The following is a 57,671-nucleotide window of genomic DNA, read 5'->3' as shown; positions in this document are numbered from 1 at the left end:
TATCCTTACCGTTAGATTATGTTGTAATTGATTTTGAAACAACAGGATTTAACCCTTATAATGATAAAATTATTCAAGTCGCAGCAGTGAAATATCGCAATCATGAACTAGTAGATCAATTTGTTTCCTATGTGAATCCGGAGCGTTCAATTCCGGACCGGATAACGAGTTTAACAGGTATTACAAATTATCGTGTTTCAGATGCACCGACGATTGAAGAAGTATTACCTTTATTTTTAGCGTTTTTACATACAAATGTAATTGTCGCTCATAATGCATCTTTTGATATGCGCTTTTTGAAAAGTAATGTAAATATGCTTGGGTTACCGGAACCTCAAAATAAAGTGATTGATACTGTGTTTTTAGCAAAGAAATATATGAAGCAAGCGCCTAATTATAAACTTGAAACGTTAAAGCGAATGCTTGGAATTCGTTTAAGTTCTCATAATGCATTTGATGATTGTATTACTTGTGCAGCTGTTTATCAAAAGTGTGCATCTATTGAAGAAGAGGCAAAAAGAAAATCGAATACGGAAGCACTTGATGAAACAACAGTATATGAGGCAGTAAAAAAGATACTTGTACGAAATAAACGTGATATCGAATGGGTTCGTTGCATGAATGTAGGAAGTTATTTAGATATAAAAGCTTTTTATCCAGTTATGAGGGTAAAAGTAAAAGGGCGAAAGAAATACATATTAACAGAGATATTAGAAGATGATGTGAAAGAAATAAGTACGAGTTTAAAATGTGAACCGGCGTTAAAAAGTGAAGTTGGTAATACGAGAATTATGCTTAATAGCTTAGAGGATGTCCTGAAATTAGAAAGTTATATTTTAGGACAGTATGATTTCGTACTGCAAGCGCTAAGTGAGTATAAAAAAAGTGAAATGAACGCAGATGAAAAGCTAAAAGAATATTTAAATATAATGGTATAAAAAACTCCGTGTACAAGAAGTTGTACACGGAGTTTTTTTAGGAGTACTAAAACATAAAATTTTCTTACAAATCTGATTAAAGAGTTTTTCATTTGCTCATACTATGTATAGTAAGAATGCGAAGGAGAGAGGGTGAACAGCGTGAGAAGAAGTCGCCGTAAATCATTTGACGAACTTGTGAAAGAAAATAAACAACAATTATTAAGCGATCGTGATGCAATCGATCGTATTGAAGAGCGTATTGAAAAACGTTATGAAATGAAACTTTTTAAGCAAGCTGAATAATTCTTAACACTAGTACGATACTAGTGTTAAGGAGGCGATAGTAATGGGTAATCCGAAAAAGAATTCAAAAGACTTTGCACCGAATCAGATTGGGACACAATCAAAAAAAGCTGGTGGCAATAAAGGAAAGCAAATGCAAGACCAAACAGGTAAACAACCGATTGTTGATAACGGTTAAAAAGGGAGAATGTTGTCATTCTTCTTTTTTGTGACGGATTTTTAATAGTAAAAAAGGGCTGACTTTTGTCAGCCCTTTTTCGTAATCGTAAAATTTTCAACGAGTAAACGCCAATTTTGTGGGAATGGCAAGCCAATCTTCCAGTAACTAATACCACCAATACCTTGTTCTTTCATTAAGTTGAATTTACTTTGAATAGATCTCGCATCTTCAAACCAAACTTCGTGTTGTACGCCGTTTTCGTCAAAGTAATTGAAATGTGGAGCTTGAGCTGTGAAATCATAGCGGATAGGAACATTGTATTTACGAGCTAGTGCAACAGCTGCGATAGAGCTAACTGCTTTTGCTGGCGGATTGCCTTGTTTGAACGGAAGTTTCCAATCGAATCCGTATAAATTTTGCCCCATCATAATTTTTTGGGGAGGCATTTGAGATTTTGCGTATTGAAGTACTTCTTTTACAGGACCGATAGGAGAAATAGCCATCGGTGGCCCGCCTTGCCAACCCCAGTCGTATGTCATAATAACGACGAAATCAACAATTTGTCCTTGTGCTTTATAATCGTGAGCTTCGAAAAATTTCCCCTTTTGATTTGAACTTGTTTTCGGTACAAGTGTTGTACTTAATGTGTATCCGTTAGGTAATCGTGTTTTCACATTTCGCAAAAAACGATTATATGCTTCGCGATCTTCAGGTGCCACACTTTCAAAATCAAAATGAATGTCTCGCATACCGTACTTCTCAGCTGTTTGCAAAATGTTTGTAATAAATTTGTTTTGAATTGTTGTATCGCGTAAAATAACTGATGTCAGATCGGCACTGAAATTTCCATTTTCAATATTTGTAATAACGAGCATAGGGATGGTTTTGCCTTGTGTTGCAATATTAGCGATTTTAGCTGTTTCAGTTGGTTCTTTTAGCGTACCATCTCTTTTTGCCTCGAAACTGAAATAAGCTAAGTATGTTAAAAATGGATTAATAGCACGCGTAGCATTAACTAAACTTTCTTTAATAGGTATAGTTGAAGGTTGTAAATAAGCGATGGATTCTACCGCTCGTTTTGTCCCTTTCGGTATATATAATTGCTGTCCGACATGGAGAATGGATTTTAAAGATAAGTTATTCACTTTAGCTAAGCTAGCGAGAGGAACGTTATATGTTTGAGAAATTCGATAGAGGCTATCGCCAGGCTGTACATAATAATTATTTCCTTTCGTATTCACGATTAGTGCCTGACCAACAACGAGTGTTTCAGCTGGATTTAGTCCATTGTCCTTTACTATTTCGTCAGGTGTTGATCCGTATTTTGATGCCAAGCTATATACGCTATCACCGCTACGAACAGTTACAATTTGAATCATATGCTTGCTCCTTTCAGTAAAAGATTCACTGTTTTTATTTTATTTTTGATTCCGCTGTATTATGATTAAATGTATGCAAGGCACCAGAAGTGAAAGAAGGCGAATACATATGTTTGTAGCAGAACATGAAGTTGAAATCCGTTATGCGGAAACAGATCAAATGGGTGTTGTTTACCATTCAAACTATTTAGTGTGGCTGGAACTAGGCCGTACGAAACTTATACAAGATTTAGGGTTTTCATATGTTGAAATGGAGAAAGAGGGAATTATTTCTCCTGTGTTAGATTTGCAAATTTCATATCGTAAAGCGATGCGCTACGGTGAAAACGCAATTGTGAAAACGTGGGTGGACACTGTGAGCCCGCTTCGCGTTGTATATGGTTATGAAATATATAACGGTGATGGAGACCTTTGTATTACTGCAACTACGACGAATATTTGTGCGAAAAAAGAAGGATTCAGGCCCGTATCATTTAAAAAGTTATATCCTGAGTGGTATGCGAAATATGAGGAAATTAAGAAAAAATAAAAAAAGTGTGGCTTCTGCCACACTTTTTTTATTTTTCATAATTAAATTGCGGGAAATCATCACCGTCGTTAAATGTAACAGATAAATTATGTCCATCGAAGAACCACTCATCATCGCCTTCAATAAAGAAATTAATACCTTCTTCTTGAGTTTGAACAGCAGGATGTGCAGGATCATCTTTACGAATACCTAAAGAAAGTCCTTTTTGCACAGTACTGCAACCGCCGTATTGTACGAAAAGGCGTAGTGTTTCACCCGATTGTAAGTTTAATTCGTTTTTATACCATTGTGCTGCTTCTTTTGTTACGGAAAGATTCATGTATAGTTCCTCCAAATTATGTTGCTTTTTCTTTAGTATAAAAAATAACGCAAAAAGACGCTATTAATATGCTTCACGTTTTCTTTTTGCGTTATGTGGGTTACAATCTTATTTTTGCTTTTTTGAAAAGTTTGCTTTCGGTTCAGTTTTATTTATAATTCGTCCGATATTTGCACGGTGTTTATAAATAACCATACCTGCTAATAAACACATCGCAATAATGAAGATTTTATCCCCGCTAACAATGGATGCAATAACAGCAACGACGGCTGTTACCATAGAAGAAAGTGATACGTATCTTGTTGTAAATAAAAGGCTGAAAAAGACAACAGCTAATATTGCAAAAACAACTGGAGAGTAGCATAATAGCACGCCAGCAGAAGTTGCAACAGCTTTACCACCACGGAATTTCGCGAAAATCGGATACACATGTCCAAGAACAGCTGCTAATCCGAACCATAGTGGGTGAACATCTAATCCGAAAATAATCGGTAGACTTGTTGCTAATGTACCTTTTAAAATGTCAGCAATTGTAACGATAAAACCAGCTTTTTTCCCTAGTGTGCGGAATGTATTTGTTCCGCCTAGATTACCGCTTCCGTGCTCACGAATATCGATTCCGTAGCCGATTTTTCCAACGACTAGTGCGAATGGAATCGAGCCAAGTAAGTAGGCAACGATAAATAAAAGATATGTAGTAACCATAAGTTCAGTCTCCTTTATTCAAATGTGTTGATAAAGGGTAAAAAGAGTTTTTCCCGTATATTGTACCATACATTTGTAAAGAGCACATTTCTTTTTTGTAAATGAAAAATTCATTATTTCGTGAAAAAAATTTCACAGGAATGTTACATTTCTCACAGAAACACCAAGACTATATGTAGTAACATTTTAATCAAAAGACAACAACATATTGGTGGAGGGTTATAAATGTTACAACGAAATGTACGTGGAGAAGAATTAATGAGAGTGTTTGAGACGATTGTCCACGGTAGTGAACAAGATTTAATGCAAGAAAATGCAAATGTAGATGGCCGCTCTCCGATGGGAGTAATGGGAACGTTCGCATCAGAGGGTGCGAAATATTATGCAGTTGAAAATTTATTGTCAGATCAAGTGAAAAAAGCGATAGATCAAAATATATTATATCCACATGACTTAGATTTTTATGCGACAGGAACGACGACTTGTTCGCAAATTCCGTTAGCGCAAATGCTTGCGAACGGTTTTCATACCGGACATGGGCATATGAGACAACCGCAGGATATTAAAAGTGCATTGGCTCTTTCGTCTATTATTTTTCAGGCGAATCAAAATATGCAGCACGGTGGTCAATCATTTGCACTCTTTGATATTGATTTAGCTCCATATGTGAGAAAAACAGTAGCGAGACATAAGAAACGATTACAGTCATATCCGCTTACGAAAGAACAAATAGAAGAATTTGCATGGAAAGAAACAGAAAATGATACGTATCAGGCGTGTGAAGCTTTCGTTCATAATTCAAATAGTATGCACAGTAGGGGCGGGGGACAAGTACCGTTTATTTCTATTAATTATGGAACAGACACATCAAAAGAGGGACGGTTATTAGTTAGACAACTTTTAAAAGCGACACAAGCTGGTCTTGGTAAAGGAGAAACACCAATTTTTCCGATTCAAATTTTTAAAATGAAAAAAGGTGTGAACTTTGAAGAATGTGATCCGAACTATGATTTATTTGAATTAGCGTTAGAGACAACGGCTGAACGATTATTCCCTAACTTTTCATTTTTAGATGCGCCATTTAATGCAGTGCATTATGACGGACGACCTGAAAGTGAAGTATGTTATATGGGATGTCGTACCCGTGTCATGTCTAACATACATGGAGAAGAAACAGCGATTGGGAGAGGAAATTTATCATTTACGTCTATCAACTTAGTGAAATTAGCGTTAATTAGTGGTTCAAAGGAAGCATTTTTTGAAGCGTTAAATTATTACTTAGATTTAGGGATTAAGCAATTATTAGAGAGATTTGAGTATCAATGTACGAAGCGAGCAAGAGATTTTCGATTTTTATATTCACAAGGTGTATGGCGCGGTGGAGAGAAGTTACAGCCTGAAGATTCTGTAGCATCCATTTTAAAGCAAGGGACGTTAAGTCTTGGTTTTATCGGTCTTGCGGAGTGCTTAGTAGCTTTAACAGGAAAGCATCATGGAGAAGATGAAGAATCATGGAAACTGGGGTATGAAATCATTTCCTTTATGAGAGATAGAATGGATAAAGCAACGGAAGAACATGAACTGAATTTCTCAGTCATTGCAACTCCTGCAGAAGGGTTATCAGGGAAGTTTGTGAAAAAAGATAGGGAAGAATTTGGTGTGATTAGCGGTATAACGAACCATAATTATTATACGAATTCATTCCATATCCCAGTTTACTATAGCATTCAAGCGATAAATAAAATTCGTTTAGAAGGACCTTTCCATGCTCTATGTAACGGGGGACATATTACGTATATTGAGCTAGACGGAGCAGCTATGCATAACAAACAGGCGTTAAAACAAATTGTACGAGCGATGGCAGATCATGGCGTTGGATACGGTTCAATTAATCATCCTGTTGACCGTTGTAAGTGCTGCAGTTATCACGGAGTTATTGGAAACGAATGCCCAAGTTGCGGAAATGAAGACGAAGCTAATATAGAAAGAATTCGCCGTATAACAGGTTATCTTGTAGGAGATATGTCGAAGTGGAATAGTGCGAAACGTAGTGAAGAGATGGATCGGGTGAAGCATAAATGAAAGTGATGAACATCATTCATGATAGTGTAGTAGATGGGGAAGGATTGCGGACAGTCGTGTTTTTTGCGGGCTGTCCGCATCGTTGTTTCGGTTGCCATAATCCGAAATCGTGGAATATTTGTAATGGAACTGAAATGACAGTAGAAGAAATTGTGAAAGAGATTGCAAGTAATCCATTAACTGATGTAACATTTTCAGGTGGAGATCCATTTTTTCAAGCTGCTGATGTGAAAAAAGTAGCAAAAGCCGTGAAAGACTTGAAAAAAAATCTATGGATGTATACAGGTTATACGTTAGAAGAGATACAGAGTTCTCAAAATAATGATATGATAGAGTTGTTACATTATGGGGATGTTTTAGTCGATGGAAGATTTGAAATCGAGAAAAAAGATTTAACACTTCCATTTCGCGGAAGCTCCAATCAACGTATTATTCGATTGAAAGAGTAAAAAGGCGGGATAGATGATATGAATAAAACAGTATTACTTGTTGAAGATGAAAGAAGACTACGTGAAATCGTTAGTGATTATTTTCGTAATGAAGGTTTTGAAGTAATCGAAGCAGAAGACGGAAAAATAGCGTTAGAATTATTTGCAGAGCATGAAATTGATTTAATTATGTTAGATATTATGTTACCAGAAATAGATGGATGGTCTGTTTGTAGACGCATTAGAAAAGAATCAGCAGTACCAATCATTATGCTAACAGCCCGTTCGGATGAGGATGATACATTATTAGGGTTCGAATTAGGTGCAGATGAGTATGTAACGAAACCTTTCAGCCCGAAAGTGCTAGTAGCTCGCGCAAAGACGTTATTGAAACGTGCAGATGGCGTGGTAGGAGTAGCGGAAGAGAATGCTATGTCTTTAGCTGGAATAGAAGTAAATCGTCTATCTAGAACCGTTTTAGTAGATGGAGAAGAAATTATATTGACACATAAGGAATTTGAACTTCTTGTTTATTTAATGGAGAACAAAGGAATTGTGTTGTCACGTCAACATTTATTAGATCAGTTATGGGGATATGATTACTACGGTGATGACCGAACGGTTGATACTCATATTAAAAAACTACGAAATAAGCTAGGAGATAAAGCGAAGCATATCGGTACTGTTATTCGAGTTGGTTATAAATTTGAAGAATAACCGTTAAATTACTATGCACTTTAGCTTCGGGATATAGCAAAATTATACTCTCTTTTGTAGGTGGAATGTACAAAAAATACTTTTCTTGTCTACACTGATAGATAAGAGTATTTTTTAAATTGGATTTCACGATGAGTTCACAAGAAGGACACAAACTGTGACTATACTGAAAGTACGAATTCACCAGAGAGGGGAAATAAAACATGGGATATTACGACGGACCGAATTTAAATGAAGAGCATAGTGAAACGAGAGAAGTGAGAAAATCAGGCGGTAAAAAAGGTTATTTTTTCACAGGTTTAGTCGGAGCGGTAGTTGGAGCTGTCACAATTAGTTTTGCAGCACCTTATATGCCATGGGCTCAAAATAATGGAGCGGCTGTATCATCATTCAGTTCGGATTCAAAGGTTGAAGGTACTGTAGTTCCTGTTGTCAATAAAGCAAAAAATGAAACGGATTTACCTGGTATGATTGAAGGTGCGAAAGATGTTGTTGTAGGTGTGATTAATATGCAACAAAGTATTGATCCCTTTGCAATGCAACCGACAGGCCAAGAACAACAAGCTGGTTCAGGATCAGGTGTTATTTATAAAAAAGCAGGGAATAAAGCATATATTGTAACAAACAATCATGTAGTAGACGGAGCAAATAAACTTGCTGTAAAACTAAGTGATGGTAAAAAAGTAGATGCAAAACTAGTAGGCAAAGACCCTTGGTTAGATTTAGCTGTTGTAGAAATTGATGGATCTAATGTAAATAAAGTTGCAACTTTAGGTGATTCAAGTAAAATCCGTGCGGGTGAAAAAGCGATTGCAATCGGTAACCCACTAGGGTTTGATGGAAGTGTAACGGAAGGTATTATTAGTAGTAAAGAACGTGAAATTCCAGTAGATATCGATGGCGATAAGCGTGCAGATTGGAATGCTCAAGTTATTCAAACAGATGCAGCAATTAACCCAGGTAATAGTGGTGGTGCGTTGTTTAACCAAAATGGTGAAATAATTGGGATTAATTCAAGTAAAATTGCACAACAAGAAGTTGAAGGAATTGGATTTGCTATTCCAATTAATATCGCAAAGCCAGTTATTGAATCACTTGAAAAAGACGGAGTAGTGAAACGTCCAGCTCTTGGAGTAGGTGTCGTTTCCTTAGAAGATGTGCAGGCTTATGCAGTAAATCAATTGAAAGTACCGAAAGAAGTAACAAATGGCGTTGTATTAGGTAAAATTTATCCAATATCACCTGCAGAAAAAGCTGGTTTAGAGCAATATGATATTGTAGTAGCATTAGATGATCAAAAAGTAGAAAATTCACTTCAATTCCGTAAATATTTATATGAAAAGAAAAAAGTAGGCGAAAAAGTAGAAGTTACATTCTACCGTAATGGTCAAAAAATGACGAAAACAGCTACTTTAGCAGATAATTCAGCTACAAAGAATCAATAATTGAAATAAAAGAAAGTCTCTTTCATATTGAAAGAGACTTTCTTTATCGGCTATACTAAAGGAATAGGAGGGATAAATTATGACAATTGAAAACCCAACTCGTACGGAAATTGGTGAAGTATTAAAGAAAAGTAAAACGATTGCAGTTGTTGGATTATCGGATAAACCAGAACGTACATCGTATATGGTTTCAAAAGCAATGCAAGATGCTGGGTATCGCATTATTCCAGTGAACCCAACAGTAGATGAGGTGCTTGGAGAAAAAGCAGTTTCTTCACTAAAAGATATTAAGGAACATGTTGACATTGTAAATGTATTCCGCCGTTCAGAATTTTTAATGGATGTTGCGAAAGAGTTTGTAGAGATTGATGCAGACGTTTTTTGGGCACAATTAGGAGTACAAGATGAAGATACATATAAACTGTTAAAAGAAAAAGACTATACTGTAATAATGGATCGTTGTATTAAAGTAGAACATGCGATGACAAAATAGTATAGATTTAAAGGTAGAAAGATTGATTCAGCCCTCATTATAGGTAATAGGGCCGATGAACGAGGTGTTCATCATGAGATTTTTTAAAGGCTGTTTTTGGGGATTATTACTCGTTATCCCATTTTGGATATTGATCATTTGGATCATGATAAAGGTTTGGAATGTGTAATCTTGGCATACATATCCATTTCTCGTTGACAAACGATTATTTTTCTGAAATAGTAGCCTAGAGGAATCCTTGTGAAAAAAACAAGGATTTTTCTATTGAAAATGGTATATAAAAGAGATAAGATAACTTGCCAAAACTATAGTCGAGGCGTTATTCTATAATAGAAACATATGTTCTGATTTGATTAGGAAAGGGGCAAGGAGTTTGGCGAAGCATCAGTTCCAATATAATGAAGATGCAATTCAAGTGCTAGAAGGACTTGAAGCCGTTCGAAAACGCCCGGGTATGTATATCGGGAGTACGGATAGCCGTGGATTGCATCATTTAGTATATGAAATAGTAGATAACTCCGTTGACGAAGCGTTAGCGGGATTTGGCGACGAAATTTCTGTCGTAATACATAAAGATAATAGTATTAGCGTTATAGATAAAGGGCGAGGAATGCCTACGGGAATGCATAAACTTGGGAAACCGACACCTGAAGTTATTTTAACTGTACTTCATGCTGGTGGTAAGTTTGGTCAAGGTGGTTACAAAACGAGTGGTGGTTTACACGGTGTTGGGGCATCAGTTGTAAATGCCTTGTCAGAATGGTTAGTAGTAACGATTAAACGTGACGGAAATATTTATGAACAACGTTTTGAAAATGGTGGTATTCCTGTAACGACACTGGAGAAGATCGGGAAGACGAAAGAGTCTGGTACGATAATACACTTTAAACCAGATACAACTATTTTCAGTACAACAAATTACAATTATGAAACATTATGTGAGAGATTACGTGAATCTGCATTCTTATTAAAAGGAATGAAAATCTCGATAAAAGATGAACGTAATGATTTAGAGGATGTCTTTCATTATGAAACAGGAATTGAAGCTTTCGTTTCATACTTAAACGAAGAGAAAGATTCGATTCATCCGGTTGTATACTTCACTGGTGAACAAAACGGAATTGAAGCAGAGTTAGCATTCCAGTTTAACGATGGCTACTCAGAAAACATTCTTTCGTTTGTAAATAACGTACGTACAAAAGATGGGGGAACACACGAAGCTGGATTTAAAACAGCAATGACGCGTGTGTTCAATGAGTATGCTCGTAAAGTATCGTTATTAAAAGAAAAAGATAAAAACTTAGAAGGTACAGATATTCGTGAAGGTGTAGCGGCTATCGTTTCTGTACGTGTACCAGAAGAAGTACTTCAGTTTGAAGGGCAAACGAAAGGGAAACTTGGTACAAGTGAAGCTCGTTCTTCAATTGATGCAATTGTATCTGAGCATTTAGCTTACTTTTTAGAAGAAAACCCGGATGTTGCTACACTTCTTGTGAGAAAGTCCGTTAAAGCAGCGCAGGCACGTGAGGCTGCTCGTAAAGCGAGAGAAGAAGCGCGTACTGGTAAAAAGAAAAAGAAATCAGAAGGTACATTAAGTGGTAAGTTAACACCTGCACAATCACGTAACCCGCAGAAAAATGAACTGTATCTAGTAGAGGGTGACTCTGCCGGTGGTTCTGCGAAACAAGGTCGAGACCGACGTTTCCAAGCGGTATTACCGTTACGTGGTAAAGTAATCAATACAGAAAAAGCAAAACTTGCAGATATCTTTAAAAATGAAGAGATTAATACAATCATTTACGCTATTGGCGGTGGTGTAGGGAATGAATTCGCTGTTGAAGATATTAACTACGATAAAGTTGTAATTATGACCGATGCTGATACAGATGGTGCGCACATTCAAGTATTGTTACTAACGTTCTTCTACAGATATATGAAACCACTTATCGAAGCTGGAAAAGTATTTATTGCACTTCCTCCTTTATACAAAGTAAGTAAAGGAAAAGGTAAGAGTGAAGTGATTGAGTATGCGTGGTCTGATGAAGAATTAGATGGTGTAACAAAAAAGGTCGGTAAAGGCTACATGCTGCAGCGCTATAAAGGACTTGGCGAAATGAATGCCGATCAATTATGGGAAACGACGATGAATCCTGAAACACGTACGTTGATTCGTGTGAAAATTGACGATGCATCAAGAGCGGAGCGCCGAGTTACGACATTGATGGGTGATAAAGTAGAACCTCGCCGTAAATGGATCGAACGAAATGTACAATTTGGTATGCAAGAAGAAGGAAATATTTTAGAAAATGAAATGATTATGGAGACGGAGGTGGAATAACATGCAGGCAGAGAAGTTTCATGACCTCCCGCTTGAAGACGTGTTAGGTGACCGCTTTGCACGATATAGTAAATATATTATTCAAGATCGCGCGCTTCCAGATGCGCGTGACGGTTTAAAACCTGTACAGAGACGTATTTTATACTCTATGTATGTGGAAGGAAACGTACATGATAAAGCGTTTCGTAAATCAGCTAAGACAGTCGGTAATGTTATTGGTAACTACCATCCACATGGTGATTCCTCTGTATATGAGGCGATGGTACGTTTAAGTCAAACTTGGAAAGTACGTAATGTTTTAGTTGAAATGCATGGTAATAATGGTAGTGTTGATGGCGATCCAGCAGCGGCAATGCGTTATACAGAAGCACGTTTATCACCAATCGCATCTGAGTTATTACGTGATCTTGATAAAGAAACAGTAGAATTTGTGTCAAACTTCGATGATACGAGTGAAGAACCAGTTGTATTACCGGCAATGTTCCCAAACTTATTAGTGAACGGATCGACAGGAATTTCAGCTGGTTATGCAACAGAAATTCCTCCGCATCACCTTGGAGAAGTAATTGATGCGACGATGATGCGTATTGATAAACCGAATAGTACTGTTGATGATTTATTAACAGTTATGAAAGGACCAGATTTCCCGACAGGTGGTATTATTCAAGGGATTGATGGTATTAAAAAAGCGTATGAAACAGGAAAAGGTAAAATTATTATTCGCGGAAAAGCGGAAGTTGAAACGATCCGCGGTGGGAAGCAACAAATCGTTATTACAGAAATTCCGTACGAAGTAAATAAAGCGAACCTTGTTAAAAAAATGGATGAATTACGTCTAGATAAAAAACTAGATGGAATTGCTGAAGTACGTGATGAGACAGATCGAACAGGTCTTCGCATCGTTGTAGAGTTAAAAAAAGAAGTAAATGCTGAAGGTATTTTAAATTATTTATATAAGAATACAGATTTGCAAATTCCATATAACTTCAATATGGTTGCGATAAATAATCGTCGTCCGACACTTATGACATTACCTAAGATTTTGGATGCATATATTGGGCATCAGAAAGAAGTTGTTACGAGACGCTCACAATATGAATTAAGAAAAGCAGAAAATCGTCAACATATTGTAGAAGGTTTAAAGAAAGCATTATCGATTTTAGATGAAGTGATTGAAACAATCCGTGCTTCTAAAGATAAGCGTAATGCGAAAGATAACTTAAGTGCCAAATTTAGCTTTACAGAAGCACAATCAGAAGCAATTGTTTCGTTGCAACTATATCGTTTAACGAATACAGATATTACGGCGCTAGAACAAGAAGCAGACGAGCTTAATAAGAAGATTATAGAGCTACAGTCAATTTTACAAAGTGAACAAAGACTTCTTCAAGTTATTAAAACAGATTTGAAGAGAGTAAAGAAAACATATAGTGATGATCGCCGTGCTATTATTGAAGAACAAATTGAGGAAATTAAAATCGATGTGGAAGTTATGATTCCGCAGGAAGATGTCATCGTTACTGTAACGAAAGAAGGATATGTGAAACGAACAGGTTGGCGTTCACATAATGCATCGAACGGGAAAGACTTCGGTATGAAAGAGGGTGACATCTTACTGGAGCGATTCGATACGAACACGACAGAGACAGTCCTCTTATTTACGAATAAAGGAAACTATATATATCTGCCAGTATATGAAATGCCAGAAATTCGTTGGAAAGATTTAGGTCAACACGTTGCGAATCTCGTTTCACTCGAGCGGGATGAAATGATTATTTGGGCGACCGTCGTACCGAATTTTGAAGAAGAAAAACGATTTATCGTATTTGTAACAAAGAATGGCATGATTAAGAAAACAGAATTAAACCAATATAAAGTACAGCGTTATTCAAGGGCGTTCGTTGCTGTAAACTTGAAAAAAGATGATGAAGTAGTAGATATATTTGCGACAGATGGAACGAGTGATATCGTTCTTGCAACCTATGGTGCATATGCACTTATTTTCCATGAAGATGAAGTAAGTCCAGTCGGTGTAAGAGCCGCTGGTGTGAAAGCAATTAATTTAAAAGAAGATGATTATGTCGCTTCTGGTAAACCATTAAATGGTGAAAAAGATCAACTTATTCTCGTAACGCAGCGTGGTGCTGTAAAACGTCTAAAAGCATCAGAAATTGAGAAATCAACGAGGGCGAAGCGAGGTCTTGTTATTTTCAAAGAGTTAAAGCGTAATCCATACCGTATTGTCGGTATTGAAATTGTTCGAGATGATGAACTAGTTTACATGAAGACAGAGAAGCACATCGTAGAAGAAATTGATCCGAAAGCGTATCGAAATAAGGACCGGTATAGTAACGGTAGTTTAGTACTAGATGTTAATGATACTGGTGAAGTTATTGAAACGTGGACGAAAAAACGACCGGAGTAAAGAAAAGCATCTTGCTATGAATAATGGCGAGATGCTTTTTTCTAGGCAAATTATTATGTAAATAAAAATAATCTTGTTATAATAACTGAATGAAATCGTTCTCATAAAGTGAAACTTTAATCAGTGGTGATTTTCTTTATCCCCACTGATTATTAGTTGAAGCCGGACAGATGGAGGGGCAACATGAAAAAAATAGGTGTAGGCATTGTAGGATTTGGATTTTCTAGTACAACATTTCACATCCCATTATTACAAACGATAGAAGAATATGATATTCGTGCTATTTTATCATCAAAAGAAGAACCAGTGAAACAAGCATTACCAAATGCTGAAGTTGTTGGCACAATTGAGGAATTAGTAAATCGTGCTGATATTGACTTAGTGATCATTACTTCACCGAATACAACTCATTTTCCATATGTAAAAGAAGCAATTTTACATGGTAAGCATGTAGTTGTGGAGAAACCATTCGTTGTTTCAATTGAAGAAGGAGAAGAGCTTAATTCATTAGCAGAGCAATATAATGTGGTGTTAAGTGTATATCATAATCGTCGTTTTGATAATGATTTCTTAACGATAAAGAAATTGTTAGAAGAAAATAGAGTAGGGAATTTATACGCATATGAAGCGCATTTCGATCGTTTCCGTCCACATGTACGTGATCGCTGGAGAGAAAAGAACTTACCAGGATCAGGAATACTATACGATTTAGGATCGCATTTAATTGACCAAGCACTATCATTATTTGGGAAACCAGATGCGATAAGTGCAGATGTAATCAAACAACGACCAGGTGCAGAAATTGATGATTACTTCCATGTTATACTTCACTACGGTGTGAAACGTGTCACTTTACATAGTAGCAGTTACGTAAAGCAAGCAGGTCCACATTTTACACTGCATGGAGATAAAGGTTCTATTGTGAAATACGGTATGGATTCACAGGAAGAACAATTAAAAAATGGAATGAAGCCAGGCGATAACGGTTATGGAGTAGATGTTGAAGAGAATTTTGTTACTTTAGATACGGAAGAAAAGCTAGAGCGTATTCCGACAGAAGTTGGCTGTTATGACATGTATTATAAAGGTATAAGAGATAGTATTGTAAATGGTGAAAAACCACCTGTAACAGCACAAGAAGGCTTAGAAGTTATTCGACTTATTCAATTAGCGATTGAAAGTAGTGAAACGGGTAGAGTCCTCACTATAAAATAAAAAAGACACGAATTTCGTGTCTTTTTTTATTAGGATTATATGAATATGACTAATTATTTAGTTTAGTCGTTTATCATACATTAACTGGATTTGTATGCCGTAAGGATCTTCAATAATCCCATATGCTTCACTAAATATATTTTTTTCTAGCGGAGAGATTATTTTCACATGCTTATCAGAAATTAAATTATTATAAAATCTTTGTATTTCTTCTAAATTAGCGCTTTGAATGCAAAGTGACATATTATTTCCAACGTTATAACGTTCAGTAGGATTCATTGTATCTTCTGCTATCATTAGCTTTGAATTCCCAATTTGTAAAACAGAGTGAGCAATATGATCTTTATTTTCACCTGTAATTTTAAAAGAACTATCTCTATTGGCAAGATCTTCATACGTAACAATCATTAACTTCTTTGCTTCTAAATTACGTGTGTAAAAATTAATTGCCTCCTTTGCTTGCCCGTTCATTGAAAGAAAAATAGCTATTTCTAATGTCATAAATTTATAACTCCTTTATTAGTTAATAATTATAATATAGACTAGAAAGGTTTCAATACATGACACCTTTTCGGGAGGGAAATATGAAAAAAACGGAACGAATAAATGATATGCTTATTTTCTTGAATAATAAAAGATATTTTAATTTAAAAGATTTAATGGCTAGATATGAGATTTCTAAAAGTACCGCGCTGCGAGATATTCAATCATTGGAAGAAATAGGTGTACCAATATATTCTGAGCTAGGTAGAAATGGAAGTTATAAAATTATAGAAAATAGTGTGTTATCACCAATTTATTTTAGTGTGGATGAAATGTATGCGTTATACTTTTCGATTCTTACATTAAATGGATACAAGACGAAACCATTTAATATAGAAAGTATTGCACTTGAAAATAAACTTAAACATGTATTACCTGATAATGTGAGTAAAAATATTTCAATTATGGAACGAACGCTTTCTTTTGAAGTAACAAATCATAGTAATTTTAGTCCGTTCTTAAAAGAAATTTTACAGGGGATTTTTGCTGAACGAGTTTATCATTTAACATATTTAAAAAAAGATGAGGAGAAAGCATTGGTCGCTCAATTTATTCGAATTGAATCTAAATTTGGCCAGTGGTATGCTAAAATCTTTAATTTTGAGACAAATCATGTTCAAATAATTAGATGCGATAAAATTCTTTCTATTGAGGAAACAAGCAATACGAATCCAAAAAATCTTGAAGAGTTGTTAAGTTATCTTACTAATTTTCATAGAAAGCCTGATTCAATTGATTTTAGTGTCATTGTTAATCAAAAAGGAAAAGACATTTTTGATAAAGAGAATTATCCTTCCATGAAGATACAAAAAGAAAATGAGAATTATAGTATAGCAGGCTATTTTAACAAGCAAGAAGTTGAGTTTATTTCAAGTTATTTTCTGAATTTCGGTGAAACGATTATCTCAATTCAGCCAGCTATGCTAAAAGAGTTAATCTATAATAAGGTATTATCTATAAAGCAGCATTTAACTTCTTTAAGATAAAGTTAGTTTTAATCATTTTATTGACATGAAAAAGCCCTTGAGATTTAAATATCCAAAGGGCTTTTTTTGTGATGGTATTTATTCTTTAGAAACATTATTTTTTGGGGACGGACAGTCCGTAAAAGAACATCGTAACGATATCTTGTATATGTTTTTCACGATCTCCTTCAAGAAGTTGTGCCCCGAAATCATCACCTAATTTAGTGAACATTTGAATGTACAGTAACATCATTTCTTTAGTAAGGTGAGGGTTAATTTCATTTTTTTTCTGTGCTTGTTCTAATATTTCTATATACCAGGGCAGGATTTCTTCGTTTTGATAACTATAAATAAACTCTCGGAGCTCTTCATCTCTTTGCATCATTTGTAGTAACATATCCGGCTGAAATAACCCACCAGTATTCATTTTTCTTACAATCATTTTTTGCATCATATCATGAAAAGGTAATTTTTCCGCTGCAAGATCTTTATAATATTGAAATTCAGATATGATAAATTCTTGTATAAGCTCTCTAAATAACGCATCTTTACTTCCGAAATGATTATAAATGGTAACTTGAGAAACGTTTGCTTTTTTTGCAATATGTTCTATTTTCACTTCATTAAATCCGCGTTCTGAAAATAATAAGAAGGCTGCCTCTTTTATGGCACGTTTTTTCTTTTCTTTCACTTTTTCAAAGCCGTTCAATGCAATCACCTCAATTAAAATATACAAGAAAAAATAATGGAAAACAATATTTTTGAAATATGGACATGTAAATATTTCAAAAAGTTGTTGCGAATGTGAAAGATGAGGAGTACAATAACTTTGAAATATCATATATCAAATATTTCAATAAATGAGGTGGACTTATGATTTCAGTTCAAAATGTTACAAAACAGTTTTCAAATGGGAAAGGCTTGTTTCATATTACATTTGAAGTGAAAGAAGGGGAAGTTTTTGGATACTTAGGACCAAATGGTGCTGGGAAATCCACAACAATTCGTAATTTAATGGGATTTATAAAACCGACTGCTGGAAAATCTTCAATTTTCGGATTAGATTGTTGGAATGATGCCGCGAAGATTCAAAGGGAAGTCGGTTATTTACCAGGAGAAATTTCTTTTATTGAAGGAATGAACGGGTTAGAGTTTTTAAAGTTAATGCAAGGAATGCGCGGTTTAAAGGATACGAAAAGACGAGATGAACTAATAGAGCGTCTACAATTTGATGTGAAAACACCGATTCGAAAAATGTCTAAAGGAATGAAGCAAAAAGTAGGAATTGTTGCTGCTTTTATGCATGATCCAGAAGTGTTAATTTTGGATGAACCGACATCAGGACTCGATCCGCTTATGCAGCAAGTATTTATAGATTTAATATTAGAGGAAAAGCAAAGAGGAAAAACAATCCTTATGTCATCGCATATTTTCACTGAAATTGAGCGTACATGTGACAGAGTGGCTATAATTAAAGATGGTCGCCTTGTAACGGTTGAAAATATTCATGATTTACAAAGTATGAGACGACAGGTAATAGATGTAACCGTATCATCGCAAGAAGAGATTGAATCTCTGGCGCAATGTAATTTGCAATTTGAAGCGGTGAAAGGTAGAGAAGCATCGATTATTGTACAAGGAAACTATCAAGCTGTTTTACAAACACTTTCAAACTATAATGTAACGGCACTTCAAACGAGAGCAATGGATTTAGAACATTTATTTATGCATTATTACGATAAGAAAGAAGGGGTAAAGCATGAATAAGCAATTGTTTTTAGCTAGTTTGAAAGAAACACAAAAAAATATTTTGAGTTATGCAACTGGTGCAGCTCTATATTTATGGTTATTAATTTGGATATTCCCATCAATGGTATCGGCAAAAGGATTGAATGAATTAATAAGTGCTATGCCTGATAGCGTGAAAAAAATTGTTGGCATGGAAAGTCCGATTCAAAACGTAATGGATTTTTTAGCTGGCGAATATTATAGTCTATTGTTTATTATTATTTTAACAATTTTTTGCGTAACAGTTGCAACGCATTTAATTGCTCGTCATGTAGATAAAGGAGCGATGGCATACTTGCTAGCAACACCTGTATCTAGAGTGCAAATTGCAATCACGCAAGCATCTATTCTTATATTGGGACTACTGATTATTGTAGCTGTTACGTATGTAGCGGGTATAGTAGGTGCAGAATGGTTTTTAGAAGATAATAACTTAAATAAAGAATTATTTCTGAAGATAAACGTAGTCGGAGGGCTAATATTTTTAGTCGTTAGTGCTTATTCATTTTTCTTTTCTTGTATATGTAATGATGAAAGAAAGGCACTTAGCTACTCAGCCAGTTTAACTATTTTATTTTTCGTAGCCGATATGGTAGGTAAATTAAGCGATAAGTTAGAGTGGATGAGAAATATATCATTATTTACGCTATTTCGTCCAAAAGAAATTGCTGAAGGAACGTATAATATATGGCCAGTGAGTATAGGTTTAACTGCTGGAGCACTTTGTATTTTCATAGTAGCGATTGTAGTGTTTAAGAAGAGGGATTTACCGTTGTAAAGTAGAAAGTCCACTGATAGAGTGGGCTTTTTTTGATGAGGAGGAAACGAATGAATCATTTGTTCCGGGTGCAGCTATATGTAAATGATATCGAAAAGTCATTATTGTTCTATGAAGAAGTAATTGGTTTAAAGCTGTATAAAAGAAATATGCATGCAGCGCGTTTTAATCACGACCAGTTTTCTTTATTACTAGTTAGTGATTCAAGATTGAATGAAAATCACTACTTTTACAATCGAAAAGAAATGAAGGGGAATGGCTTTGAACTAATTATTGTTGTCAATCGGATTGAAGAAGTATATGAACGTTGTAAAGAGAATCGGTGCACAATACAAGAAGAAATTCAAACGTATCCATGGGAAATGAGAGGATTTAAAATGGTGGATCCAGATGGGTATTTCCTTAGAATTACATCTGAGTAAAGGTAAACATGAAAAATGTTTACCTTTTTTTATGAAAATATTCAAAAAAATGAACCTTTTTCTAGGCTCATCCGTCTAATACATGTAAAGTTAAATTTGAAGTGAGGATGAAACAGGAGGAGCAATTGTGAAAGTAATCCCTTTATATAAAATGATTGTAAAAGAAGAAACGGATGTTTCTTTAGCGAAAAAAGGTGATCATGAAGCGTTTATGGCGCTTATACATACAGAAAAAGTGAAGATGTATCGCATTGCAAAGGCTATGTTACGCGATGAGACAAATATAGAAGATGCGATACAGGCAACAATTTTAAAAGCCTATGAAAATATAAAAAAATTAAAGAAAGAAGAGTTTTTTCAAACTTGGTTAGTTCGAATTTTGATAAATGAGTGTAACAACATTATTAGATCATACAAAAAGGTAATGGTAATAGAAGAAAGTGATTACAATATGAGTGCTTATGATCAGTATGAAGATATAGATTTGTGTAATGCGATTCAATCATTACATGAAGAGTTAAGAGCTGTTACGGTGCTTTTTTATTATGAAGATATGAATCAAGAAAGTATAGCGAAGCTTTTAGAAGTGCCAAAAGGAACAGTGAAATCGAGATTGTCACGCGCGAGGGAACAACTGCAAAAGCGATTAAAGATGGAATAGGGGGTGTATAGGATGGATAATGAAAAATTATTTGATGAGAAAATAAAAAAGAGAATAAAAGAAGAGAATGTTATAGTACCGCCAGAGTTAAATGAAAAGATTAATCGTACACTACATAATCTTCCGGTAAAAAAGAAAGGTTACAGAGTTTATATGATGGCTATAAGTGCTGCGGTTCTAACAATTTCCATTGTGTCTATGTCGGAGTTTTCTGATCAAATTTTTGCTCAAAATGGTGGGGTATTTGAATATGTAAAGAAAAAGGCGTTTTCTGATTATGAAAATGAAGAAGAAATAAAATCGAACGTAAATTATCCAGATAAAGAAAAGATTCATGAAAAGATGCTGGATTCCATTGATCATTTTAATAATATTTCAGGACAATTTGAGGAATATTCTAGTTCGTCAAGAATTGCTACAACATACAAATATGCGATTGATACAGAATGGCAAAGTGGTATCTCTTCGAAAGAAGATAAGCTAACGAAAAAACGAACAATTATATATAACGAGGGCAAGAAAAAAGAATTTGATGATGAGAAGTATACATATAAAGAGACGAAATGGAGCCCGAAAGGAAGAAACTATGAACTATTAAAATTAAATCCTACGGAAAGATTATTGAGAAAATCAGGTGAGAAACAAAGGTATGATGATGAATATATAGGATTCGCGAAGTATAGTATTCAATCAGAATTTGCTGATCTACTCGTTCGATATAAAGATTGGAATTATAAAGAAACGAAGTATCTTGGACTTGATTGCTACAAAATAGAAGGGACAATAAACATAGAAATGCCTGTAAGTACATCTGAAGATTTAAGAGGGAAATTTGAAATGGTTGTAGAGAAAAATACAGGAATTATGCTAAAGTTCCTTAGTTTCCACGAAGGTATGATTCAATATTCGATTACGACTGAATGGATACAAATAAACAAAGGATTGAAAGAGAATGTATTTCAAAAGGATCACGCTAAGTATGAAAAATTGAAAAACATATTAGATGAATAGAAAACGGAGGGAAATATATGGAGAATACCTCTTCTTCAAGAGAAAAGAAAAATAAAAGAAAATATAAGAAGACAATGATAATAAGTGTATTGTTAGCAGTATTATTATTTGGCGGAGTTGGATATGGTGCTTATGTGTATATGAAAACTGCTAATCTCGTACAAAAATCTAGTTTGAATTTAGCACGCGGTGAAAAATCAAATTTACGTGAGAAAGCCGTAAAGCCGATTACAAATAATGTTTCACTTTTAATTATGGGCATTGATGAAAATCAAGAGCGACAAAAGGAGTATAATGGTGCATTTCATACAGATGCGCTACTGTTAGCTACTTTTAATAAAGATGATAAGACAGTGAAATTAACAAGTATACCACGTGATACATACACATATGTTCCAGTTGAAAAGAAAAAAGATAAAATAACGCATGCATATGGAAGTGGTTTCGTAAAAAATGGTAAAGATGGAGGGCCGCAAGCTTCAATGGAAGCGGTAGAAAAATTGTTACAAGTGCCTGTTGATTATTTTGTGAAGTTTAATTTTAATGCATTCACGAAAATTGTTGATGGATTAGATGGGATTGAAGTAGATGTCCCAGTTGAATTTACGGAGCAAAATAGTAAAGATGAACCTGACGCGATTCATTTGAAAAAAGGGCTACAAAAATTAACAGGGGAAGAAGCGCTTGCGCTAGCAAGAACGCGTCATATTGATAGTGATGCAATGAGAGGTCAGCGCCAACAACTTGTTATTGAAGCGATGTTAAGGAAATTAAAAAGTGTAGGCTCGATTACGAAGCTAGAAAAAATAGTTGAGGCGGTTGACGGCGATTTTAAAACAAATTTAGTAATGGATGATATTTTATCTTTTTATAAATACGGTTTAAACGGTTCAGTTGAAAAAATACAATTAGCTGGTGATGATTTATATTTACCTAACGGTCCAAATGGACAACGTGTATATTATTATAATCCTAATAAACAAGATTTGCAGAGTTTGAGTAATACACTTAGAACACATTTAGGATTAAGTGAAAAACAGATTGAGGAGAATTAAAGCAGACGTAATGTCTGCTTTTTATTGTGTATAATAGTATGTCATTTATTTATAAATGTTATATACTATTTTCAAATTAAAGATAATAGTGTAACATAAAGTTGTGGTTTAAGTTAAATAACAAGGGGGCTATCACATAGAATACATGTCATTGATTAAAATAGTTTGGGAGAAATGAAAAACAGGGGAGTATTAAAAATGAGAATTGTAAAGAATTTAACATTCCAAGTTATTGTGGCAATTATTTGTGGTATTGCAGTAGGGGCAATTTGGCCTAGTGTTGGACAAGAGATGAAGCCAATTGGTGAAACGTTCATCAATATGATTAAAATGGTCATTGCACCGATAATCTTTTTAACGATTGTGCTTGGTATTGCAAGTATGGGAAGTATGAAAAAGGTTGGTCGTGTTGGCGGGAAGGCACTATTATATTTTGAAATTGTTACAACAGCGGCTTTACTTATTGGTATCATCGTAGCGAATGTTGTACGTCCTGGAGATGGATTAGATCCTTCAAAATTAAAGGGCGGAGATGTTTCACAATATGTACAAAGCGGACAAGAAATGCAATGGATGGATTTCTTTTTACATATTGTGCCGTCTAACATGTTTGAAGCATTTGCAAAAGGTGATATTTTACAAGTTTTGTTCTTCTCTATTTTATTCGGTGCAGGGTTAACGATGCTAGGGAAAAATGGACAACCGGTTATCGATTTTTTTGAAAGATTATCGAAAGTATTTTTTAATATTTTATCTATTGTTATGAAGTTAGCACCAGTTGGAGCATTCGGCGGGATGGCGTTTACAATTGGTAAGTATGGTTTAAGTACGCTCATACCACTTGGTAAATTAATGATTTGTGTATATGCGACAATGGCATTATTTGTTTTTATTGTTTTAAATTTTATTTGTAAACTGTATAAATTTAGTTTGTGGAAATATTTAGCGCATATTAAAGAAGAATTACTCATTGTTCTCGGTACATCATCGTCAGAATCAGTACTGCCGCGAATGATGACAAAGATGGAAGACTTTGGGTGTTCGAAGCCGGTAGTAGGTTTAGTCATTCCGACCGGATACTCTTTTAACTTAGATGGAACAACGATTTATTTGTCGATGGCAACTATATTTTTAGCTCAAGTTTTTCACGTCGATCTTTCACTAGGTCAACAATTAACTATAATAGCTATTTTATTAGTTACATCTAAAGGGGCAGCAGCAGTAACAGGTGGAGGTTTTATAGTACTAGCATCCACATTATCTGCAATGAATGTTATCCCGTTAGAAGGGTTAGCGCTATTACTTGGTGTAGATCGTTTCATGTCAGAAGCACGTGCTATCGTCAATTTAATTGGTAACGGTATTGCGACTGTAGTTGTTGCAAAAAGTGAAAATGAATTTGACGATGAGAAGTATACGAGAGTAATAGAGGAAATGAAAAGAGAGAAAATGGCCGGATAAAAAAGTCAGCAAAGCTGACTTTTTTATTTTTGTAGAAAAGAGGTTTGTTACGATATACATTATTTATTAACAATAATTTACAAGTGTTTTATAGTGAAAGGATATAAAGACTATTAAATCAATACATAGAATTTAATGAGATATAGTGTTTCGAAAGATTATGGAATTTTTATGAATATTACTGTAAAAAAATAATTTTTTAAAAATTTTCAATAATAACACTTTACAAAACTCAAAAAATTAGTAGAATAATAGTTAATAAGAATCTTCTGATAAATATATAAAGAAAAACAGAATTATCAGAAAATTCTTAAATGAGAGCGTTAAGAATTAGGGAGGGTACAGAAAGTGAAAAAGAAAAAAATGAAAAAACTAACAGCAGTTGTAGCACCAGTTTTAGCAATGAGTATGGCATTAACAGCATGTTCTACATCAGGTGGAGATAAGAAGACGAGCACAAATTCTAGCTCTGGCGGAGATAGCAAATCAGAAGAAAAATTAGCAGCGAAACAAGTACTAAATCGTACGGAAACAAATGAGATTCCGACAATGGATACTTCTAAAAATACTGATACATTGGGTTCTCAAATTTTAGGGAACACAATGGAAGGTTTATATCGATTAGATAAAGATAACAAACCAATCCCAGCTGCGGCAGAGTCAAGCACGAAGAGTGAGGATGGTAAAAAATATACATTCAAATTACGTAAAGATGCAAAATGGTCAAATGGTGATCCTGTAACAGCGAAAGATTTCACATATGCATGGCAACGTCTATTAGACCCAAAAACAGCTGCTGAGTATGCATTTATCGCATTCCCAATTAAAAATGCAGAAGCGGTTAATAAAGGGGAAAAACCTGTAACGGAACTAGGAGTAAAGGCAGTAGACGACCTTACTTTAGAAGTTGAATTAGAACAAGCAGTGCCATACTTCTTAAACTTAGTAGCATTCCCATCGTACTATCCATTAAATGAGAAGTTCGTAAAAGAAAAAGGGGATAAATACGGTTTAGAGTCTGATACAACAGTATATAACGGACCGTTCGTTCTTACTGATTGGAAGCATGAGCAAGGCTGGAAACTGAAGAAAAACGATCAATATTGGGATAAAAAGACAGTAAAACTAGATGAAATTAACTATAGCGTAGTAAAAGAAGTAGCTACAAGAGTAAACTTATATGATACAAATGCAGTTGATTTCGCGCTATTAACAGGTGAATTCGTTGATAAGTATAGAAGTAATAAAGAAGAATTTGGCACATACTCACAAGTAAGTACTTACTTCTTACGTATGAACCAAAAACGTGGCGGACAAGATACACCGTTAAAGAGCCAAAAATTACGTGAAGCAATAGCACTTTCAATCGATAAAAAGAATTTAGCAAACGTTATTTTAAATGATGGATCTAAACCTGCGGACTTCTTAGTACCAAAAGGATTAGCAACTGGACCAGACGGTAAAGACTTCCAAGAAACATTTAAAAATGGTATTAAACCAGATGCGAAAAAAGCAGCAGCTGCATGGGATGAAGCAAAAAAAGAGCTTGGAAAAGATCAAGTTACAATTGAGCTATTAAACTATGACACTGGTAATGCGAAAAAAGTTGGGGAATATGTAAAAGATCAAATTGAGAAAAACTTAAAAGGTGTAACTGTTAATATTAAACTTCAGCCATTCAAACAAAAGCTGAAATTAGAAACAGAGCAAGACTATGATTTATCATATGCTGGTTGGGGACCTGACTACGCAGATCCAATGACATTCTTAGATATGTTCCAGTCTAATCATTCTCATAACCAAATGAGCTTCGCTGATCCGAAGTATGATGATATGATCAAAAAAGCTGGCACTGAATTAATGGGTGACGCGAAGAAACGTTGGGAAGAGCTAGGAAAAGCTGAGAAATTACTTCTTGAGCAAGATGTAGCACTTGTACCTTTATATCAACGTGGTGATGCTTATGTTAAAAAGCCAAATGTAGAAGGCATTGTTCACCATAATATTAGTCCAGAGTATAGCTTCAAATGGACATATATCACTGAAAAAGGTGGAAAATAATTTTAAGCAGTAATACTATCTGTAAGTGGATGAATACAAGTTTCTTAGCGTATTTTGTAGTGAGAATCTCATCGTTCACAATAGTAAGATAAAATGATAGAGCATTCCAAAAGTAGACGATTTACTTTTGGAATGCTCTTTTATTATGAAACAAAATGTAAATAAACTAATAGATATAAGGGATCTATATAGTGATAATAGAAAAAAACAATTGTTACTATCACACAAAAATAATTTTTAGAATATTTTAAAAATAACTTTACAAAACCTGAAAAATTAGTAGAATATTAATTAATAAGAATTTTCTGATAACTGGTTATTAGAAAATCTATCAAAATTAGTTTCGTACATATAATTGGGGAGGGTACAAAAATGAAGAAAAAGATGAAAAAGTTCACGGCGGTTGTAGCGCCAGTTTTAGCGATGAGTATGGCGTTGACAGCGTGTTCTGGATCTGGTGGGGAGAAGAAATCAACTACGACGTCTAGTGGTGGTGGGGAAGAGAAAAAATCAGAAATTAAATACGCGGCGAAACAAGTGTTAAATCGTACAGAGAATCAAGAAATTCCGACGATGGATGTTTCAAAATCTACTGATACATTAGGTTCTCAAATTTTAGGAAATACGATGGAAGGATTATATCGTCTTGATAAAGATAATAAGCCAATCCCAGCTGCGGCAGAATCAAGTACGAAAAGCGAAGATGGCAAAAAATATACATTTAAATTACGTAAAGATGCAAAATGGTCGAATGGTGATCCTGTAACAGCGAAAGATTTCGTATACGCATGGCAGCGCTTACTCGATAAAAATACAGCTGCAGAATATGCGTTTATCGCTTTCTATATTAAAAACGCAGAAGCAATTAATAAAGGTGAAAAACCTCTAACAGATTTAGGAGCAAAAGCGGTAGATGATTATACGCTAGAAGTAGAATTGGAAAAGCCAGTACCATATTTCTTGAATTTAATGGCATTCCCATCATACTATCCTTTAAATGAGAAATTCGTAAAAGAAAAAGGAGATAAGTTCGGTTTAGAAGCAGATACAACGTTATATAATGGACCGTTTGTGATGGCTTCCTGGAAACATGAACAAGGATGGCAGCTAAAGAAAAATGATAAGTACTGGGATAATAAGACTGTAAAATTAGAAGAAATTAACTACAGTGTAGTAAAAGAAGTTGCTACGAAAGTAAACCTATATGATACAGGATCAATTGATTTCACATTATTATCAGGAGAATTCGTTGATAAATATAAATCGAACAAAGAGGAGTACGGTGAGTATTCAGAAGCGAGTACATTCTTCTTACGTTTAAATCAAAAACGTAATGGACAAGATACACCGTTAAAGAGCAAAAAACTACGTGAAGCAATCGCATTATCAATTGATAAAAAAGGTTTAGCAAACGTAATTTTAAATAACGGTTCAAAAGCAACAGATCAATTAGTACCAAAAGGACTTGCGACAGGACCAGACGGTAAAGATTACCAAGATACATTTAAAAATGGTCTGAAATATGATCCGAAAAAAGGTGCAGCAGCTTGGGAAGCAGCGAAAAAAGAACTTGGAAAAGACCAAGTGACAATTGAATTACTAAGTTATGATGATGGAACTGCGAAGAAAATCGCTGACTACTTTAAAGATCAAATTGAGAAAAACTTAAAAGGTGTAACGGTTAACACGAAAATTCAGCCGTTCAAACAAAAATTAAAATTAGAGTCGGCACAAGATTATGAAGTTTCGTTTGCAGGTTGGAGCCCAGATTATTCAGATCCAATGACATTTATTGATATGTTTGAATCGAAGAGCCCATATAACCAAATGAGTTATTCGAATCCAAAATACGATGAAATGGTAGCAAAAGCAGGTAATGAATTATTATCTGATCCGAAGAAGCGTTGGGAAACATTAGGTAAAGCAGAAAAATTATTCCTTGAAGAAGATGCTGGATTAGTACCTTTATACCAAACAGGTAGAGCGTATGTAATGAAGCCGAATGTAAAAGGTATTGTAAAGCACAACATTAGTCCAGAATATAGCTTTAAGTGGGCTTATGTAACGGAAGGAAAATAATAAAAAGGAGCGTGTTTAAAAGTAGATAATTTACTTTTAACACGCTCTTTTTCTATTCAATTAAATAGAGAAGAATAAGAAAAGTAGTACTGACATATAGTAGATGGGGGAGAATTCGTATAGTAGTAATAGTAAAATACAGAGTTACTATAAATTAAAACTTAAAAACTGAAGGTAATTAACAGGTATTAATAACTAAGTTTATAGAAAATCTCTCAAAGTTAGTTTCGTACATATAATTGGGGAGGGTACAAGAATGAAGAAAAAAATGAAAAAACTAACGGCAGTTGTAGTGCCAGTTTTAGCAATGAGTATGGCGTTAACAGCATGTTCTTCTGGATCAGGTGGGGAGAAGAAAACGACAACGACATCTAATAATGGTGGAGAAGAGAAGAAATCTGATATTAAATATGCGGCAAAGCAAGTACTAAATCGTACAGAAACGAATGAAATTCCGACGATGGATACTTCAAAAAATACAGATACACTTGGCTCACAAATTTTAGGGAATACAATGGAAGGTTTATATCGATTAGATAAAGATAATAAGCCAATCCCAGCTGTAGCGGAATCTAGCACAAAAAGCGAGGATGGCAAAAAATATACATTTAAATTACGGAAAGATGCAAAATGGTCAAATGGTGATCCTGTAACAGCGAAAGATTTCGTATTTGCATGGCAACGTCTAGTAGATCCAAAAACAGCTGCTGAGTATGCATTTATTGCTTACTATCTTAAAAATGCAGAAGCGATTAATCAAGGAAAAGGAGAAGTTTCGACATTAGGTGTAAAAGCGGTAGATGATTATACGCTTGAAGTAGAACTAGAAAGACCTGTACCATATTTTTTGAACTTAATGGCATTTGCGTCATACTATCCATTAAATGAAAAGTTCGTAAAAGAAAAAGGAAATAAATTCGGTTTAGAGTCTGATACAACACTGTATAATGGTCCATTTGTGCTTACAGACTGGAAACATGAGCAAGGCTGGAAATTAAAGAAAAATGAGCAGTATTGGGACAAAAAGACTGTAAAACTAGAAGAAATCAATTATAGTGTAGTAAAAGAACCAGCTACTAGAGTAAATTTATATGACACAGGTGCGATTGATTTCACACTTTTATCAGGTGAATTTGTTGATAAGTATAGAAATAATAAAGAAGAGTTTGGCGCATATTCGGAAACCAGTACGTTTTACTTACGTCTAAACCAAAAACGTGGCGGGCAAGATACACCGTTAAAGAGCAAAAAATTACGTGAAGCAATTGCATTATTAATCGATAAAAAGGCTTTAACGAATGTCATTTTAAATGATGGTTCAAAACCAGTGGATTACTTAGTACCAAAAGGTTTAGCGAGTGGTCCAGACGGTAAAGATTTCGCAGAAACGTTTAAGAATGGTTTAAAACAAGATTCCAAAAAGGCAGCAGCAGCTTGGGAAGAAGCGAAAAAAGAACTTGGAAAAGATCAAGTGACAATAGAGTTATTAAATTATGATACTGGTAATGCGAAAAAAGTTGGGGAGTATGTAAAAGATCAAGTTGAAAAGAATTTGAAAGGCGTGACAGTAAATATTAAACTGCAACCATTTAAGCAAAAACTAAAATTAGAATCAGACCAAGATTATGATTTTTCATATGGTGGCTGGAATCCAGATTATGCGGATCCGATGACGTATCTTGATATGTTTGAAACGACAAATTCTCAAAACCAGATGAGCTACTCAAATTCAAAATATGATGACGTTATTAATAAAAGTAAGACAGAATGGATGGCTGATGCAAAAAAACGTTGGACAGAGTTAGGGAAGGCAGAGAAATTGTTACTTGAGGATGATGTAGCACTTGTACCTTTATATCAAAGTGCTAAATCATATGTAATGAAACCAAATATAAAGGGCATTGTGAAGCATAATATCAGCCCAGAATATAGCTTCAAATGGGCGTATATTGAAGAGAAATAAAAAAGAGAAGAGCATTTTCAAGTTGCGGTATAGCACTTGGAAATGCTTTTTTATGTGCACTATTTATTGATAGGTGAATATATGTATTATAGAAAATTTAAAGGAGAGTTTTATGAAACGAAATACTTACATCGATTTCCTAGCTTATTACGGAATAGGAAGTGCTCATCCTGGTGGTTTTACGTTAACAAAACAATTGTTAGCACAGCTGCCTTTTAAATATGGAGCAAATGTCCTTGAGATAGGCTGCGGTACGGGGAAAACAGCGGCGTATATGACAAAAAAATGTGGTTATAAAGTAACGGCGGTTGAAAAGAATGAGATTATGATCCAAAAGGCGAAAGATAGATGGTTGTTTGAAGGAATAGATATTCAATTAATTGAAGGAAATGTAGAGCAATTACCTTGTTTGCATGATTCATTTGAGTTTGTACTCGGAGAATCAATACTTGCTTTCACAGAGAAAGAAAGGGTTATCTCGGAGTGCTATCGTGTATTACAGAAGGATGGCAAGCTTGTTGTCATTGAAATGATTATTGATAGGCACATTGAGAAGAGTGAGGAAGAAAAAATTGCCCGATTATATGGGATGAAAGAACTATTAACTGAGAATGAATGGGTACAATTATTCCGGAAAGCAAATTTTAAAAGAATTATAATTGCTGGCGGTGGTACAATTGCAGAAACGATCTCGGGCTATATAGAAGAGCCAGAATGGAATGTATCCTCGCATATTCCAAATGAATTGTATGAGGCATGGGTACAGCATGAAAATGTACGACTTATGTACCAACACATTTTAGGTCATCGTATTTTTATATGTGAAAAATAAAGGGAAAGAGTTGGCTAAAGGTAGTCAACTCTTTACTATGTTAAATGAAAAATAATGCAGCTAATGTAATTCCGAAGATGAAACCAAATCCGAGTTCGACGCCCCATCCACAACCGCCGCCTCCCCAGCCGCCGCAACTACCGCAACCACGACCGCCACATCCACAGCCGCTGAATCCACCACCACAACCAAATCCGCAACTATCACATCTGCTAATGCCGCCACAAAGATCACAACCACCGTTTGCATATGCGTCATAGTATCCGAATCCAGTATCAAAAGATGAGCGCTGTTGCACTGGCTCAATCCATACAGAGCTGTTTGTCACATCAATTATTTTACCTAAATGAATGCGACCATCACGATCTTCAATGCGAACGACTTTACCGAAATAACGTCGGCACGTATCATAACATTTTTGTCTATGCATGTTCTTTCCTCCTTCCGCATTACAGTAATACGATATGTAAAGGGGACAAGTGCGGCTTGTACGAATGCCCTATCTATCATAATTGTTATAGGGAAGGGGAAATATAGGAAGAGGATATATAAGGAGGAAAATGCATGAAATCTACAAATCAGTTTCAGACATACGAAGTACCGTGGAAAGAATTTATTGGAGCATTGCGAGAGGAAATGAAGAAGCAAGTAGGGTCAGATATTATTGATACAGTAGTTTGTAATTTAGAAGATGGTTTTGAAGTGTATACATATGTGCAGGGGGATTTGGACTTTGAATACAAAGAAGCACTTGAAAGAAAATACGGAAGTGATGCAAAAACTCCTAATGTGCTAACAATTATGTTATTAGCTAGTATTTATAGTACAAGTGAAGAGAATTTACGCATGCATGCGGATCATAAAGATAATCCGGTTGTTGAAGTGTATGTGAAGCAATAAATCAAACTTTTTGATATATGTTTTCAATATGAAAAGTAGGAAAAGTCTGTTTTAAGTGTAGAGCTTAAACAGGCTTTTTTACTTATAGTATCGGATAGAAAACGCTAGAAGGAATCATATTCAGTTTATATAACTGTTTACATAATAAAGTTATGGTGTGTTAGTTGTCCTAAAATACAAGTCATATATCTTGTATCCTCTCATAAATTTAAACATAGGAATTTGTCTACAAAGGTGGCGAAGCCTCATCATGAAAATTCGAATTTGTGCCACATTCACGTTGTTTCTATTTATATGGTTACATCCTTTTTGGACTTTTGCAAAAGGAGAGGAGGCAAAGGAAAGGGTCGTTTCACTTGTATATGATGATTCGGGCAGCATGAGAAATAACGATCGCTGGAAATATGCCAATTACGCTTTGCAAAGTTTAGTTGCGCTATTAGATGAAAAAGATAAATTTTCTTATGTTCCAATGAGCAAGCCGAATGATCCATTAAACATTTCGTTAACGAAGGATAAGAGACAAACAGAAATTGAGGGGATTGGGGCATGGAAGACGTATTTAAATACTCCGTTTAGCGCAGTAGAAACGGCGATGCAATCTATAAAAAAGGAAGCAGATATAGATGGAAAACGTGAATTTTGGCTTATTGTCTTAACTGACGGGGCATTTAATGATTTAGAGAAAGATAAGGTTGGCGGAAAAGAACAAATTACACAGAAGTTAGCACAGTTTAAGAAGGATATGGATGCAAAAAAGATATCACTACATCCAATTTTAATTACGATGGAAGAGGATTTAGGGCAGCAAGAAAAGGCACAACTAAATACGTTTAAAGAAATATGGAAGAAAGAGATAAACGGAGTTACGATGCCATCTAGTGGAGAGGATGGTATTGTAAAAAGCGTTAATCAAGTGGCAGCATTAGTTGCAAATCGTGATCCGTTCTCTTCTGTTGAATCGATTGTAAAAACGAAAGTAGTAGGGAAGAAAGTAGAGATTACAACACCATTTCCATTAAAGCGTATGACGCTTGTACGACAATCGCCTTCTTTGTCTAATTATCAGGTCACACAAATTTCTAAACCGTTACAATTACAATCTTCCTATTCCATACATGCACCAGGAGAAGCGAAATTATTCGGAAATATAGTTCATATTAGTACGGAAAAGCAGGAAGTTATTAAACCAGGAACTTATACGATAGAGGTGGATCGAGATATTGAGAAAGAAGGACTACAAGTACTAGTTGAACCAGCGCTTAACTATACTGTTTCTACTTATGACAAAGATGATCGTAGTCAAAAAAATGTGGAAAAAATGTACGAAGGTGTTACCGCGGTTATTGAAGCGAAGCCGACGGAATTACCAATTCAGTCTTCATATTTTCAGGCAGAAGTAGAAATAGACGGAAAACAGTACCCGATGAAGTGGGACGATAAAAAACATGTATTTTACTACGAAACGAAGACTGATAAAGGATTAGTGCGCGGGAAAGTTCATATGAACATAAAGGGATTTTACAGACAGACGAAAGAATTTAAAATCGAAGTAACGGAAAAGCCAAAATTATCACTGCAAACGATAACGAAAGATTATGAAGAAAAAGTAACAAATTTAGAGAATAGTAAACCTTTTATTATACAACCACAGTTAGATGGTAAGCCGATGACAGAAGAGGCTGTAAAGAAACTATTAAAATCTACTGGTGTCACATCTAAACAATCAATCAACTATGAAATAAAACAACATGGTAATCAAATTTATATTTATCCTCGCCCTCATTACTCCGACACATTCAATTTCACAGATACCGGCACCGTAGAAGCTACCATCATAGTGCAAGATTCAAAATTACAAGAAGTAAAGAAAAAAATATCACTTCATATTCAAAATGCACCGTTCTATGAAAAGTATGCGCTTATTTTTAAGTTTGTTATTCCTATCACTTTATTACTGTTAGTAGTAGGAATAATCGTTTTAGGATGGATTATCCGTCCAAGATTTCACCGGAAAGCACTATTGTATTACGAATGGGATCAAGAAGTAGCGAAAGATTGGTTATATCAATCTGAACCAGAGTTACTTAAAAATAAATGGTGGAAGCACTATTTTGGCATTCCGTTTAGGGCAGAAAGAAAGACTGTGCAATCCGTTACGTTTATAGCAAAAAAAGGATCAAAATCGATATTTGTAGCGAAAGAGTCACAAGTAGTAGGAATGATTATTGATGGGATGTTTATAACAGAAGATGAGGTTGGAATGGAACATAAGACGCTATATCCAAATGAACTTTTAGTAATTGATAGAGGGTATGGTAAAGAAATTTACAAATATGAGTGTGAATAGTAGGTAGGGAAAAGGAGGGAGGCTTATCTTTTTCCCCCTCATTTCAAACAAGCAAGAATAGGAAGGTGGTTCACATGACGTTACAAGTTCCAACGATATTAATTGGTTTAGGTGGAATCGGTAGTACTGTAACACATCAAATATATGAAAGGCTACCTGAGGAGCGCCGAAAAAAGGTAGCAATGCACGTATTTGATACAGATGTGAATACATTGAGTAAATTTGATCATATTCGAAAGTTTAAAACGCAAACGAGTTCTAGTAAAACGCCAAGAGAGTATATTGCGGGAGACCCAACGATTCCCGAGTGGTTTCCGATGGATCCGACTATACTTGATAAACCGCTGACAGAAGGGGCAGGGCAATTACGCGTCATTTCCCGTTTAGCGTTACGTGCTGCGATGAAAGAAGATAAATTGACATCCTTTTGGCAAGAAATCGAGAAGATTTTTCCGGTTACAAGCGATCAAACGGAATATGGAGTGCGTGTCATTATCGTAACATCACTAGCGGGCGGAACAGGTTCAGGGATGTTTCTACAAATTGCATTATATTTACGTGAAATGCTTCGGAAAAAACTGCAACATCACAACATTTTAATACGTGGTGCGTTTCTAATGCCGGACGTGTTAGTGAAGACGAGAACGGTTAGTGCAAAAGAGTTTGAAACGGTGCAAGCAAACGGCTATGCATCGCTAAAAGAATTACATGCCATTACACTCGGCTCTACTGGAGAATTATCCAAACGCGGTGGCGTCACGATTGAATTAGAATATCGACCTGATCAAGTAGATGAAGACGGGAGAACAAATCATACGATTAAACAACACCATCTACCGTACAATTATTGTTTCTTATACGATTACGAAAATCTACACGGACACCATCTGCACAATTTATCCGATTATATGGAGCAAATGGCAAATACGATTTATTTACAGTTATTTAGTCCGATGTCTGCCAATCATTTTGCACAGGAAGATAATCAAATTCAGCAATTAGCAGAATCGAGCGGGAAAGGACGATATTGCGGGGCAGGAACAGCAAAGATTATTTATCCGTATGAGCACGTGTTAAAATATTGTGCTTTAAAATGGGCTGTGCAAGGTTTAGATGAATCGTGGCTTCATTTAGATCAACTGTTTCAAGAGAAAAAACAGAGATACGATCAAGATGTAAAACGTGGTATGCAACGTGAAAAGCCAGAGCGCGGGAAAAGTTATTTAGAAGACTTAGAACATCTTGCTACTCGTCCAGAGCAGGCTCATATTTTCTATAGACAAATGTACAATGAAACACGTGAAGGAGCAGAGGGCGGTAAAGTTGGTGTGGCGAAATCTAAACTGTTTTTAGAGGCTGTAGAAAGCTATGTACAGCGAACGGTGCAAAAAGATGAGGAATTAAACCGTCTGCAGCACGAGTGTAAAATTTCAGCTGCGAAGCTGAAAATGATGGAGCAAATGAAAGGCGAAGTAGCAAGAGTGGATCATGCGGTTCGTTTATATGCGTATGCGATTCCGAACCGCGTACATGAACATGTAACGACACTTTTATATGACATGATTGAATCAGACCGTTTTTCACCAAGTGGTTCTGAAGGCCAGTCATATCAACTAAATACATGGTTTTTAAAGAAAACAGATCCTGTTCATCCAGTATCAGCTCGTTTTATGTTGTATGAAATTCGAAAGCAGTTAGTAGAGAAAATGAATCGTTTACATGAAAATAATGAACAAAAGCGTAATTTAATTCAAAACTACGATAAGAAATTTAATGTAAGTAATATTGATGGGACGGTAACAGCTGTTCGCCGAGTAGAAATCGCCCAGCAACAAGGCTGGTTTGGAAAAATGATGAATAATCAGCGGCGTTTGTTTAAAAAAGAATTTGAAGATATTGTAACGCAGTACGTACACAAATTAAACGAGTATCGTAAAGAAATGCTATTAGAACTCGTTTATCAATCGCTATATCAAGCAGTTAATAAAATGATTCAATATTGGGAAAGGTTTTTTGATAATTTACACGAAACACGTGAAAATTTATTGTTTGAAATTCAAAAACGAAGCAAGGAATTTGAAGGGAAAACAAACCCAACGAATGTATACGTATTAGCTGAAGAGAAGTTGCAAGAAAAGATATGGCAAGATATGCAGCAACATTTAAATTTAGGTGTATTGCCGAAAGATATATCCGCGGAAATTTATATGAGTTTATACGGGGAATATTGCCGCGATGCGAAAACAGAAGAGATTCAATCGAAAAAGGTAGAAGACTTTTATCGTGAGCACATACTAAGTTATTGCTACGATGAATTACAAATACGCTATCGCGATAAATTAGAGCTGAATATCGTGGAGGCGTTACGAAAAGAAGCGGATTATAAGAAGCGTGATCGTGATGAATACGTTCGTGAAAAAATTGAAGACTTGTTCCATTTAGCTAGTCCATTTGTGCCGAAAGTTTCCCATCATAGGGAATTACAATATTGGGGTATACATCCATCTTTAAAGAAAGAACTACAAGAGGAATTAATTCAAGAAATGTTTAAAGAAAAAGATACAGTACATGAAGCTTTTTCACCATTTGAGGTCATTTGTTATCGTGCGCATTACGGTTTATCGTTGCAAGACTTTCCTAAGCTTTCGTCTGGACATATTGCAAATGGATTTATGAATGATAAAGGTGATTATTTTCAGTCATACTATCGCCGTGTGAACAAGTTGAATAGTAAAAAATCTAGTTTAACGCCGCATTTAGATAAGTATTGGCACTTACCAGCATTCATGCCAGACTTAAATGCAACGCAAACGAAGTTAGATTACGATAAATGTAATCGCGCTCTATTATACGCGTATATGTATCGCTGGATTAGTTTAGTTGCTGTTGATGGGCAGTTCGTGTATCAATATAACGGCGTTGGACGTAGCTTCTTAATTCAGTCGATGGGGAAAAATATTTCAAGCGAAAGTTATAAATTACACAGAGCATTGCTTCATAACCCATTTATTTATGAAAACATCTTGTCCAGATTTGAAGAAGAACAAGAAAAGGCGATGATACAAGGTGGACATTTATATACACATCCGTTTGTATTAGGCGCTCAAGATATTAGATGGCTTCGTAAAGAGCATGTCCATAATATTTTAGATATGATTTTAATGTATGACCGTGAGGCGAAATATGACCCAACGTTAGAAGAAACTTCTGATGAGTTATTAAGATTATTCCTTGATGAAATTGAGTTATATTTCCAAAACTATTACGGTACAGGTGCCGATATGGTTGCAAAGAAAGAAAAAGAAATGTTTATTAAACAATTGTGGGATCGTTCGTATGCGAAAGGTTATGTAGATCCAAATAGTGCTCCTTATAAAAAGTGGCAAAATTTATTAAGCGTTCATGATGAAGAGGAAGCACCAAAAACGAATGTTTAATGAATGAAAAGGGAATCCTTAAAAGTGGCAATACAACTTTAGAAAAGAGGGATTCCGATGCCGTTTTTAGGAAGTGTATATCAAATATTTGGATTGTATCCAGAAATTTATTATGGAATGATTTCAGCTGAACTTGCGGAGCAGCAAAGATTGGAACAAGCGGAAAACGAAGAGCCAGAAACAGAAGTGTAACTGTATAAGAAGCTTAAAAATAAAAATGATAACACGCTACTTACTCTTTAAACGTATAAGGGTAAGTAGCGTGTTTTTTGCTATTTAATAATCCCGTTTTCTAAAATTTTAATAGTAGGAGTTACTTTCACATTGGCTTTTGAAAAGGCACTTGGCCAATCATCTTCGACAGTTTTCCATTCTTTATATTGAAACGCTCTTGCATAATCACCAAATCCGAATGGATCGAGTTGTTGTTTTTGAATTTTGTGGACTAAATCATTTAAATCTTTGTTTAGTTGTTTTGTAATAAGTGAAGTTAATCTCTTCCTATCTCTATCTATATCCATGCTGAATGTAAGTTCAGATACGGAAACTTTAAAATCTATTGCAATATTAAATTTGAAGTGGTTATCGCTATAGCCTGTGTGAATGTCACGATTCATGCTAAGAACATTTATTGTTACGAAATCGTCACCTTCTGTATCTTTTCGATGACTATTACTTTCAACTGAATTAGAGGGGATTTTCAGTGTAAGTGAAACGGGTATATTAGCTTTTCTTTGGAATATAAGAAGCAGGGCACTTTCATAGCGATTTAAAGACATTTTATAGATTCCGCGAGAAGTTAATAGTGCAGAACCGGTAACAATAACATCTTTTTTCCTTTTTTTTATTTCTGAAATAGCGGGTGTTATACCTTTATTAAATGTTTGCCTGTGAAATTCATGAAATGGTGTGAAAACCGTCCGATTGTATAACTTGTTTGTATTAATTAAATCTGTTAAATATTCAGGAAGAGCAGGCTGATCTTTAAAGGTATTATAAATAACAGAAGAAATTGGACCGTCAACTGCAACGATACGCATATTTCCAGTGTTTTTAGGGTCACGATACCAAACATCAAGGTAAGGCATAGCTCCTTCTTGTTTTAAGAATTTCGTGCTAAATAAAATGAGTTGTAACTTTTCTGTAGATACTAAACCGCTACTTGAACTATTAAACGTTGCTTTTGCTTCGCGGGGGGTATGTACTTTCGCTTCATGAGTTGCGTATTTTTTCTCTACATCTTCATTAAAAATAGGATTTACGTAATACACAATTAATTTTCCTTTTGTTTTTACATCAAAACCGTAAATTAATGAAATCGATTGTTTTTCTAAATCCAACCGATCTTCGCAGCCTGTCAAAAAAAATATGAGAAAACAGAGTATAATAAAATGAATAAAGCGTCTCATTTAAATCTTTCTCCTTTTCCAATGCTGATAAAGTGTTATATATAAGAGAAATACGACTGGGAATAGAAAAACGATAAAATAACTTGCAGTTCCCCAAAATTCCCGCAACGCACTTATTTCATAAGAGGAAGGGATATAAAAGAATAGAACGAAAATACACCCGAATAATAAAAACCAGATAGGTAAGGAACTCTCTTTTTTGTTGAGTAATTGATTGATTCCATCTGAAGCAGTGAAAATATAAGGAACGCAAGAATCAAAAATAATGAAGAGATAAAATGACAAAAAGATAATTTCAAACCGTTCCAGAAATGAAAAGTGAAATGGTGTAACGAGAGAAAGGGTAGGCCATAAAAACTTCGTTATACCATCTGGGCTAAAATAAACGAATGAAACGAATGTAACTTGAAGATAAACAAATAGCGTAATCAAATTCGCAAGAACAATTCCTTTTTTTGCAGATGATTTATTACTGAGATAAGGATAAAGGACGAATGCAAACTCAAATCCGAGAAAGGCAATAATAGTTGATTTTACTGTATTGAAAACGGGTAGCCATCCTTCTTTAAGGAGAGGAAGAAGATAAACCCAATGCCCATCTTTAAGTGGGATAAATAATAGTAATGGCATCCAAAGTGTAAATAAGACAGTAAAAACAGCGTAGCGGCTAATAATAAGAACACCTTTACATGCGAGCATAACCATTGGAATAGATAGTAACATCATGATTAAAAACATGGGAGATCTAGGTAAAATCCAAATGTGAATAACGTATAAGAGGGAAAAAATTAAGGAAACAGCTGCAAGAACAGCATATAAAATCCAAAAAATCATTCCTACTCTTCCTAGCCACTTCCCAAGATAACGAGTGAGAACATCAAGTAAAGTATATCCAGGATGATTTTCCATAATTTTTACAATACATAAACTGACTAAAGTAGTGATAGCGCATCCTATAATAATAGACATCCATCCATCTGTATTGGCACCTTGTGCCACTTCACGTGGCAGTGTAAGTACACCGAAACCTACTTGAACACCACTAATCGTTAAAATGTATTGAAATAAACTAATCTCCCTCCTTGCACGCTTTGTCACTTATCTTCCTCCGTTTCTTCTATATCAGGTTGTCGATTGTCTTGTTTTAAGTTAAGGGATAGTGGTCGTTTCTTCATTATTCTCCATGGTAAACGTACAAGAATGTCTTTTAAATCCGCAGCAAATGACGGAGAAAAAGGACTACCATAAGGAACACCAAGTGATTCCATAGAAAGAATATGGATGATGATAACTGCCATCCCGACCATAATTCCAATGACCCCAAACAAAGAAGCGGTTATCATCATTGGAAAGCGAAGAAGCCGAATTCCTGCTGACATTTCCATGTTAGGGATGATAAAAGAAGCGACTGCAGTAATAGATACGACGATAACCATAACATTACTTACTATTCCTGCTTGGACAGCAGCTTGTCCAATGACAATCCCTCCTACGACTCCAATCGTTTGTCCAACGGGACCAGGAAGCCGAACCGCAGCTTCGCGGAGCATTTCAAGTACTAGTTCCATCAAAAGTGCTTCTAATATAGGGGGGAAAGGAATTTTAGCTCGAGATTCTCCAATTGTTAACAATAATTTAAGTGGAATCACTTCATAATGAAAGGAAATCATAGCAATATAAAGAGCTGGAGCAAATATTGCAATAAATAGTCCGGTAAAACGAAGTAGTCGTATGAAAGATGGAATCATTGGCCGGAAGCTGTAATCATCTATCGTCTGAAAAAAAGATGAAAAGGTCATAGGTCCAATTAATACGCCGGGTGAGCGGTCTACAACAACAGCAATTCGTCCATCCAAAATGTGATGGGCCGTTGTATCAGGGCGTTCGGTTATTGATAATTGCGGAAAGAGAGTATAGGAATTATCTTCAACAAACCCTTCTAATTCTCCGGTAGTAATAATGGCATCCACTTTGATTGATTCGATACGGCATGCCATTTCTTGTACAACGTCTTCGTTTGCAACGTCTGCTAAGTACAGCAAAAAAACCTTTGAAGTAGCTCGTTCACCAACAGTGAATTCCTTCACTTTCAATTCGCGATTTGGAATATATCGACGAATAAGTGCAAGACTGTCGCTCGCTACTTCATTAAATCCTTCGTGGGAGCTTTTTATGGCAGTTTCTGTTGTAGGTTCTTCAATACTTCTTTTTGGTGCCGATTGCGTATCTAGTTCTAACGCTGTAAGTTGTCCATTTATGAATAAAATGCTTTTACCATGTAAAAGGGACTGTTCAATGTCTAACCACTGCTGAACTTTTTTTACATTTCCGATTGTAACGGAAGATTCCCAAAAATCGTCCTCATTCCACTCTTTAAATAGGAGGGGGCGAAGAATATCAATGTTAATAACAGTTTTATCTACAAGTCCTTCCATATATATAAGAGCGGCTTCGTTTCCGTTTTTTAACGGAAAAGTGCGTGTAATTAATTCTGGAATACCGCTAAACAGTTTGGACAAGTGTTTTAAATTAAGGGAAAGAGAAGAAGAGATAGCTTTATTTAATATGTGATCAGCTTGCTCTTGTGCAGAAAAAGATTTTTCACCACGTATCCATTTATTAAAAGACCCCATTTGTTCGCTTACTCCTTGTTATGTTTTATATGGGTTATTATGGATAGTTCCATGCGGACATATGCGTAGTTTAAATTTTATATTGTATATTTTTAAGTTTAACGATATAATTATAGTGTTAAAGATGGAATCGTGATATGAACTGTTACGAATTTATCGCTATATATATGAATAAATGGATTGGTATTTTAGCAAGATGTGCTAATGAACTACTCCACCATGATAATAACGTGCCGGAATGTGGTGCGTATATTTTCGTGGTGGAGTTTTTTTATTCTCAAAAAGGGGGAAAGACCATGAATGACAACATGGTTCATATTACAATTGACGGAAAAAAGTATACAGCGGAGCCGGGTTCAACGATATTGGGTGTTATTAATGAGAACGGGATTGAACATCCGCAAATTTGTTACGTGCCAGAAGTAGATCCTATTCAAACATGTGACACTTGTATTGTAGAAGTTGACGGAAAGTTAATACGTTCTTGTTCGGCAGTAGTGACAGAAGGTATGAACATTGAACGTAATTCTGCTCGTGCAAAAGAAGCGCAAACAGAGGCGATGGATCGGTTACTAGAAAATCATTTACTATACTGTACTGTATGTGACAACAACAATGGGAACTGTAAACTGCATAATACAGCAGAATTAATGGAAATCGAACATCAAAAATATCCGTATGAACCGAAAGTAGATGTAAGTGAAGTGGATATGACGCATCCATTTTATCGTTATGACCCGAATCAATGTATTGCATGTGGTCAATGCGTTGAGGTGTGTCAAAACTTACAAGTAAATGAAACGTTATCAATAGACTGGGAAGCGGAACGTCCACGAGTTATTTGGGATGAAGGAGTAAATATTAATGATTCTTCATGCGTAAGTTGTGGTCAATGTGTAACCATTTGTCCTTGTAACGCTTTAATGGAGAAAACGATGCTCGGTGAAGCTGGATTTATGACGGGATTAAAACCAGATATTCTTGAACCAATGGTAGATTTAATTAAAGAGGTTGAGCCTGGATATAGCGGTATTTTTGCGGTATCAGAAGTGGAAGCGGCCATGCGTGATACTCGTACGAAGAAAACGAAAACAGTATGTACATTTTGTGGTGTAGGTTGTTCATTTGAAGTGTGGACGAAAGGGCGTAAAATCCTTAAAGTACAGCCTTCTTCTGATGCGCCAGTTAACGCAATTTCTACTTGTGTAAAAGGAAAATTCGGTTGGGATTTCGTAAATTCTAAAGAAAGAATTACGAAACCTTTAATTCGTAAAAATGGAGCGTTTGTTGAATCTACATGGGAAGAAGCATTGAATGTAATTGCAAGTAAATTAGGATCGATTAAAGAAGAGTACGGTAAAGATGCTATCGGTTTTATTTCTTCATCTAAAATTACGAATGAAGACAATTACGTGATTCAAAAATTAGCCCGACAAGTATTTGAAACGAATAATATTGATAACTGCTCACGTTATTGTCAATCACCAGCGACAGACGGATTATTCCGAACAATTGGTATGGGCGGAGATGCTGGAACGATTAAAGATATCGCACAATCTGGTCTTGTTATTATTGTAGGTTGTAATCCGACAGAAGGTCATCCTGTTTTAGCTACACGAATTAAACGTGCACATAAATTACACGGACAAAAATTAATTGTGGCTGATCTTCGTAAAACAGAAATGGCAGAGCGTTCAGACGTCTTTGTTAGTCCAAAACAAGGAACAGATCAAGTATGGTTAATGGCTGTTACGAAATATATGATTGATCAAGGCTGGCACGATCAACGATTTATTGATGAGAATGTAAACTTCTTTGAAGATTTCAAAGAAAGTCTTACAGAATATACACTTGAATATGCAGAGGGAATGACTGGTATTTCAAAAGAAACACTTATTCAAATGGCTGAAATGATTCGTGATGCAGATGGTACATGTATCCTTTGGGGTATGGGAGTAACGCAAAATACAGGTGGATCTGATACTTCCGCTGCGATTTCAAACTTACTTCTTGCAACTGGTAATTATCGTCGTCCAGGTGCTGGTGCATATCCGCTTCGAGGTCATAATAACGTACAAGGTGCTTGTGATATGGGTACTTTACCAGGATGGCTTCCTGGATATCAACACGTTACTAATGATATGGAACGTGCGAAATTTGAAATGGCTTACGGAGTGAAAATTAATAGTGAACCGGGTCTTAATAATATTGAAATGCTGCACGCAATTGACGAAGGGAAAATGAAAGCTATGTATCTTGTCGGAGAGGATATGGCTCTTGTAGACTCTAACGCGAACCACGTACACGAAGTGTTATCAAGCCTTGATTTCTTCGTTGTGCAAGATGTTTTCCTTTCTAAAACTGCTCAATATGCAGATGTTGTATTACCAGCAGCACCGTCTCTTGAGAAAGAAGGTACGTTCACAAATACAGAGCGCCGTGTACAAAGATTGTATCAAGTTCTTCCTACGCTTGGAGATGCGAAGCCAGACTGGTGGATTGTGCAGGAGATTGCGAATAAATTAGGTGCAAACTGGAATTATAGCCATCCTAGTGAAATTTTTGCTGAAATGGCAAGTTTATCACCACTATTTTCACAAGCAAACTATGAAGTACTGGAGGGGTGGAATAGTTTCCATTGGGGAAGCTTTGATGGAACGAATACACCACTACTTTTCCAAGATGGATTTAACTTCCCAGATAAAAAAGCTCGTTTTGCGATTGCTGACTGGGTACGTCCAGCTGAATTCCCAGCGGAGTTCGATCTTCACATTAATAACGGTCGTATGCTTGAGCATTTCCATGAAGGGAATATGACAAATAAATCAACAGGTATTCAAACGAAAGTACCTGGTGTGTTTGTTGAGGTTTCTCCAGCACTTGCAAAAGAACGTGGAGTGAAAACTGGTTCATTAGTTCGTCTTATCTCTCCTTTTGGAGCGTTAAAATTACGTGCACTTGTAACAGACCGTGTAAAAGCGAATGAGTTATATTTACCGATGAACTCTACAGATAATGAAACAGCGATTAATTTCTTAACAGGTCCTGCGGTTGATACGCGTACAAATACACCTGCTTATAAACAGACGAAAGTGCGTATGGAAGTGCTAGAAGTTGATGGCGAAAATCCGATGCCAAAAACGAACCCACGTAATAAAAAACGTCATCCTCAAGCTGGTATTGAGGTAAATCGTAAGTGGGCACGTCCAGGGTATGTGCATTTAACGGATAAGTAGGAGGAGAAAAATATGGCTGCACCTATAAAAATGATTCAAAAACAAGAATTAACTGAGGAAGAAATAAAACAGCAAAAATTAGATGATTTAAAAGAGCTTCTAACTAATAATGAAGAAGCTTTAAATCAAATGTTTAATATTGTCGGAGAATTAAATGACATCGGAATGCTAGAAGCCGCAAATTCTATGCTAAAGGCGAAAGAACCAATCGCAAAGATTGTTCTTGGCCAAGTGACTCGTGAGCCTGTTACAAATTTAATTAATAATATGATGGGTGCTGCGGGTGCTTTAACAGAACTTGATCCGGAACTTACGAAAAAACTTATAGGTAGCTTATTAGTTGGACTAGAAGAAGGTAATGAACATCTAGAGAGTAATAAAAAAGTAGGGGTATTCGATCTTATGAAAGTATTAAAAGACCCAGACATTAACCGTGCTATCGGGTTTGGTCTTCATTTCCTAAAAGGTATGGGGAAAGGGTTAAAAGACGAATAAACTTCATGAAGTGAACCTTTTCGTCCAATTATTCATGCGAAATAGTTTGGACGAAAGGGGGATTTTGGTAAAATATATAATAAAGTAAAATGAGGCTTTTGGGAGGTACGATTGCATGTCAAAAAAAGTACATGAATTTAACGATATGATACGAAAACTTCGAAAGGAACTTTTTGGAAAAGGGCCAGAAAGAATTCATACTGTTTTTGCTGAAAATATGGCGATTGCGACTCTTTATGGAAACTTAACACCTACTGAAAAATTCATTTCAAGTACGATGGACGGTGCGGAAATGGTTCATATGGCTAGAACGAAAATGATTCAAGAAGTGTATGCTGCGAATTCCCGTGAACATTTGGAAGAACTTGTAGGTGCGAAATTAGTGAATTTGTTTTCAGATATGAAAGTAGAGGAAGATATTGCGGTTTCGGTATTTGTTTTTGATAAAAATATAACGTGAGAGAAGGATACTGATCGTGAAACCGATACAGGTAGAAAGAGAAATCTTTCGTTATGAACAAGGGGCGTTTAAGCATATAGAGGATAGCATTGTAACAGAGTTTCCAGTCACGATTAAAATGAACGGACAGGAGTTTGTTACAATGGTTAGTACTCCAGAACATATAGAAGACATGGTAATAGGCTTCTTAGCATCTGAAGGAATCATTCGGAAGTACGAAGATATTGATGACATATGGGTACAAGAGAAAGAAGGATTTGTACATGTCACGACGAAAAAAGTGAATCCGTATTACGAACAAATGCAAAATAAACGTTATATTACTTCATGCTGTGGTATGAGTAGACAAGGGTTTGTTTTTGCAAATGATGCACTAAGCGCGAAAAAAATGAATGGTATCCATGTACAGGTTGATGTAGAGGACTGTTTTCGGTTAATGAAAGAAATGCAGCAATCTGCGGAGACATTTCGTCATACAGGCGGCGTTCATAATGCATCTTTGTGCGATGTGAATGGCATTATTTTAAGCCGAATGGATATCGGTAGGCATAATGCGTTAGACAAAATTTACGGTTATTGTTTAAAAAATAATATTTCTATAAAAGATAAAATCATTGTTTTTAGTGGTCGTATTTCTTCGGAAATATTATTGAAAGTCGCAAAGATCGGTTGTGAAATTATACTGTCAAAATCAGCTCCAACCGAGTTGGCTTTGCAGCTAGCAGAAGAATTAGGTATTACTACGATAGGGTTTATTCGGAATCAATCCTTAAATGTATATACGCATCCAAAACGTGTTGTAAATATAAAATAAGTAAAAGCGAGGCAATAAATATGAAATCTGTCACATTAGACAAACTGCAACGTCCTTTAAAGGATTTACGTATTTCTGTTACTGATCGCTGTAATTTTCGCTGTCGTTATTGTATGCCAGAAGAAATATTTGGTCCTGATTATTCGTTTTTGTCTAATGATAAAATTTTATCTTTTGATGAGATTGAAAGGATAACACGTATTTTCGTTTCTTTAGGTGTAAGAAAGTTACGGATTACGGGCGGAGAACCGTTACTTCGAAGAGGTATTCCGCAGCTTATCGAGCGCCTTAATAAAATAGATGGTGTGGAGGATATCGGTTTAACAACCAATGGATCACTACTGAAAAAGTTTGCTCCTGATTTATATAAGGCGGGTTTATCACGTGTGACAGTTAGTTTAGATTCCTTAGAAGAAGATCGTTTTTTCTATTTGAATGGTAATAGAAGCAAAGTACAAAGGGTTCTGGAAGGAATACAGGCTGCCGCTGAAGTTGGTATGAAAATTAAAATAAACATGGTCGTTCAAAAGGGTAAAAATGAACAGGACATCTTGCAGATGGCGCAATACTTTAAAGAAAATAAGCATATTCTTCGTTTTATTGAGTATATGGACGTTGGGAATTATAACGGCTGGGAGTTAAAAGAGGTCGTCTCGAAACAAGAAATAGTAGATGTGATTCATCAAGTTATGCCATTAGAACGGATAGAAGCAAATTATGCAGGTGAGGTTGCGACTCGCTATCGTTATATTGGAAGTGATGAAGAAATAGGTATTATTTCATCAGTAACAGATTCTTTCTGTTCATCATGTACGAGAGCCCGTATTTCTGCAGAAGGAAAATTATATACTTGTTTGTTCGCTTCTAAAGGAAATGACTTGAGAGAACTGCTTAGATGTGGATACACTGACGAGGAAATAACAGATATCGTACGTGATATATGGAATAACCGAGAAGATCGTTATTCAGATGAACGCTTAAATAATACAAGTAAAAAAAGAATACCTAAAATTGAAATGTCACATATTGGTGGTTGATATATAAGAGTGACACTTTGAGGAAGTATATACAAAATGGAAAGTATGCAACGTTTGTAGATTTTCTATTTTATAGTAAAAGTGATGATTGATATCTCTGTAAAAGATGTGCAGAGAAATTAAGCAGCATTCAAAAACCTTTATTTTGCGGAGGTTTTTTGAAGCTGCTTTTTTATTTGGAGAAAATGGAGGAATTGGTAATGGCATTTCATAAACCGGAACAAATTGCTGAGCTTGTAATTGAGGCCGGTGTTCAAAAAGTAAGTCAGACGTTGCCAGCAATGCTTATTCTCGGTTTTTTAGGGGGAGCGTTTATTTCGCTCGGTTTTTTACTTAACATTCGCGTTTTAGGTAATTTACCTGAGCGCTGGGGGGGGTTAGTAAATATTTTAGGAGGAGCGGTTTTTCCTGTTGGACTAATGCTGGTCGTATTAGCAGGAGGAGAATTAATTACCGGAAATATGATGTCACTGTCTATGGCCCTATATGCAAAGAAAGTTACATTGGTAAGTGTACTAAATAACTGGATTTGGATTACTTTCATGAATTTTGTTGGTGCAATTTTCGTTGCGTATTGTTTCGGTCATCTTGGCGGATTAACAGAGGGAGATTATTTAAATAAAACGGTAGCGATAGCGGAAGGAAAGTTACATGAATCATTTGGGAGAACTTTAATTTTAGCAATTGGTTGTAATTGGCTCGTTTGTCTGGCACTTTGGCTCGCTTATGGGACGAGTGATTTTGTCGGAAAAATAATCGGAATTTGGATTCCAATTATGGCATTTGTAGTGATTGGATTTCAGCAAGTAGTAGCAAATATGTTTGTCATCTCGGCAGTTATTTTTGCAGGTCATCTGACGTGGATGGATCTTGCTAGAAATTTCGTTCCTGTCTTTATTGGAAATGTAATTGGAGGAGCTGGATTTGTTGGATTTGCTTACTTTGCTTGTTATCAAAAACAACATTCTAATATGAAATAGAGTTCGTGAGAGGAAGGGTATGTAATGGCTGAGCGGTATTCACGACAACAGTTGTTCAAACCGATTGGGAGTAAAGGACAAGAAAAAATTCGAAATAAACATGTGTTACTTGTAGGAGCAGGCGCATTAGGAAGTGCAAGTGCCGAAAGTTTCGTACGTGCAGGTATTGGCAAGTTGACGATTATTGATCGTGACTACGTTGAATGGAGTAATTTACAAAGGCAACAACTGTACTCTGAACAAGATGCGAGAGAGAAACTGCCGAAAGCAATTGCTGCTAAAAATCGGCTAGAACAAATTAATTCGGAAGTACAAATACATGCTTTTGTAATGGATGCAGTTGCAGAAAATATGGAAAGTCTATTAAAAAATGTAGATGTAATAATTGATGCAACAGATAATTTCGATATTCGATTTGTAATAAATGACTTATCACAAAAGCATAATATCCCGTGGGTATATGGTTCTTGCGTTGGATCGTACGGTATGAGTTATACAATTATTCCGCAAAAGACCCCGTGTTTACATTGTGTGCTGAAGAACGTCCCTGTTACAGGTGTGACATGTGATACAGCTGGAATTATTAGCCCGACTGTTCAAATCGTCGCAGCATATCAAGTGGCGGAAGCATTCAAAATTTTAGTAGGAGATTTCTCAGCAATTAGAAAAACATTTTTCATGTTTGATATATGGAGTAATCAAAACCATTTTATAAAACTAGGGAAAATCAAAACAGACGATTGCCCTTCGTGTGGCTTAAATCGAACTTATCCTTATTTATTATACGAAAACCAAACGAAGGTAGCTGCTTTATGCGGAAGAAATACAGTGCAAATTAGACCAGTAGAAAATAAAAAATACGATTTTGATGATATAGAAAAAGTATTAAACAAACTAGGGAAAGTAGATCGGAATCCGTATTTACTATCTTGCCAACTAGATGATTACCGCGTCGTTATTTTTCGGGATGGTCGTGTTTTCATTCATGGTACAAATGATATTTCGAAAGCGAAACAATTATATTATCGCGTATTCGGTTAATAGAAAGGGTTGTCAATAATGGAAAGAAGAGTGCCAATTACGGTTGAAGAAGCTGTTCGTAAAGTAATGGGATTTGCTAATGAGGGATTAAAGGAGTTACTACCTATTGAATTAGCTTACGGGCGTATATTAGCAGAGGATTTAGTAGCTGACCATGATGTACCTTCATTCAATCGTTCACCGTATGACGGATTTGCTATTAGAGCAGAAGATACGAATGTAGCAAGTTATGAAACGCCAATTGTGTTTGAAGTAGTTGGTGAAATTGGTGCGGGATCAATATTCCATGAGAAAGTAGGTCCGTTTCAAGCAGTTCGAATTATGACGGGAGCGCAAATTCCGAATGGGTGTGATGCGGTGGTTATGTTAGAGCTGACTCGTCAATATGAGAAAGCTGGCAACAATTATATGGAAGTGAAGCGATCATTCAAAACGGGCAACAATATTTCTTTTCAGGGTGAAGATGCTCGTAAAGGAACGGTTCTTGCAAAAAAAGGATCATACATTCATCCAGGTATTTCAGCTCTTCTTGCTACGTTCGGTTATAGTGAGGTGCCAGTGGCGAGAAAGCCTGTAATTGGATTGTTAGCGACTGGTAGTGAATTACTGGATGTAAATGATTCACTACAGCCAGGGAAAATCCGAAATAGTAATACGTATATGATATTGTCTCAAATTCGAAGAGCGGGCGGAAGAGTGAAATATTTTGGGAAGTTTAGTGATGATTTTCATACATGTTTTACAGCTGTAAAAGAAGCGTTAAGTCAAGTAGATATGCTCATTACAACAGGCGGTGTATCAGTAGGGGATTACGATTATTTACCCGCTATATATGAAAAATTAGGTGCCTCTGTTCTTTTCAATAAAGTTGCAATGCGACCAGGAAGTGTTACGACTGTAGCGCAATTAAGTGGCAAGTTATTATTTGGTTTATCAGGAAATCCATCTGCTTGTTACGTAGGATTTGAATTGTTTGTAAGACCTTGTATTCGGACGTATATGTTTAGTGAAAAAGCACATGTAAAAAGAGAAAAAGCGTTATTAGGAGAAGATTTTTTAAAACCAAATCCATTTACAAGATTTGTGCGAGCAAAACTGGCATATAACGAAGGACAGTTAATCGCTTATCCGTCAGGGTTTGATAAATCTAGCTCGGTTTCTTCTCTAGCAGAGACAAATATATTTATTGTACTTCCAGGTGGTACGAGAGGTTATAAAAAAGATATGTTCGTAGATGTTCTCTTGCTGGAAGATAACGAAGGAAGTGAATGGCCTTGGGCATTTTATAAAGTGAGAGGTGTTTCTAATGGGCCAAGCGCTATTTGAGATTGTAGATCTACCGATTTTAGTTGAAGAAGTAACGAATAAAGTCGCAAGAAGGGAAGCAGGTGCAATTACAACTTTTATTGGTACGGTGAGAGAGTTAACAAAAGGAAAACGAACGCTACATTTAGAGTATGAAGCATATAAACCGATGGCAGTAAAACAACTTATGAGAATTGGTGAAGAAATCAATGAAAAGTGGCCGGACGCAAAAGTAGCAATTACGCACCGAGTAGGGCGGCTAGAAATCATGGATATCGCGGTCGTTATTGCAGTTTCGTCACCGCATCGTAAAGTAGCGTATGAAGCGAATGAATACGCGATTGAACGTATAAAACGAATCGTCCCAATTTGGAAAAAAGAATTCTGGGAAGATGGAACGATGTGGATTGGAGATCAACTTGAAAATACGGCATATCCAGAAGGAAAACCAAAGAAGGAAGAATGAGAAGATGATTACAATTTTATTGTTCGCAAATTTGTGTGAGGATGTCGGGTCGGACCGACTAGTAATTTTAGAAAAACAAGAAATGACAGTGCAGCAAGTAAAAGAATGGCTCAAAGTAAGCTATTGTTTACAATCACTTGATAGAGTAATGGTGGCTGTTAATGAAGAGTTTGTAACGAATGAAGAGATGATACACGCTGGAGATATAGTCGCATTCATTCCGCCCGTTAGCGGGGGATAATAAGCTATTTCGCTAAGAAGATGTTATATATAAATTCGAATACGAGAAGGGATGAGTTCTATGATTACTCAAGAACAAATAATGAACGCGTTAAAACATGTAGAGGATCCAGAGTTACACAAAGGTATTGTAGAATTAAATATGGTTAGAAATATACAAATGAATGGAACAGAGGTTAAACTTGAAGTAGTATTAACGATTCAAGGTTGTCCATTAAAGGCAAAAATTCAACAAGACGTGGAAGAGTCTCTGCAGGCGATTGGTGCATCTAAAGTAGATTTGACATTTGGTTCCATGACACAAGAAGAACGAGCTGCGCTAACAGAGAAGTTAAAGAAAAATACGAGAACAGAAACTGGTATGCCGAGCATGCTTCGCCTTGATTCAGGGGTACGATTTATTACTGTAACGAGCGGTAAAGGTGGAGTTGGAAAATCAACAGTGACAATTAATCTTGCAACTGCTTTAGCTCGTATGGGCAAAAAAGTGGGGATATTAGACGCAGATATATATGGTTTTAGCATTCCAGCTATGATGGAAACGAATCAAAAACCGACGATGATTGATCAAACAGCAATTCCAGTCGTTAGTCACGGTGTGAAAATCATGTCGATGGGATTTTTTACGGAAGGAAATAACCCAGTTATGTGGCGCGGGCCAATGTTAAATAAATGGATTCAAAATTTCCTTGCGAATACGCACTGGGGAGAATTAGATTATTTACTTCTTGATTTACCACCTGGTACAGGAGATGTTGCTATTGATGTTGCAGCAATGATCCCGCAGGCGAAAGAAATTATCGTTACAACACCACACAATGTAGCTTCATTTGTAGCATCTAGAGTAGGTGTTATGGCGAAACATACGAAACACGAGATTTTAGGGATTGTAGAAAATATGGCTTATTATGAAGAACAAGATGGAACAAAAAATTATCTCTTCGGAAAAGGTGGCGGCGAAATGCTTGCAGAACAATTGCAAACAGAAGTGATTGCGCAAATACCTTTTGCAAAACGAGAAGAAAATAACGGTTCATCTGTATATGATGAAGACTCTCTTGTAGGAGAAGTGTTTGCAGCGTTAGCGGAGGATATTATTTATAAAGAATAGAGGAGGAATTTTTTATGGCGTGTAATATCGATCATTCTATGGAAGATGTAATGAATAAGCTTGAAAGTCAGAAGAGTTTTTTACCGGAAGGGATTTTTACAGGATTGAAGGGATTTTTGCAACGTAATCATCCACAGGAAATATTAAACGATATCTTTCACCTTTTAAAGAAGTATGACTTAGTGGGTGAAGAAGAACGAGAGACGCGAAACACACAATTATTGCTGATTATAAAATAAATATTTTTTGGCTTTGTTTTTTCAGGAGGGGTAAATGTAATGGATATGAAAAAGATGATTGAAATGGTAGAAGTAACTCAAGTGACTGACGAAGAATTATCGATTTCTACTTTACATCAAAAGCTTGTGAAGTTGTATAGTCAAAAAGATAGTGCAGAGTATACGGAGCTATTAAAATATATTTTATCATTATCCGTGCAGCTAAAATTACATCTCGTATTGAAATATTTTGGTGTGCGACCAGTTGTTGCCACCGATGAGCGTATGCAATTTCAAGAGATATTTAAATGCCTAGCTAAGAAAGATGATAATGGCGAATGGTTTCTAAATTTCGTTTCTTTATATGTAGGGCTAATTGTAGTTCTTCATTTTGATGAAAAAGAGATTGAGAGAAGTTTTTTCGATGAAATGGTAGTGGGTGAAGGGAATGAAATATAAGATTCTGCTCATAACATCCTTCTTTTTAATAGCTATAATTGGCCTTTTGATTGGCTATGTAAATATGAAGGTAACTCATTAATAAAAAGTGTTCTTCAGTTGTTTCCATCGTTTTTTCATGTTACCATTAAGCGAATTTTTCATAGGGAGAGAAAGCGATGAAATGGATTTATTTTATTATTATCAACGTTATAGCTTTTAGCCTTATGGGGCTTGATAAACGAAAAGCGAAGAAAAAACAGTGGAGAACACCAGAAAGTACGTTGTTTTTATCAGCGGCAGCTGGGGGAGCAGTTGGTGCTTGGATCGGTATGTACATGTTTCACCATAAAACACATAAAAAGAAATTTGTTTTCGGTATACCGTTACTTGTCGTTATAACAGTATGTTTACTTTTTGCTGTATGAGAAATGTCGAAAGAATTGCAGATTGATTATTGGTAAAGTGAGCATGTGTGACCGTATAATGGAGAAAAATGAGAAGAGGAGAAAAAGGAAGATGGGGAGTCAATCAGCACAGCAAAAAAAAGGGATTATATATGCGGCTGGTGCTTATACGATGTGGGGAATTCTACCAATCTATTGGAAATGGGTTGAGGAAGTTCCAGCAGATGAAATATTAGCACACCGCATCGTTTGGGCGTTCGTTTTTATGTTACTTGTATTAGGTGTTACGAAGAGATTTAGTCCGTTTATTGGGGAGTTCGTGAATCTTTTTAAACGACCTAAATTATTAATGTCATTAACAATAGCTTCAGTCTTGATTAGCGGAAACTGGTTTGTTTACATATGGGCCGTTAATCATAATCATGTCATTGAAGCAAGTCTTGGCTATTATATTAATCCGCTTATTAGCATTTTACTTGGTACAGTCGTTTTAAAGGAAAAGTTAAACTTTTGGCAATATGTTGCAGTTGGTTTAGCTGGAGTAGGGGTTATCATTTTAACAGTACGTTTCGGGTCTATTCCGTGGGTTTCTTTATCACTTGCCTTTTCATTTGGATTATACGGATTAACGAAAAAATTGTTAAACTATGATGCAACAATTGGGCTTACGATGGAAACGATGTTAGTGACGCCGTTTGCGATTATTTATCTCGTTATGACTGGAGCACATGGCTTCGGTTCATTTGGATCTATTTCCATGTTATCGACGTTACTATTAATAGGAGCAGGCATTGTTACAGCTTTACCACTTTTTTATTTTGCAAAAGGAGCACAACTTATTCCGCTTTATATGGTAGGATTTTTACAATATATTGCACCAACGATTAGTTTAATTTTAGGTGTATTCGTATTTGGTGAACATTTCACATCTACTCATATGATTGCATTTTTCTGTATATGGGTTGCATTATTTGTATTCTCGGTAGCGAAAACAAAGTTTTTAGTACAGAAACAACCGAAATTTATAAAAAATAAATCAGCAAAAGTATCATAATGCGTAGTATTTTCTGCGCATTTTTCTTTATACTGATACTATATAGATTTCCATTATAGTCAGTAGGGAGCTGAGAACGTGGAAACAATTTTACATAATGATCCGCTTATGGCCGCTGTAATTTCATGGTTTCTAGCACAATTAACGAAAGTAGTCTTTAAATTATTCAAAACGGGTGAATTTGATTTTGCAAAGTTTTTCGCTTCAGGTGGGATGCCGAGTTCTCATGCTTCAACTGTTACAGCACTTGCGACAGGTGTTGGCGTTGTGGAAGGTGTGGAAAGTACCGTATTTGCTGTTGCTGCTATTTTTGCAATCATTGTTATGTATGATGCTTCAGGAGTAAGGCTCGCAGTAAGTAAACAGGCGAAAATATTGAATGAGTTTTTTCACGGTAGACAAACAGAATATAAGAAGTTAAATGAACTTGTCGGGCATACGCCGTATGAAGTAGTAGCTGGTGCTTTATTAGGGATAATTGTCGGGGTAGGATATTGTTTATGAGCAGAGCATCGTATATGTTCTGCTTTTCTTTGTTTTCATACATATTCAGTTACTTTTTTGAATATCGTTATACGGATTTCGAAAGGGTGGGTGAGTAATTTGTTATTATATGAAAAAGTGCATGAAGAAATAGCCAGAAGAACAACTGCACTTCAAACGATGCAAAGGCAAGATGGTACGTGGCGGTTTTGTTTTGAAGGAGCGCCATTAACCGATTGTCATATGATTTTTTTATTAAAATTATTAGGTAGAGATAAAGAGATAGAACCGTTTGTAAAAAGATTAGCATCACTCCAAACGAATGAAGGAACATGGAAATTGTATGAAGATGAAGTAGGGGGTAATTTATCTGCTACAATTCAATCTTATGTTGCTTTACTTGCATCAGAAAAATATACAAAAGAAGATGCGAATATGAAGCGAGCGGAGATGTTTATAAATGAGCGTGGCGGGGTAGCGCGTGCTCATTTTATGACGAAGTTTTTATTAGCAATTCACGGAGAATATGAATATCCTCCATTCTTTCATTTACCAACACCAATCATGTTTCTACAGAATGATTCTCCTCTCAGTATATTTGAACTCAGTAGCTCAGCACGTATCCATTTAATTCCGATAATGCTGTGTTTAAATAAAAGATTTCGAGTAGGGAAAAAATTATTGCCAAATTTAAATCACATTGCGGGCGGGGGCGGAGAATGGTTTCGGGAGGATCGGTCTCTCCTATTTCAAACATTATTAAGTGATGTGAAGAAAATTATAACTTATCCACTTTCGTTACATCATAAAGGATATGAGGAAGTCGAACGTTTTATGAAAGAGCGTATTGATGAAAATGGAACGTTATATAGTTACGCAACCGCCTCGTTTTATATGATTTATGCTTTACTCGCGTTAGGGCATTCTCTTCAATCATCAATGATTCAAAAGGCTATAACCGGGATAACATCTTATATATGGAAGATGGAAAGAGGGAATCATTTGCAAAACTCGCCTTCAACTGTATGGGATACGGCTTTACTCAGCCATGCGTTACAAGAGGCCCATGTTTCGAAAGATAATAAGATGATTCAATATGCAACAACATATGTATTAAAAAAACAACATACAAAAAAAGCTGATTGGAGCGTACATGCTCCGGCGCTTACTCCGGGCGGTTGGGGTTTTTCAGATGTGAATACGACAATTCCAGATGTTGATGATACAACAGCTGTGCTAAGAGCGTTAGCAAGAAATAGAGGAAACGAAAAGGTAGATTATGCTTGGAGGAAAGGGATCAATTGGGTTAAAGGATTACAAAATAATGATGGTGGCTGGGGAGCTTTTGAAAAAGGTGTGACGAGCAATTTATTAGCGAATTTACCGATTGAAAATGCAAGCGATATGATTACAGACCCTTCTACACCGGATATTACAGGGAGAGTGTTAGAGTTTTTTGGGACATATGCGCAAAATGAATTGCCAGAGAAACAAACACAAAGTGCGATAAATTGGTTAATGAATGTACAAGAGGAAAATGGATCATGGTATGGGAAATGGGGAATTTGTTATATATATGGTACGTGGGCTGTTATGACAGGTTTACGGTCACTTGGAATTCCATCTAGCAATCCATCATTGAAACGAGCGGCTTTATGGCTTGAACATATACAGCATGAAGATGGTGGCTGGGGAGAATCTTGCCAAAGTAGTGTGGAGAAAAGGTTTGTTACTTTACCATTTAGTACACCATCCCAAACAGCATGGGCGTTAGATGCTCTCATTTCTTACTCTGATAAAGAAACACCAACTATTCGAAAAGGTATTTCATATTTGCTTGCGAATCCTAATGATAATGAACACTATCCTACCGGAACAGGTTTACCAGGTGGGTTTTACATTCATTATCATAGCTATGCCCATATATATCCGCTACTTACTTTGGCACATTATATAAAAAAATATAGAAAATAAACCGAGAGATAATTCTCGGTTTATTTTGTTGGGTAGTAGGTCCCTGTTGAAAAGAATAAGGTTGTGCTTTCCTTATTTTTCTGTTGACTGGCGTTTTTGACGTGCA

The 57,671-nt window shown here is 35.7% G+C and carries 55 protein-coding genes (2 of these 55 only partly in view); 45 read left to right on the top strand and 10 right to left on the bottom strand.

Going from position 1 to position 57,671, the window contains the following annotated elements; genetic code table 11:
* The 3 genes from F8162_RS05870 to sspN all read left to right on the top strand — a co-directional run.
* Window positions 1–938, top strand: the 3' portion of a protein-coding gene (locus F8162_RS05870; RefSeq protein ID WP_151634183.1) for a 3'-5' exonuclease. 10 nt of this gene lie to the left of the window's left edge; the window shows 938 of its 948 coding nt (coding positions 11–948); its start codon lies off the left edge, out of view; its stop codon occupies window positions 936–938.
* A gap of 141 nt (window positions 939–1,079) precedes the next feature.
* Window positions 1,080–1,223 carry an FbpB family small basic protein gene (locus tag F8162_RS05865; protein WP_001254697.1) on the top strand — a complete coding sequence of 48 codons (144 nt, stop codon included), beginning with the start codon at window positions 1,080–1,082 and terminating at the stop codon, window positions 1,221–1,223.
* Between the two features lie 43 nt (window positions 1,224–1,266).
* Window positions 1,267–1,401 carry an acid-soluble spore protein SspN gene (sspN, locus tag F8162_RS05860; RefSeq protein ID WP_000527988.1) on the top strand — a complete coding sequence of 45 codons (135 nt, stop codon included), beginning with the start codon at window positions 1,267–1,269 and terminating at the stop codon, window positions 1,399–1,401.
* Window positions 1,402–1,469: 68 nt separating this feature from the next.
* Here the strand turns inward: sspN and F8162_RS05855 are convergent, their stop codons facing one another.
* On the bottom strand, window positions 1,470–2,762 hold the full coding sequence (locus F8162_RS05855; protein ID WP_151634185.1) for a glycosyl hydrolase family 18 protein: 1,293 nt from the start codon (window positions 2,760–2,762) through the stop codon (window positions 1,470–1,472).
* 109 nt (window positions 2,763–2,871) lie between these two features.
* On the opposite strand from F8162_RS05855, the gene F8162_RS05850 reads away from it, so the two are divergent.
* The gene (locus F8162_RS05850) at window positions 2,872–3,291 is read left to right on the top strand and encodes an acyl-CoA thioesterase (protein WP_151634187.1); all 420 of its coding nucleotides are present in this window, start codon (window positions 2,872–2,874) and stop codon (window positions 3,289–3,291) included.
* 28 nt (window positions 3,292–3,319) lie between these two features.
* Here F8162_RS05850 and F8162_RS05845 read toward each other — a convergent pair whose 3' ends face one another.
* A complete protein-coding gene (locus tag F8162_RS05845; RefSeq protein WP_001054449.1) occupies window positions 3,320–3,610 on the bottom strand; it encodes a HesB/YadR/YfhF family protein in 291 nt (96 codons plus the stop codon).
* A gap of 108 nt (window positions 3,611–3,718) precedes the next feature.
* Window positions 3,719–4,315 carry a glycerol-3-phosphate 1-O-acyltransferase PlsY gene (plsY, locus tag F8162_RS05840; RefSeq protein ID WP_000258967.1) on the bottom strand — a complete coding sequence of 199 codons (597 nt, stop codon included), beginning with the start codon at window positions 4,313–4,315 and terminating at the stop codon, window positions 3,719–3,721.
* 225 nt (window positions 4,316–4,540) lie between these two features.
* Here plsY and F8162_RS05835 point away from each other — a divergent pair, with 225 nt between their 5' ends.
* The 8 genes from F8162_RS05835 (at window position 4,541) to F8162_RS05800 (ending at window position 15,458) form a co-directional block, all read left to right on the top strand.
* Entirely contained in the window at window positions 4,541–6,397 is a 1,857-nt protein-coding gene (locus tag F8162_RS05835) for an anaerobic ribonucleoside triphosphate reductase (protein WP_151634189.1), read from the top strand.
* Complete coding sequence (nrdG, locus tag F8162_RS05830; protein ID WP_151634191.1) at window positions 6,394–6,846, top strand: anaerobic ribonucleoside-triphosphate reductase activating protein; 453 nt, start codon at window positions 6,394–6,396, stop codon at window positions 6,844–6,846. Before F8162_RS05835 ends, nrdG begins: the two co-directional genes overlap by 4 nt.
* Before the next feature lie 18 nt (window positions 6,847–6,864).
* Window positions 6,865–7,542 (top strand): response regulator transcription factor, encoded by a 678-nt coding sequence (locus F8162_RS05825; protein WP_001044675.1) that lies wholly within the window; start codon window positions 6,865–6,867, stop codon window positions 7,540–7,542.
* Window positions 7,543–7,745: 203 nt separating this feature from the next.
* Window positions 7,746–8,987, top strand: a complete 1,242-nt coding sequence (locus F8162_RS05820) for a S1C family serine protease (RefSeq protein ID WP_151634193.1) — start codon at window positions 7,746–7,748, stop codon at window positions 8,985–8,987.
* Between the two features lie 79 nt (window positions 8,988–9,066).
* A complete protein-coding gene (locus F8162_RS05815; protein ID WP_000151390.1) occupies window positions 9,067–9,480 on the top strand; it encodes a CoA-binding protein in 414 nt (137 codons plus the stop codon).
* 373 nt (window positions 9,481–9,853) lie between these two features.
* Entirely contained in the window at window positions 9,854–11,818 is a 1,965-nt protein-coding gene (parE, locus tag F8162_RS05810) for a DNA topoisomerase IV subunit B (protein WP_151634195.1), read from the top strand.
* Between the two features lies 1 nt (window position 11,819).
* Entirely contained in the window at window positions 11,820–14,243 is a 2,424-nt protein-coding gene (gene parC, locus F8162_RS05805) for a DNA topoisomerase IV subunit A (protein ID WP_151634197.1), read from the top strand.
* 183 nt (window positions 14,244–14,426) lie between these two features.
* Window positions 14,427–15,458, top strand: a complete 1,032-nt coding sequence (locus tag F8162_RS05800) for an oxidoreductase (RefSeq protein WP_151634199.1) — start codon at window positions 14,427–14,429, stop codon at window positions 15,456–15,458.
* 57 nt (window positions 15,459–15,515) lie between these two features.
* On the opposite strand, the gene F8162_RS05795 is transcribed toward F8162_RS05800, so the two are convergent.
* On the bottom strand, window positions 15,516–15,959 hold the full coding sequence (locus F8162_RS05795) for a VOC family protein (protein ID WP_151634201.1): 444 nt from the start codon (window positions 15,957–15,959) through the stop codon (window positions 15,516–15,518).
* A 59-nt stretch (window positions 15,960–16,018) separates the two neighbouring features.
* On the opposite strand from F8162_RS05795, the gene F8162_RS05790 reads away from it, so the two are divergent.
* Window positions 16,019–16,987 carry a helix-turn-helix transcriptional regulator gene (locus F8162_RS05790; RefSeq protein ID WP_151634203.1) on the top strand — a complete coding sequence of 323 codons (969 nt, stop codon included), beginning with the start codon at window positions 16,019–16,021 and terminating at the stop codon, window positions 16,985–16,987.
* Between the two features lie 94 nt (window positions 16,988–17,081).
* Here the strand turns inward: F8162_RS05790 and F8162_RS05785 are convergent, their stop codons facing one another.
* Window positions 17,082–17,684: a TetR/AcrR family transcriptional regulator gene (locus F8162_RS05785; protein ID WP_225990142.1), complete on the bottom strand. Its 603-nt coding sequence runs from the start codon at window positions 17,682–17,684 to the stop codon at window positions 17,082–17,084.
* 155 nt (window positions 17,685–17,839) lie between these two features.
* Here F8162_RS05785 and F8162_RS05780 point away from each other — a divergent pair, with 155 nt between their 5' ends.
* From F8162_RS05780 to F8162_RS05730, 11 genes are all read left to right on the top strand, one after another.
* Window positions 17,840–18,733, top strand: coding sequence for an ABC transporter ATP-binding protein (locus tag F8162_RS05780; protein WP_151634207.1), 894 nt, complete (start codon window positions 17,840–17,842; stop codon window positions 18,731–18,733).
* Window positions 18,726–19,532 (top strand): ABC transporter permease subunit, encoded by an 807-nt coding sequence (locus F8162_RS05775; RefSeq protein WP_151634209.1) that lies wholly within the window; start codon window positions 18,726–18,728, stop codon window positions 19,530–19,532. The genes F8162_RS05780 and F8162_RS05775 overlap by 8 nt, the downstream gene beginning before the upstream one ends.
* A gap of 50 nt (window positions 19,533–19,582) precedes the next feature.
* Entirely contained in the window at window positions 19,583–19,954 is a 372-nt protein-coding gene (locus F8162_RS05770) for a VOC family protein (RefSeq protein WP_151634211.1), read from the top strand.
* A gap of 127 nt (window positions 19,955–20,081) precedes the next feature.
* Window positions 20,082–20,615, top strand: a complete 534-nt coding sequence (locus F8162_RS05765; RefSeq protein WP_151634213.1) for a sigma-70 family RNA polymerase sigma factor — start codon at window positions 20,082–20,084, stop codon at window positions 20,613–20,615.
* A 12-nt stretch (window positions 20,616–20,627) separates the two neighbouring features.
* On the top strand, window positions 20,628–21,626 hold the full coding sequence (locus F8162_RS05760) for an anti-sigma factor (RefSeq protein WP_151634215.1): 999 nt from the start codon (window positions 20,628–20,630) through the stop codon (window positions 21,624–21,626).
* A gap of 17 nt (window positions 21,627–21,643) precedes the next feature.
* Entirely contained in the window at window positions 21,644–22,681 is a 1,038-nt protein-coding gene (locus tag F8162_RS05755; protein ID WP_151634217.1) for an LCP family protein, read from the top strand.
* Between the two features lie 198 nt (window positions 22,682–22,879).
* Window positions 22,880–24,142: a dicarboxylate/amino acid:cation symporter gene (locus F8162_RS05750; RefSeq protein ID WP_151634219.1), complete on the top strand. Its 1,263-nt coding sequence runs from the start codon at window positions 22,880–22,882 to the stop codon at window positions 24,140–24,142.
* A gap of 348 nt (window positions 24,143–24,490) precedes the next feature.
* A complete protein-coding gene (locus tag F8162_RS05745; RefSeq protein ID WP_151634221.1) occupies window positions 24,491–26,203 on the top strand; it encodes a peptide ABC transporter substrate-binding protein in 1,713 nt (570 codons plus the stop codon).
* 372 nt (window positions 26,204–26,575) lie between these two features.
* Window positions 26,576–28,282, top strand: coding sequence for a peptide ABC transporter substrate-binding protein (locus tag F8162_RS05740; protein WP_000728445.1), 1,707 nt, complete (start codon window positions 26,576–26,578; stop codon window positions 28,280–28,282).
* A 256-nt stretch (window positions 28,283–28,538) separates the two neighbouring features.
* Window positions 28,539–30,245, top strand: coding sequence for a peptide ABC transporter substrate-binding protein (locus F8162_RS05735; RefSeq protein ID WP_151634223.1), 1,707 nt, complete (start codon window positions 28,539–28,541; stop codon window positions 30,243–30,245).
* Between the two features lie 112 nt (window positions 30,246–30,357).
* Window positions 30,358–31,077 carry a class I SAM-dependent methyltransferase gene (locus F8162_RS05730; protein WP_151634225.1) on the top strand — a complete coding sequence of 240 codons (720 nt, stop codon included), beginning with the start codon at window positions 30,358–30,360 and terminating at the stop codon, window positions 31,075–31,077.
* A 40-nt stretch (window positions 31,078–31,117) separates the two neighbouring features.
* On the opposite strand, the gene F8162_RS05725 is transcribed toward F8162_RS05730, so the two are convergent.
* Window positions 31,118–31,507, bottom strand: a complete 390-nt coding sequence (locus F8162_RS05725; RefSeq protein WP_151634227.1) for a hypothetical protein — start codon at window positions 31,505–31,507, stop codon at window positions 31,118–31,120.
* Window positions 31,508–31,641: 134 nt separating this feature from the next.
* Here F8162_RS05725 and F8162_RS05720 point away from each other — a divergent pair, with 134 nt between their 5' ends.
* The 4 genes from F8162_RS05720 to F8162_RS05705 all read left to right on the top strand — a co-directional run bounded on the left by F8162_RS05720 (window position 31,642) and on the right by F8162_RS05705 (window position 37,956).
* Window positions 31,642–31,977 (top strand): hypothetical protein, encoded by a 336-nt coding sequence (locus F8162_RS05720; RefSeq protein WP_151634229.1) that lies wholly within the window; start codon window positions 31,642–31,644, stop codon window positions 31,975–31,977.
* A 250-nt stretch (window positions 31,978–32,227) separates the two neighbouring features.
* Window positions 32,228–34,327 (top strand): vWA domain-containing protein, encoded by a 2,100-nt coding sequence (locus F8162_RS05715; protein WP_151634231.1) that lies wholly within the window; start codon window positions 32,228–32,230, stop codon window positions 34,325–34,327.
* 74 nt (window positions 34,328–34,401) lie between these two features.
* Window positions 34,402–37,764, top strand: coding sequence for a tubulin-like doman-containing protein (locus F8162_RS05710; protein WP_151634233.1), 3,363 nt, complete (start codon window positions 34,402–34,404; stop codon window positions 37,762–37,764).
* A 57-nt stretch (window positions 37,765–37,821) separates the two neighbouring features.
* Window positions 37,822–37,956, top strand: coding sequence for a hypothetical protein (locus F8162_RS05705; RefSeq protein ID WP_001116179.1), 135 nt, complete (start codon window positions 37,822–37,824; stop codon window positions 37,954–37,956).
* Window positions 37,957–38,036: 80 nt separating this feature from the next.
* Here F8162_RS05705 and F8162_RS05700 read toward each other — a convergent pair whose 3' ends face one another.
* From F8162_RS05700 to F8162_RS05690, 3 genes are read right to left on the bottom strand one after another with little or no spacing between them, the layout of a single operon-like run.
* The gene (locus F8162_RS05700; RefSeq protein ID WP_151634235.1) at window positions 38,037–39,173 is read right to left on the bottom strand and encodes a Ger(x)C family spore germination protein; all 1,137 of its coding nucleotides are present in this window, start codon (window positions 39,171–39,173) and stop codon (window positions 38,037–38,039) included.
* Complete coding sequence (locus F8162_RS05695) at window positions 39,174–40,271, bottom strand: endospore germination permease (RefSeq protein WP_151634237.1); 1,098 nt, start codon at window positions 40,269–40,271, stop codon at window positions 39,174–39,176.
* Window positions 40,268–41,806, bottom strand: coding sequence for a spore germination protein (locus F8162_RS05690; RefSeq protein ID WP_151634239.1), 1,539 nt, complete (start codon window positions 41,804–41,806; stop codon window positions 40,268–40,270). Before F8162_RS05690 ends, F8162_RS05695 begins: the two co-directional genes overlap by 4 nt.
* Window positions 41,807–42,102: 296 nt before the next feature.
* On the opposite strand from F8162_RS05690, the gene fdhF reads away from it, so the two are divergent.
* The 17 genes from fdhF (at window position 42,103) to F8162_RS05605 (ending at window position 57,565) form a co-directional block, all read left to right on the top strand.
* The gene (gene fdhF / locus F8162_RS05685; RefSeq protein WP_151634241.1) at window positions 42,103–45,042 is read left to right on the top strand and encodes a formate dehydrogenase subunit alpha; all 2,940 of its coding nucleotides are present in this window, start codon (window positions 42,103–42,105) and stop codon (window positions 45,040–45,042) included.
* A 12-nt stretch (window positions 45,043–45,054) separates the two neighbouring features.
* The gene (locus tag F8162_RS05680) at window positions 45,055–45,537 is read left to right on the top strand and encodes a DUF1641 domain-containing protein (protein ID WP_000729897.1); all 483 of its coding nucleotides are present in this window, start codon (window positions 45,055–45,057) and stop codon (window positions 45,535–45,537) included.
* Window positions 45,538–45,652: 115 nt separating this feature from the next.
* Complete coding sequence (locus tag F8162_RS05675; protein WP_000039582.1) at window positions 45,653–45,997, top strand: DUF2294 domain-containing protein; 345 nt, start codon at window positions 45,653–45,655, stop codon at window positions 45,995–45,997.
* A 16-nt stretch (window positions 45,998–46,013) separates the two neighbouring features.
* On the top strand, window positions 46,014–46,811 hold the full coding sequence (fdhD, locus tag F8162_RS05670; protein WP_151634243.1) for a formate dehydrogenase accessory sulfurtransferase FdhD: 798 nt from the start codon (window positions 46,014–46,016) through the stop codon (window positions 46,809–46,811).
* A 20-nt stretch (window positions 46,812–46,831) separates the two neighbouring features.
* Window positions 46,832–47,848, top strand: a complete 1,017-nt coding sequence (gene moaA / locus F8162_RS05665) for a GTP 3',8-cyclase MoaA (RefSeq protein ID WP_225990141.1) — start codon at window positions 46,832–46,834, stop codon at window positions 47,846–47,848.
* A gap of 200 nt (window positions 47,849–48,048) precedes the next feature.
* Window positions 48,049–48,828: a formate/nitrite transporter family protein gene (locus F8162_RS05660; protein WP_151634247.1), complete on the top strand. Its 780-nt coding sequence runs from the start codon at window positions 48,049–48,051 to the stop codon at window positions 48,826–48,828.
* Between the two features lie 24 nt (window positions 48,829–48,852).
* Complete coding sequence (locus F8162_RS05655; RefSeq protein WP_151634249.1) at window positions 48,853–49,869, top strand: molybdopterin-synthase adenylyltransferase MoeB; 1,017 nt, start codon at window positions 48,853–48,855, stop codon at window positions 49,867–49,869.
* An 18-nt stretch (window positions 49,870–49,887) separates the two neighbouring features.
* Complete coding sequence (gene moeA / locus F8162_RS05650) at window positions 49,888–51,195, top strand: molybdopterin molybdotransferase MoeA (RefSeq protein ID WP_151634251.1); 1,308 nt, start codon at window positions 49,888–49,890, stop codon at window positions 51,193–51,195.
* Window positions 51,176–51,640 carry a molybdopterin synthase catalytic subunit MoaE gene (gene moaE, locus F8162_RS05645; protein WP_151634253.1) on the top strand — a complete coding sequence of 155 codons (465 nt, stop codon included), beginning with the start codon at window positions 51,176–51,178 and terminating at the stop codon, window positions 51,638–51,640. Before moeA ends, moaE begins: the two co-directional genes overlap by 20 nt.
* A 4-nt stretch (window positions 51,641–51,644) precedes the next feature.
* Window positions 51,645–51,881, top strand: coding sequence for a molybdopterin converting factor subunit 1 (gene moaD / locus F8162_RS05640; protein ID WP_151634255.1), 237 nt, complete (start codon window positions 51,645–51,647; stop codon window positions 51,879–51,881).
* Window positions 51,882–51,941: 60 nt separating this feature from the next.
* The gene (locus F8162_RS05635; RefSeq protein ID WP_151634257.1) at window positions 51,942–52,991 is read left to right on the top strand and encodes a P-loop NTPase; all 1,050 of its coding nucleotides are present in this window, start codon (window positions 51,942–51,944) and stop codon (window positions 52,989–52,991) included.
* A 14-nt stretch (window positions 52,992–53,005) separates the two neighbouring features.
* Window positions 53,006–53,230: a group-specific protein gene (locus F8162_RS05630; protein ID WP_151634259.1), complete on the top strand. Its 225-nt coding sequence runs from the start codon at window positions 53,006–53,008 to the stop codon at window positions 53,228–53,230.
* A gap of 39 nt (window positions 53,231–53,269) precedes the next feature.
* Window positions 53,270–53,668: a hypothetical protein gene (locus F8162_RS05625; RefSeq protein WP_151634261.1), complete on the top strand. Its 399-nt coding sequence runs from the start codon at window positions 53,270–53,272 to the stop codon at window positions 53,666–53,668.
* A gap of 158 nt (window positions 53,669–53,826) precedes the next feature.
* The gene (locus tag F8162_RS05620) at window positions 53,827–54,075 is read left to right on the top strand and encodes a DUF1294 domain-containing protein (protein ID WP_016086864.1); all 249 of its coding nucleotides are present in this window, start codon (window positions 53,827–53,829) and stop codon (window positions 54,073–54,075) included.
* A 91-nt stretch (window positions 54,076–54,166) separates the two neighbouring features.
* Window positions 54,167–55,108 carry an EamA family transporter RarD gene (gene rarD / locus F8162_RS05615; protein ID WP_151634263.1) on the top strand — a complete coding sequence of 314 codons (942 nt, stop codon included), beginning with the start codon at window positions 54,167–54,169 and terminating at the stop codon, window positions 55,106–55,108.
* A 78-nt stretch (window positions 55,109–55,186) separates the two neighbouring features.
* Window positions 55,187–55,612 (top strand): divergent PAP2 family protein, encoded by a 426-nt coding sequence (locus tag F8162_RS05610; RefSeq protein WP_151634265.1) that lies wholly within the window; start codon window positions 55,187–55,189, stop codon window positions 55,610–55,612.
* A 99-nt stretch (window positions 55,613–55,711) separates the two neighbouring features.
* Complete coding sequence (locus F8162_RS05605; protein ID WP_151634267.1) at window positions 55,712–57,565, top strand: prenyltransferase/squalene oxidase repeat-containing protein; 1,854 nt, start codon at window positions 55,712–55,714, stop codon at window positions 57,563–57,565.
* 72 nt (window positions 57,566–57,637) lie between these two features.
* Here the strand turns inward: F8162_RS05605 and F8162_RS05600 are convergent, their stop codons facing one another.
* On the bottom strand, window positions 57,638–57,671 hold the 3' portion of the coding sequence (locus tag F8162_RS05600; RefSeq protein ID WP_151634269.1) for a YfhD family protein. Its footprint extends 116 nt past the window's final position; the window shows 34 of its 150 coding nt (coding positions 117–150); its start codon lies beyond the right edge, outside the window; its stop codon occupies window positions 57,638–57,640.

The sequence above is a fragment of the Bacillus sp. CH140a_4T genome (genome assembly GCF_008923725.1).
Taxonomy (GTDB): Bacteria; Bacillota; Bacilli; order Bacillales; family Bacillaceae_G; genus Bacillus_A.
This window is presented reverse-complemented; position numbering and strand designations above follow the sequence as displayed.

What these genes read in the sequence shown, in the direction of transcription:
- sspN (WP_000527988.1), top strand. Translation starts at nt 1,267, where the DNA reads ATGGGTAATCCGAAAAAGAATTCAAAAGACTTTGCACCGAATCAGATT.
- F8162_RS05855 (WP_151634185.1), bottom strand. Translation starts at nt 2,762, where the DNA reads ATGATTCAAATTGTAACTGTTCGTAGCGGTGATAGCGTATATAGCTTG.
- F8162_RS05850 (WP_151634187.1), top strand. Translation starts at nt 2,872, where the DNA reads ATGTTTGTAGCAGAACATGAAGTTGAAATCCGTTATGCGGAAACAGAT.
- F8162_RS05845 (WP_001054449.1), bottom strand. Translation starts at nt 3,610, where the DNA reads ATGAATCTTTCCGTAACAAAAGAAGCAGCACAATGGTATAAAAACGAA.
- plsY (WP_000258967.1), bottom strand. Translation starts at nt 4,315, where the DNA reads ATGGTTACTACATATCTTTTATTTATCGTTGCCTACTTACTTGGCTCG.
- F8162_RS05835 (WP_151634189.1), top strand. Translation starts at nt 4,541, where the DNA reads ATGTTACAACGAAATGTACGTGGAGAAGAATTAATGAGAGTGTTTGAG.
- nrdG (WP_151634191.1), top strand. Translation starts at nt 6,394, where the DNA reads ATGAAAGTGATGAACATCATTCATGATAGTGTAGTAGATGGGGAAGGA.
- F8162_RS05825 (WP_001044675.1), top strand. Translation starts at nt 6,865, where the DNA reads ATGAATAAAACAGTATTACTTGTTGAAGATGAAAGAAGACTACGTGAA.
- F8162_RS05820 (WP_151634193.1), top strand. Translation starts at nt 7,746, where the DNA reads ATGGGATATTACGACGGACCGAATTTAAATGAAGAGCATAGTGAAACG.
- F8162_RS05815 (WP_000151390.1), top strand. Translation starts at nt 9,067, where the DNA reads ATGACAATTGAAAACCCAACTCGTACGGAAATTGGTGAAGTATTAAAG.
- parC (WP_151634197.1), top strand. Translation starts at nt 11,820, where the DNA reads ATGCAGGCAGAGAAGTTTCATGACCTCCCGCTTGAAGACGTGTTAGGT.
- F8162_RS05800 (WP_151634199.1), top strand. Translation starts at nt 14,427, where the DNA reads ATGAAAAAAATAGGTGTAGGCATTGTAGGATTTGGATTTTCTAGTACA.
- F8162_RS05795 (WP_151634201.1), bottom strand. Translation starts at nt 15,959, where the DNA reads ATGACATTAGAAATAGCTATTTTTCTTTCAATGAACGGGCAAGCAAAG.
- F8162_RS05790 (WP_151634203.1), top strand. Translation starts at nt 16,019, where the DNA reads ATGACACCTTTTCGGGAGGGAAATATGAAAAAAACGGAACGAATAAAT.
- F8162_RS05780 (WP_151634207.1), top strand. Translation starts at nt 17,840, where the DNA reads ATGATTTCAGTTCAAAATGTTACAAAACAGTTTTCAAATGGGAAAGGC.
- F8162_RS05775 (WP_151634209.1), top strand. Translation starts at nt 18,726, where the DNA reads ATGAATAAGCAATTGTTTTTAGCTAGTTTGAAAGAAACACAAAAAAAT.
- F8162_RS05770 (WP_151634211.1), top strand. Translation starts at nt 19,583, where the DNA reads ATGAATCATTTGTTCCGGGTGCAGCTATATGTAAATGATATCGAAAAG.
- F8162_RS05760 (WP_151634215.1), top strand. Translation starts at nt 20,628, where the DNA reads ATGGATAATGAAAAATTATTTGATGAGAAAATAAAAAAGAGAATAAAA.
- F8162_RS05755 (WP_151634217.1), top strand. Translation starts at nt 21,644, where the DNA reads ATGGAGAATACCTCTTCTTCAAGAGAAAAGAAAAATAAAAGAAAATAT.
- F8162_RS05750 (WP_151634219.1), top strand. Translation starts at nt 22,880, where the DNA reads ATGAGAATTGTAAAGAATTTAACATTCCAAGTTATTGTGGCAATTATT.
- F8162_RS05740 (WP_000728445.1), top strand. Translation starts at nt 26,576, where the DNA reads ATGAAGAAAAAGATGAAAAAGTTCACGGCGGTTGTAGCGCCAGTTTTA.
- F8162_RS05735 (WP_151634223.1), top strand. Translation starts at nt 28,539, where the DNA reads ATGAAGAAAAAAATGAAAAAACTAACGGCAGTTGTAGTGCCAGTTTTA.
- F8162_RS05730 (WP_151634225.1), top strand. Translation starts at nt 30,358, where the DNA reads ATGAAACGAAATACTTACATCGATTTCCTAGCTTATTACGGAATAGGA.
- F8162_RS05725 (WP_151634227.1), bottom strand. Translation starts at nt 31,507, where the DNA reads ATGCATAGACAAAAATGTTATGATACGTGCCGACGTTATTTCGGTAAA.
- F8162_RS05720 (WP_151634229.1), top strand. Translation starts at nt 31,642, where the DNA reads ATGAAATCTACAAATCAGTTTCAGACATACGAAGTACCGTGGAAAGAA.
- F8162_RS05715 (WP_151634231.1), top strand. Translation starts at nt 32,228, where the DNA reads ATGAAAATTCGAATTTGTGCCACATTCACGTTGTTTCTATTTATATGG.
- F8162_RS05710 (WP_151634233.1), top strand. Translation starts at nt 34,402, where the DNA reads ATGACGTTACAAGTTCCAACGATATTAATTGGTTTAGGTGGAATCGGT.
- F8162_RS05705 (WP_001116179.1), top strand. Translation starts at nt 37,822, where the DNA reads ATGCCGTTTTTAGGAAGTGTATATCAAATATTTGGATTGTATCCAGAA.
- F8162_RS05700 (WP_151634235.1), bottom strand. Translation starts at nt 39,173, where the DNA reads ATGAGACGCTTTATTCATTTTATTATACTCTGTTTTCTCATATTTTTT.
- F8162_RS05690 (WP_151634239.1), bottom strand. Translation starts at nt 41,806, where the DNA reads ATGGGGTCTTTTAATAAATGGATACGTGGTGAAAAATCTTTTTCTGCA.
- fdhF (WP_151634241.1), top strand. Translation starts at nt 42,103, where the DNA reads ATGAATGACAACATGGTTCATATTACAATTGACGGAAAAAAGTATACA.
- F8162_RS05680 (WP_000729897.1), top strand. Translation starts at nt 45,055, where the DNA reads ATGGCTGCACCTATAAAAATGATTCAAAAACAAGAATTAACTGAGGAA.
- F8162_RS05675 (WP_000039582.1), top strand. Translation starts at nt 45,653, where the DNA reads ATGTCAAAAAAAGTACATGAATTTAACGATATGATACGAAAACTTCGA.
- moaA (WP_225990141.1), top strand. Translation starts at nt 46,832, where the DNA reads ATGAAATCTGTCACATTAGACAAACTGCAACGTCCTTTAAAGGATTTA.
- F8162_RS05660 (WP_151634247.1), top strand. Translation starts at nt 48,049, where the DNA reads ATGGCATTTCATAAACCGGAACAAATTGCTGAGCTTGTAATTGAGGCC.
- F8162_RS05655 (WP_151634249.1), top strand. Translation starts at nt 48,853, where the DNA reads ATGGCTGAGCGGTATTCACGACAACAGTTGTTCAAACCGATTGGGAGT.
- moeA (WP_151634251.1), top strand. Translation starts at nt 49,888, where the DNA reads ATGGAAAGAAGAGTGCCAATTACGGTTGAAGAAGCTGTTCGTAAAGTA.
- moaE (WP_151634253.1), top strand. Translation starts at nt 51,176, where the DNA reads ATGGGCCAAGCGCTATTTGAGATTGTAGATCTACCGATTTTAGTTGAA.
- moaD (WP_151634255.1), top strand. Translation starts at nt 51,645, where the DNA reads ATGATTACAATTTTATTGTTCGCAAATTTGTGTGAGGATGTCGGGTCG.
- F8162_RS05635 (WP_151634257.1), top strand. Translation starts at nt 51,942, where the DNA reads ATGATTACTCAAGAACAAATAATGAACGCGTTAAAACATGTAGAGGAT.
- F8162_RS05630 (WP_151634259.1), top strand. Translation starts at nt 53,006, where the DNA reads ATGGCGTGTAATATCGATCATTCTATGGAAGATGTAATGAATAAGCTT.
- F8162_RS05625 (WP_151634261.1), top strand. Translation starts at nt 53,270, where the DNA reads ATGGATATGAAAAAGATGATTGAAATGGTAGAAGTAACTCAAGTGACT.
- F8162_RS05620 (WP_016086864.1), top strand. Translation starts at nt 53,827, where the DNA reads ATGAAATGGATTTATTTTATTATTATCAACGTTATAGCTTTTAGCCTT.
- rarD (WP_151634263.1), top strand. Translation starts at nt 54,167, where the DNA reads ATGGGGAGTCAATCAGCACAGCAAAAAAAAGGGATTATATATGCGGCT.